The sequence below is a fragment of the Sphingomonas sp. YR710 genome (assembly GCF_900101455.1).
Taxonomy (GTDB): Bacteria; Pseudomonadota; Alphaproteobacteria; order Sphingomonadales; family Sphingomonadaceae; genus Rhizorhabdus.
Map to the genome: position 1 here is coordinate 113454 of NZ_FMZJ01000010.1, position 54375 is coordinate 167828.

Genomic DNA, 54375 nt, shown 5'->3' on the forward strand with positions numbered 1-54375 from the left:
ATATTTGCCGGCATGACATTCTCTATCTCTCGGCTTCGCCAACTGTTTTTCGCCATTGCTTTCCTGCTGTCCGGGACCGTCGCACAGGCGGCCGACAAGCTGGTGGTCGCCTTTGGCGACAGCCTGACGGCCGGCTATCAGCTCGCGCCGGGCGACGGCTTCGTGCCGCAGCTGGAGGCCGCGCTGCGGCGGTCCGGCCTCGCCGCACGGGTCCACAATGCCGGCGTCTCGGGCGATACCAGCGCACAGGGCCGGGCTCGCCTTGGCTGGGTGCTGGCATCACTCGCGGCCAAGCCAGATCTCGTCATTCTCGAGCTAGGCGCCAACGATATGCTGCGTGGCCTGGATCCTGCTCAGACGAAGGCCAATATCGATGCGATGCTGGCGGAGTTAAAAAAGCGGAAAATTCGCGTGCTGCTCGCGGGTATGGTGGCGCCGCCAAATCTTGGCGCGGTTTACAGCGGCCGGTTCAACGCCATTTATCCCGATCTCGCCCGAAAATATTCGGTGCGTCTTTATCCATTCTTCATGGCGGGTGTTGCAGATCACAGCAGATTGCAGATCGCCGATGCTATGCACCCCAATCGCGATGGTGTCGGCGTTATTGTCCGGAGCATTCTCCCGGTCGTTCGGTCTTCACTGTGACGATGAGGCTGTGCGTAACGAGGCGTGGTTGAACTTATGAACATTGCGGTTAAGCTGTCGGCCGACACGGGGGCTTTGGCGCCAGGGGAGGCCGCTCGCATGAACTGGGCGATAACATCGTCGGCATATGGGCCGGTCGGCCGCCCGACCGGCGATATCGACGATGCCGCCTGCCCGGGATTTCTCGCGAACCTGTTGACGGGCCTTGGTCATGCCGAGGATGCGAAGGGCGATTTTGTGCTGGACCTGGCGGAGGTCGATCATATTGCCGCAAACGCACTGCTGACCCTGACGATGGCCCGCAAGGATGCGGTGGCGCGCGGCGTGAAGATCATTTTGGCGCGTCCGACACAGGCTGTTCGTGAAATATTGGAAATCAGCCGCTATCAGTTGATCTTCGATATAGTGGATTCGCTCGAGCCCGGCTCGCACTGATCCGACGACAAGGGGGGCTGCATGCTGGTGCGCTTTTGGGGAACGCGTGGCTCATTGCCGGTAGCGCAGCGGGCCGCCACGACCGAGGCCAAGATCGTCGGCGCGCTGCTCAAGGCCTCGGGGCGCAGCTTTGACGATGAAATGGCCGCGCGCCAGTTCGTCCGCGATGAGCTGAGCTTCGCCGAGGCACATACTTATGGTGGTGCCACGACTTGCGTCGAGATCGATGACGTCGCCGAGAGTTTCTTCATCTGCGACATGGGATCGGGACTGCGCGAGTTCGGCATCGACGCGTTTCGGCGGATCGCCGGCGGGCATAATCGCACCTACAATTTCTTCATGTCGCACCTGCACTGGGATCATATAATGGGCTTCCCGTTTTTCGGGCCCGCCTTCGATCCAGGCGCGAAGATCATCATCCACAGCGGGCACAGCGATACCGAGCAGGCGTTGCGCCGCCAGCAGGAGGAAATCAGTTTTCCGGTTCCGTTCGATTGGCTGCGCGCTTCGTTCGAATTCAAGACGCTGACGCCGGGCAATACCTATCAGATCGATGGCGTCGATGTCGAACTGATGCCGCAGGATCACAGCCACGGTTCCTATGCGTGGAAGTTCCGGAATGACGGCAAAACCACGGTATTCAGCACCGATGCGGAGCATCGGCTGGGCGATGACAAGGACAAGGAAGCGTTCGAAAAATTCTTCACCGGCGCCGATGTCGTGATCTGCGATACGATGTATTCGCTGGCTGAAAGCATAACGATGAAGGCGGATTGGGGCCATTCGAGTAATGTGATGGCCGTCAACCTCTGCCATGGTGCCAATGCAAAAAAGCTGGTGCTGTTCCACCACGAGCCGACGAGCAGCGATCTCGACATCGAACGGATGCACGAAGAGACAATCCGGTACGAGCAACTGAACCGGCGCGGCGCCAACCCGCTGGAAATCGTCTGTTCATACGACAGTCTCGAACTGACCGTCTGACAAGCGGCGGGTGTCGCTTCTATTCCGCCATCCCGGCGCTGGCTGGGATGGCGGGTAAGGCGGCCGCTATTGTGCCTGATTGGCGCGTTCTGCGCCCTTCCCATCAAGGTTTTGCGAGACGAAATCCCAGTTCACGACCTTCGACAAAATGGTTTCGGCGAATTTGGGCCGGGCGTTGCGATAGTCGATATAATAAGCATGCTCCCACACATCGACGGTCAGCAGCGGCGTCAGGCCGCTGGTGATCGGGCTTTCCGCATCGTGGAGCGACGTGATCTTCAGCGTGTCGCCATCGAGCACCAGCCATGCCCAGCCGCTGCCGAAATGCCCGACCGCCTCGGCGGCCAGCTTCTCCAAGAGACCCTGCTGCGATCCGAAAGCGGATTCGATCAGGCCGGCCAGCTTTGCCGATGGGGCGGTGCTGCCTTCTGGCGCGAGGCACTGCCAGAAGAAGCTGTGGTTCCAGATCTGCGCCGCATTGTTGAACAGGCCCTTGTCGCCCTTGTCCTTGGCCAGCTTCGTCACTTCAATCAGCGACCGGCCGGCAAGGCCCTTCTCATCGATCCAGCCATTGACCTTGTCGACATAGGCTTTGTGGTGCTTGCCGTGATGGAAATCGAAGCTCTCGGCCGACAAAGTGGGGGCGAGCGCCGAAGCATCGAACGGCAGCGGGGGGAGTACGAACGCCATTGCAAAAATCTCCGTGGGCATTGCTATCTGGGACGGAGCTCTCAACGACGGCAAAGCCGCAGAGATCCAACAAAATTTTCCGATCGCGCTGATCGCTGCATTCGCGAAACATGGTTCCCATCATTCCATGTGACAAATGAATCGGCCCCGCATAAAATGCGGTGGTGAAGGTGTCCTTCCCTTTCTCGGGCAGGACTGACTCAACAGGGGAAGAGCACTGCCATGGCGAAGCTGTTTGGAAATCTGCATCTCGTATTGTTGCTGGGACTGATCGTAGCGATCGGCCTGATCTTTTGTGTTTCGGTCGACCGCCCAGATGTTTTGAGCCCCAATGCCATCCTGCGCTGGTTCCACGTCTTTTTCGGCATCACCTGGATCGGGTTGCTCTATTATTTCAATTTCGTGCAAATCCCGACGATGCCCACGATCCCGGCTGAACTGAAGCCCGGCGTCTCCAAGTTCATCGCCCCCAAGGCTCTGTTCTTCTTCCGCTGGGCTGCGTTGCTGACAGTGCTGACCGGCCTGTCGGTCGCCTATGTCTCGGGTTATGCGAAAGAGGCGATGATGCTCGATCGGACCTACCGTTTGATCGGCATCGGCATGTATCTGGCGCTGTTCATGGCCGCTAATGTGTGGTTCGTGATCTGGCCGAACCAGAAGCGTGCGCTGGGGATCGTTCCCGCCGACGATGCCTCGAAGGCGGCGTCGACCAAGATGGCAATGATGGCATCGCGCCTCAATACCTTGCTGTCGATTCCGATGCTCTTTGCGATGACAAACTTCAGCTAAGAGCTTCGCGCGTTGGGGGCGGTTCCTGATGGTAAAAATGAAAGAGCGCCGAACGATTTCGGATCGTTCGGCGCTCTTTCATTTCGGCTTCATTCCTTTGACCGGGTGCTTGCGCGCCGCCGCCAGAAGCGCCTGACAGCGCGAATATACCGTCGCAATATTTCCGGCATGGGCAACCGATCGAGCGGTCCCGGTGGCGATATGTCGGTGCGCGACGGGCGCTGATGTCCGAGCTGCGGTTGGGCAAGCCAGGTCAGGAGATCGGGGTGGGCGGCGCGAAACCAGCAGTAGGCGCCGTCAACGTCCATTGGCCCGCCGGCCGCGCTGCCGGACGCCCGCGCGATCATAAGTTCCAGATAGGGTACCAGCAGATCGATCGTTGATCGGTCGAAGCCGACGAAATGGGCCAGCCGCACGGCGCGATCCGGGCTCACGGGGAGGAGGGGACCGCTACCCGGCCAGGCATGGCCATCACCGTCCGGAAATTCATAACCGCCATAGAATAAGCCAAAACCGCGAGCATCGAGTGCGTCGAGCACGGAGGGCAATGCTTTGGCGATGCCCGGTACGAAGTCCACGTCGTCCTCGAACAGCAATATCCGGCGGAAACCTTCGCGTTGTGCTTCCCGGAGCACTTCGAGCTGGCTGAGGAAGCAGCCGCGTGCGCCAATGCTGCGAAACGGTCCCGCTTCGGTAGGCCTGATCGCGTCGAACAGGCGGACCCTGGGGTCGCTGAAGCCGGTTCCCAGCCGCGCCAGTTCGCCGGCCATATCGGCCCTCCGATCGGGCCGGCTCGCAAGACTGATGACGTAGATGCGTTCGAACGTTGCAAACAGGCGCTCGGCCACCATGGCCATCAGCTTGCCCGATCGAGCAGTTCGTGTCGCCGCAGTGCGTGACGAAGCTGATCATAGCTCAATTTGAGCGCGAGCGCGGTTGCGCGCTGATTGAAGCGGCATTTCTTGAGCGCGACTTCCAGCAGCGCCTTTTCGTGCGCCAGGCAGGCGGCACGAAAATCGTCGCAATCATGATGCGATGGCGGCGGGGTCGGCGGGAGTGCGGCCGCGTCGGCGGCCGGCGCGCCGACCTCGGGCTCCCGCGGGCCAGTCGCCGGTGCGGCCGGGCGCCATGGGCTTTCGAACGGATCGAACTGGATTGCATCGACCGGCCGCTCGGGATCGTCCCAGCGATAGACCGCCCGCTCCACGACATTGCGCAACTCGCGGACATTGCCCGGCCAGCCATGGTCGGCCAGCGCCTGCGAGGCGCCTGCCCCGAAGCCTGGCCAATATGGCCAGCCGAGTTCGGAAGCCATGCGACGCCCGAAATGATCGGCCAGCACGGGCACGTCGCCCTCGCGCGCGCGGAGCGGCGGCAACGTCACCACCTCGAACGACAGCCGATCGAGCAGATCGGCCCGGAACCGGCCCTTCTCGACCAGTTCGGGCAGATGTTCGTTGGTGGCGGCCACGATGCGCACGTCGACGCGGATCGGCCGGCTCGATCCGATGCGCGTGACCTCGCCATATTCGGTTGCGCGCAGCAGTCGCTCCTGCGCGCCGGTCGAGAGGGTAGCCAGTTCGTCGAGGAATAATGTTCCGCCATGCGCCTCCTCGAACCGACCGATCCGAACCTTGGTCGCACCGGTAAAGGCTCCGGCTTCGTGCCCGAACAGTTCGGCCTCGATCAGGTTTTCAGGCAAAGCGGCGCAGTTCATCGTCACCAGCGGCCCGTCCCAGCGAGGGCTCAGGCGGTGAAGTCGCTCGGCGACCAGTTCCTTGCCGGTGCCGCGCTCGCCGATCACCAGCACCGGACGGTTCAGCGCGGCAGCGCGGCTCGCCCGTTCGACCGAGTCGAGAAAGGCCAAAGACTGGCCGATAAAGTGGCTCTCTCTTTCCATGCGGATACTTGGCGTAATTTCCCAACTCTTCGCAACTAAAAACTGGCGTTGCGGGAGCGAGATGCTTCGAAAGTCCTGAATTTCCGGCCGGAATCGGAACTGGCACGGTCCCTGCAATAAGATTGGCAACACCGGCACGATGGCCGGGCCATTCTTCAAGGTTCAGGAAAGATATCATGTTCGCCTTCGACAAATCCGATCTTCAGCGTTTCGCCGTTTCCTCGGTCGGTGCGCTGATCCTCTCCACCGCCTGCATCGTCGGTGCGGTCGGCCCGGCCCGCGCGGCCGAGCTTGCCCCGCACGCTGCCGCTTCGGCGCCGGCCGCATCGCAGGCGGCAATCCGATAAACATCCGGGGCCGCCAGCCCCGGATGCTCTCCACGCCCTTTCCGGGCATATGTGAACGCGCGTAATCTAAGGAGTGACGTGAAATGGGAATTTTCTCCCGCACCCGTGATATCATCGCCGCCAATGTCACCGACCTGCTTGATCGGGCCGAGGATCCGGCGAAGATGATCCGCATGATCATCATGGAAATGGAGGAGACTTTGGTCGAAGTCCGCGCTTCCGCTGCCCGCACCATTGCGGACCAGAAGGAAATGCGCCGACAGATCACGAAGCTCGATACCGTCCAGGCGAACTGGCTCGAGAAGGCCGAACTGGCTTTATCGAAGGGCCGCGAGGATCTCGCCAAGGCAGCGTTGGTCGAAAAGCAGAAGGCCGCCGATCTCGGCAACCAGCTGAACGACGAGATCGCTTTGCTCGACGAGACGCTGAAGGCCTCTGAGGCCGACATCGCGAAGCTGCAGAACAAGCTCCGCGAGGCCCGTGCCCGCCAGAATAGTATCGTCACCCGTCTCGAATCGGCACATAACCGCGCAAAGATGCGCGAGATGTTCGCCGGTCCGAAGATCGACGACGCTTTCTCGCGCTTTGACCTGCTCGAGCGCCGCGTTGACTATGCCGAGGGGCGCGCCGAAGCGGCCGGCATGGGCGCCGCGCCCAAGAGCCTTGAAGAGGAAATCGCCGAACTGCGCTCGAACGACAAGGTCGAGGCGGAACTGGCGGCCCTGAAGGCCCGCACTGCCAACAAGGAAGGCTGAGGTCATGCCTGAATCTTTCGCCGCTATCCCGATCGTCGGCATGCTGTTCATCGGCCTGCCCTGGTTGATCTTTCACTATGTTACGCAGTGGAAGAAGAATGGCGGCCTCACCGTCGAGGATGAGAAATTGCTCGACGATCTGCACGAGATGGCGCGCAGGCTCGATGACCGGCTGGGCACGCTGGAGCGAATCATCACGGCTGATGATCCTAACTGGCGGCCTCGGCAGGCACCTGACCGCAGCCATGAAAATGAATGGCGCCGCGACGCCTGAGCGCCGGCACCGACAACAGGGAAGAAGGGAAATTGCCATGTCCGCCCGTCGCACGAAATTCTACCTCGACAAACGCAACCGCAAATGGTCGGGCGTGTGCGCCGGCCTCGCCGATTATACCGGAATCGACGTTACACTGATCCGCGTCGGCTGGGTTGTCCTCACCTTCATGACGTCGGGCTGGACGATCCTCGCATATTTCATCACCGCCTGGGTGGCGACGGATAGGCCGCGCGAGTTCGATTATGCATCCCGCGAGGATGAGAAGTTCTGGCAGACGGTGCGGGCGCGCCCCGGCGCGTCGGTTCGCGATGTCCGTTCCAAGATGCGCGACATCGATCGCCGTATCGCCGACATCGAAACCCATGTGACGAGCACGCACAGCGCACTCGCCAAGGAAATCGATGCGCTGCGCTGATGGCTGGCCGTTTATCGAAGCTGGTTTGCGGTTTGTCGAAAAGCCCGTGCGAGTCCGGGGTTGAGACGAACCCACTGAAGGATTGAAGGGAATCCCCATGGTTGACCTGATGTTGGTGCGTGAAGTGGTGCCGATGGCGTTCGGTATAGGAGCGATGGGCGTCGCCGGCTGGGTGTTCACCACCTGGCTACGCGTCAAGAATGGCTACCCCCTGGAAGACGGGTGGGGCGGTGCGGTCTATCCGAAGACGAACGACGAGACGGTTGAGCGAGTGAAACTGCTGGGTGCCGAAAATGCCCAGCTTCGTGCCGAGATGGGCGCGGTCAAGGATCGTTTGGCCACGATCGAACGCATCGTCACCGACAGCAGTTACCGGCTCGATCGCGAGATCGATACGCTGCGCGGCCCCGCAAACTGATCGCCAGAAGGAAAAGATCATGTCTGCCCATAATATCTTCCCTTTCATGGTGCTGATGATCCCGATCGTCGCGATCATGGCGGGCGTTGCCAAGAAGTGGCTGAAGCTGAAGGAAAAGCAGCTCGATGCCGCGTCTATCGAATCGGCAGAAAAGGCCGCGCAATATGTCGCCAAGACCGAAAGGCTCGAACAGCGCGTCGCCGTGCTCGAACGTATCCTTACAGATCGTTCAACCCATCTCGCCGACGAGATTGATCGCCTGCGCGATCAGCCGCTCAACTAAACAGATCGCTTCGGAGAATTCGCATGAATCCGTTCGAAATGGTTGTGCTGATCGTCGCGATAAGCGCGGTCGCCAGCATCTTTCGCGCCAAATATGGCATCCCCGGCCGCGCGCGGCGGCGCGATCGTGACATGCCGATCCACGACCCGGAAAATGATCGGCTGCGCGAGGAGTTGCGCGCGCTCAAGGATCGGGTCGCCGTACTGGAACGCATCGCTACCGACAATGATCGCGGGTTGCAGCTCGATCGCGAGATCGAAGCGCTGCGGCATCGCGACTGACGAAGGATCGAACCATGACAGATCCCTTTTTCTGGCTGACGATCAGCGGGGCGGGCCTGATCGGGCTTGGCATCACCGTTCATGCTGCACTTGCGGGATGGCGCGGCTGGCTGGAGCTTCAGCGGCTCGCGCTCGATCGCCGGCAGGATCGCCCGTCTTCGGCCCAGGGCGCATCCCCTGCGGCGCGAATCGAGATAGCCGATCTCAGGGAACGTGTCCGCAAGCTTGAGGCTATTGCCGCCGGCGTCGACATCTGAACGGCCTGGCTGCGGAAATATCGCACATTCCCTAGGGATTTTACCTAAACGCCGAAACTGAACTTTGATGTTAACTGATGTCTCGCGCGGCATGCCGCATTCTCCGGGAGGCACCATTTGATCATGATCGACGCCGGCTCCGGCGACAATGGCGACGACGATGATGGCCCCGAGAAGCGGAGCGAACAGCGGTCGCCGACACGCATCGCATCCCGATTGCGATTGAGCCTGGACAGTGCTGGGGCCCGCGACGACGCGATTTCCGATGTTACCGTGATGGATATTTCGCAGCGCGGCGCATCGACGCTGGCAAGCCAGCATCTGGCGGTGGGAGATCTCGTGACGCTTGAAGTGCCACTGGTCGGTTGGCGCGATGCCGAAATCATGTGGATCGACGGTACAAGGGCCGGTTGCCGCTTCGTCAGGGCGCTCACCGAAGAGGAATTGCGTGAGGCGATCGAGGTGAGTCCGCTGCTGCAGGATAGTTTCCCGGGGCTCTTCTCCCATCATGGCTGATCGGCCGGTATTATGGCGGCAGTTCAATTCGTGGGGAAAATGCGCTAGCGGCGCCTGATGACGACCAGCCTCGACGACATTTACGAAGAATATGCACTGCTCGATGCCGACGATCGCTACCGGCAGCTGATCGATCTTGGCCGCGCGCTCGAACCGATGCCCGACGCGCTCAAGACCGATGCGACGCTGGTACGCGGCTGTTCGGCGGCGGTGTGGGTCTATCCCACCGTGCTGGATGACGGCCGGCTCCATTTCCTGGCCGATTCGAATGCCGCGATCACCAAGGGGATCATCGCGCTCGTCCTGCAGACGGTGCAGGATCGCACGCCCGCCGAGATACGCGATCTCGATATTCCTGCATTGCTCGCGCCGTTCGATCTCAAGAGCCAGCTCAGTTCGAACCGGACGCAGGGCATCCCGAACATGATCGCGCTGATCCAGAACACCGCCGGGCGCTACGCATGAAGCGGGCTTTGGCCTTCCTGCTGCTGATGGGAATGCCGGTCGCCGCGCAGGATATTGCGCCGGGTAAGCTGACGATCGCCGGCGAAGCGTTCGCGGCCGCCGATGTGGTCGATGCGCGGGCGATGCCCGATATGGGCGGCACCTCCGGCATCATGCTCACCTTGACGCCCAAGGCCGCGCAACGTCTTGCCGCGCTCACGGCGGGTCTTGCCGGCAAGACAATGGTGGTAGCGCTCGACGGTATGCCCATCCTGCGCGAGATGATCCGTGCGCCGATCCGCGACGGCGTGATCGATATTCCGGCAGCCTACAAACTGCCCGAAGCCGAAGCGTTGGCAAAGCGGATTTCGGGCAAGCCGCCGCTGCCGGACGACCTCGCCGAATAGCCTCGCATCCTTTTGCCAGGGCGCGGCGTTTCCTGACCAACAGGAGCGTGGCCGGTGAAGCATCAACCCATCGCACAGGTCGACACGATCGATTCGCATCCCGGAATTTGCCGGCAGCGCCGGGGGCGCGGCTGGCGCTTCGTCGCGGCGGACGGAACGACGGTCGGCGATGTCGACGAACGGCTGCGGATATTGGCGCTCGGCATCCCGCCGGCGTGGCGCAAGGTGTGGATCAATCCCGACCCGGAGGCGCCGGTCCAGGCGACCGGCATCGATGCCGCGGGCCGCAAGCAATATCGCTATCACGGCGCCTGGCGCGAGCAGCGCGATCAGGAGAAGTTCGAAAATCTCCCGGCCTTTGCCGCCTATCTTCCCCGGCTGCGCGCGCAGGTTCGTACGGCGCTGGCGAGTGGCGACGAATGGGAACGCGCGCTCGCGGCGGCGGTGCGGCTGCTCGATGGTTTCGCGATCCGGGTCGGATCGGACGATTCGGTCGAGCATGGCAGCTATGGCGCGACCACCCTGCTCAATCGCCATGCCCGCATCGAAGGCGACCGGATCAATCTGTGCTTCTACGGCAAGGGTGGTATCCGTGCGAACCTGTCGAGCCGCGATGCGGCGCTGGCGGCGGCTTTGGCCGAGCTGAAATGCGTGCGCGGCAGCCTCTTCACCTTGCGGTCGGGCCTGCGGATTCGCGCCGCCGACGTCAATCAGTGGATCGGCGAGCTTACCGAAGGCCATGGCACCGCGAAAACCTTCCGCACCTGGCGCGCGTGCGCGGTCGCGGCCGGGATATTGAGTCATGGTCGCTGTTCGGTGAAGACGCTGCTCGCTGAAGTGGCGCGCCAGCTCGGCAACACGCCGGCGGTGTGCCGCAAGTCCTACGTCGCGCCGATCTTCATCGATATCGCCAAGGCCGGGGAGACGATCCCTGTGCCGAAGATGCCGGCTGCGCTGCGGGCCAGTGAGCGGGCGAGTCTGGCGGTGCTGAAGGCAATGTGAAAACCTCAATTCCTTCCCGAGCACGCTCGTGGAGGAATGAGAATGAAGTCACCCCGTCTTCGCCCGCCGCTCTTCTGCGCGGCGGAGGATCTCGAACGAGGCCTGAACCGCCTGGAACCGCACCGCCGCCTTGGCATCGCCCGGCTTCATATCGGGGTGATTCGCCTTGGCCAGCCGCCGCCACGCCGTCTTGATCAGCTCGAAATCGGCATCGGTCTCGAGCTCGAGCGTCTCGAGCGCGCGCAGTTCGTCGCCGGTCCAGCGGCCGTCGCCCGGGCCGGCCCAGCCATAATGCGATGCCTCGGCATAGCCGGCCGACGACCGCCGTTCGTCCGCCTCGCGTGCCTTGGCTTCCTCGGCCGAGAGGCCTTCGAAATAGTCCCAGTTCCGATTATATTCGGCGGCGTGGGTTTCGCAGAAATACCAGCGCTCGCGGCTGTTCGGCGATTTGGGAGCGGGGCGATCGCCGGGCTGGTCGCAACCCCAGCGGTCGCACATTTTTACCTGCCGGGTGGCGCGCTCGCTGCCATATTCGCGCCAGCGCGGGAAGCCCCAGTCATCGGATCGGGAAGATTTGGCCATAAGCGGTCCCTGTAGCGCGAAACGGGTTAATCGGCCATGGCCAGCGGTCGCTTCCGACTTTTTTTCGCGGCGCATCAATCCGTACACGCCGTGTTTACGAGCAATAGCATATGGATAGCGCATGGGCAGGCGGCTTCGGCTCCAGCCCGGTGCGTAACCGGTTGTTTTCGGGGTGAGTGATATGGCGTTACACAGAATGGAGTCGAACCAGGCGGATCTGCTGGCCCCGCGTGGCGCAGTGGATATTATCGGCGCCTTGTTGCGCGCTGACGGCGGCGCCCATCACCCTTATATGGCCGGAGAGATTTTCGCAGCGGGCCGCGATTTGCCGCGCAATCTGGCCGATGCGGTCCATTATCTGTGCACGCTTCATGGCGATCACCCCGGCATCATCGATCTCGCTCGTGACAAGGGCGGTTTCGGTCCGGCGGCCGAATGGCTCGACGATGCGGCATCCGGCTTCGCGCAGGAGCGGCTTTATCTGACGAAGGTTGTCGTCGCCGCCGGCCCTTTGCCCAGCACCGCTGGACAGGCCGATTCGGCGGCGGCCGTCGCCGGCCAGCGCCACGCACTCGAAATGCTTGCCCGTTCGGATCGCACCGGCTGCGCGATCGGCGCGGGCCTGGCCCTGGCGCTCGATTGGCGCGCGATCCGTACCGTGATCGATGCCGCCGCGCAGCGCTTCGGCGTCGAACTGACCCCGCCGGCGCTACCCTCGTCGCGCGCCACGATGATGGTCGCCGCGGCGGCCGCCGGTTCGGTATCGATCGAACGTGCTATGATCTTCGGCGCGCAGCAGATGCTGGTCCAGCATCGCGGGCTTTGGGACCTGCTCCATGCCCGGCAGCTGGCGCGTGTGGGGCAGTAGGATCATCCGAAAGATTGTCATTCCCGCGCAAGCGGGAACCGACAGTGAAGGCACGCCGGGATCGGTAGGAGCCGGCCACCATGGATCCCCGCTTGCGCGGGGATGACGAGATAGGAGGCATGCCCTCAAGGGGAGCCCCCCCGCTTGCGCACCGCGTCGCAGCATCTTATCGCTCGAAGCCTATCAGCGATGAGGGACAGCACGTGCGTTTCGACGGAACCAGCAACTATATCGCCACCGCCGATCTGAAGGTCGCGGTCAACGCCGCCGTCACCTTGCGGCGCCCGTTGCTGGTGAAGGGCGAACCCGGCACCGGCAAGACCGTGCTCGCGCATGAAATCGCCGCCGCCGCCGGCGCGCCGCTGATCCAGTGGCACATCAAGTCGACCACCAAGGCGCATCAGGGCCTGTACGAATATGATGCGGTCGCCCGGCTGCGCGACGGCCAGCTTGGCGACGAGCGGGTGCATGACATCGGCAATTACATCCGCAAGGGCAAGCTGTGGGAGGCGTTCACCGCGCCGAAACTACCAGTGCTGCTGATCGACGAGATCGACAAGGCCGATATCGAATTCCCGAACGATCTGTTGCAGGAACTCGATCGCATGGCGTTCGACGTCTATGAGACCGGCGAGACGATCACCGCGCAGGAGCGGCCGATCGTCATCATCACCAGCAACAATGAAAAGGAACTGCCCGACGCCTTTCTGCGGCGCTGCTTCTTCCACTATATCAAGTTTCCCGATCGCGAGACGATGCAGGCGATCGTTGATGTCCATTTCCCCGGCATCCAGAAAATCCTGGTCAGCAAGGCGATGGATATCTTCTACGAAGTCCGCGACGTGCCCGGCCTCAAGAAGAAGCCGTCGACCAGCGAACTGCTCGACTGGCTGAAGCTGTTGCTCAACGAGGATATGCCGCTCGACGTGCTCCAGTCGCGCGATCCGAAGAAGGCGATTCCGCCGCTCCACGGTGCGTTGCTCAAGAACGAACAGGATATCATGCTGTTCGAGCGGCTGGCCTTCCTGAACCGGCGGCAGGGGAACTGAGCCGGACCGGACGATTTCGGCCCGGTTTTCTCAGCAGATCGGCCGCTTTGGGGGTTTTGGGCAGCTTCTAATCTTGTTACAAAAGAGTGGTATATAAGATATTGATAATATTATCTTATATCGAATTTTGTCGCAAAAATTTATTTTCACGCCCAAACCGGGCTTCAAAGAGCGCCGCCACGCCCCGGGGGCGTTGACGGCGCCGATTGTACTGTATTTGTTCCGATTCTGCAACGCCGCCCGGCATCACAGGGGCTGACGATCAGTAGCCGTAGGGATCGTCATAATAGGGCCGGTAATAGCCATAAGGCGGCGGTGGCGGTGGCGGTGGCGGCGCATAATAGTAGCCGCGGTCACGATCGGACGCCGCTGCCGCGCCGATCGCGAGCCCCAATATGCCCACGCCGATCGCTAGCCCGGCATCGTCATGATCGTAGCGGCGATAGCCGCGATCGCCCCAGCCGCCATGCCAGCCGCGATCACCATGCCAGCCGCCGCGATCGCCATGATGCCAGTCGCCGCGATCGGCTTGCGCCGGCACGGCCGCGATCAACGCGCCGCCCAAAGCGAGCGCGCTCAAAATCCTGCCAGTCAAATGTGCCATATGTTCATCCTCGCAACTCGGGAGAGTCGGCACCGCGGATCGCGGGCCACTCGCTCGACACCCGGGAAGGTCTAGGCGATTCGGGCTGAACGGCATGAAAATGCGTTGTTCATCCTGTGGCTACCCATCTCGTCATTCCGGCGAAAACCCATAGGCGCTAAGATTAGGTCTATCCTATTGAGATAAAATATTTTGTGGAGAGTTGGCGGCCCCCCTTTATCGTCATCCCCGCGAAAGCGGGGGCCCATGGACGGCGGCACCTACAGGTTCCAGCGTGCCTTCACCGTGGGTTCCCGCATTCGCGGGAATGACGGTTGGGGGGAGGCATCGTATGCTATTCAACAAGCTGCATAATGTCTCATTTTAGTGCCTATCGGCTTTCGCCGGGGTGACGACTTTTTTGCGCGCGTCGCCACAAACGCCACGTCGGAGAAACTCAGCCTTGTTCACCCGATTGGCCCCCTTCGTCGCCCGTCGCATGTCGACAGCGTGGCCACGCCGCGATAGCGTGCGCCGCGGAAAACGGGGATATTCGCGCATGATCGCACGACGACAACTGGTGGGCGGGCTGGCGCTGCTGGGGCCGATTCTGGCCTTCGGGATCGGCGGCCGCGCTGTCGCCCGCACGTTGCAGAATCCGGACGATCCGCTGCAGCAGGCGCTGGCGAAGATGTGGGTGCTTGTCCAGTCGCTGCCGGCAATCAAGGTTGCGGCCAACGGCCCCGACCGTTCGGGCGACGTGTGCTACATGTTCACCAACCGCAACTGCGTGGTGTGCCAGGGCGTCGATCGCCTCTATCCGCCGGGCTTTCGGCACCTCGACATGCGCTACATCGTCTATCCCTGGCCGGGCGAGGACCGGCGCGTGCTCAACTATCTCTACCGGCCAGAAACGAGCGCCGCCGACTATGAGCAATATATGGCCGGCAAGCTCACCGCCCGCGCCGATTCGAACGATCCGGCCCAGGCCGATCGCATCCTCGCCGCGACCGCGCAGATCGCGGATACGCTGATTGAGGGCGGTGGCTTCGGCACCCCCTTCTTCCTCTACGGCGCCCCCGGCACCGCGCCCGACAGCATCGTGTTGAGCGCGGGCGACATTCATAGTGTGCAGGCGCTGCTCGATCGGGGGGTATGACGGGCGGGGTCGTTGGTCACATTGGCGCTTAGACAAGAAATTTCGTTTTAGTTCAATATGATGCGGGGCCACACCCCCAGCCGTCATTCCAGCCAACGCTGGAATCCCCCCAGACAAAATCCCAGCCTTCGCTGGGATGACGAACAAAAAGAGAATCTGTGAATGCGGGCCCGGAGGGAGGGGGCGTTCGCGCACAGCCTGCGTCGCTGCCCCCGCTCCCAACTTCGCCTCAGCTCCTGCGCCGCTAAGGCTTCGTGTCCCTCGCTCCGGAGGGGCGAGGGTTTTCACCGTGTCACTCGGCCGCCAGCTCGTCGCGCCGCGGCTTCATGCCGAGCAGCGGAGCGAGGTAATGCGCCGTATAGCTGCGCTCGCAGGTCGCGACCTGTTCGGGGGTGCCGACCGCGACGATTTCGCCGCCTTTGTCGCCGCCTTCGGGGCCGAGGTCGATCACCCAGTCGGCGGTCTTGATGACCTCGAGATTATGTTCGATCACCACCACCGTATTGCCCTGCTCAACAAGCGCGTGCAGCACTTCGAGCAGTTTGCGGACATCTTCGAAATGCAGGCCGGTGGTCGGTTCGTCGAGGATGTAGAGCGTGTTGCCGGTGGCGCGGCGCGAGAGTTCCTTGGCGAGCTTTACGCGCTGGGCCTCGCCGCCGCTCAGGGTGGTCGCCTGCTGGCCGACCTTGACGTAACCGAGCCCGACCTCGGCAAGCATGGCCATCTTGTCGCGGATCGGGGGGACCGCCTTGAAAAATTCGACCGCATCCTCGACGGTCATGTCGAGCACGTCGGCGATGGACTTGTCCTTGAACTTCACCTCAAGCGTTTCGCGATTGTAGCGCGCGCCCTTGCACACCTCGCACGTCACATAGACGTCGGGCAGGAAGTGCATCTCGATCTTGATCAGCCCGTCGCCGCTGCACGCCTCGCAGCGGCCGCCTTTGACGTTGAAGCTGAACCGGCCGGGCTTGTAGCCGCGCGCCTGGCTTTCGGGCAGGCCGGCGAACCAGTCGCGGATGTTGGTGAAGGCGCCGGTATAGGTCGCCGGGTTCGATCGCGGGGTGCGGCCGATCGGGGACTGATCGATGTCGATCACCTTGTCGCAAAATTCGAGGCCGGTGACCTTTTCATGCGCGCCGGCGATCACGCGCGCGCCGTTCAAGGTGCGCGCAGCCGAGGCATAAAGCGTATCGAGCGTCAGGCTCGATTTGCCGCTGCCCGAGACGCCGGTGACGCACGTAAAGGTGCCGAGCGGGATGCTCGCGGTGACGTCCTTGAGGTTGTTGGCGGTGGCGCCGTGGACGGTGACCTTGCGGCCATTGCCCTTGCGGCGCTTCTTGGGCACGTCGACCATCCGCCGGCCCGACAGATAGGCGCCAGTCAGGCTTTCCTCGCTGGCAAGGATGTCCTCTAACGTGCCCGCGACGATGATCTCGCCGCCATGGACGCCGGCACCCGGTCCCATATCGATGACATGATCGGCGGTGCGGATCGCATCCTCGTCATGTTCGACCACGATCACGGTATTGCCGAGATCGCGCAGCCGGCGGAGCGTGACCAGCAACCTATCATTATCGCGCTGGTGCAGCCCGATCGAGGGCTCGTCGAGCACATAGAGCACGCCCGACAGGCCCGATCCGATCTGGCTGGCGAGCCGGATGCGCTGGCTCTCGCCGCCCGAGAGCGTGCCGCTGGTACGATCGAGGTTGAGATAATCGAGCCCGACATTGTTGAGGAAGCCGAGCCGTTCGATGATCTCTTTCAGGATGCGTTCGGCGATCTGGCGCTGCTGATCGGTGAGTTTCGCCGCCATCGTCGAGAAGAAGGCGAGCGCGGGGCCGACCGCGCGGCGGGTGGACATGCTGATATCCTCGCCGGCGATCTTTACCGCCAGCGCCTCGGGCTTGAGCCGCGCGCCGCCGCACACTTCGCAATGCGCGGCGCTCTGGTATTTGGCGAGTTCCTCGCGCATCCACGCGCTTTCGGTCGCGAGCATGCGGCGGTTGAGGTTGCCGATCACGCCCTCGAACGGCTTCTGGACGTCATAGCTCTTGCGGCCGTCGATAAAGGTCAGGGTGATCGCCTTGCCCCTGGTGCCGTGCAGGATGACGTCGTGGATCTCCTCGCCCAACTTGTTCCACGGCGTGTCGAGCTTGAAGTCGTAAGCGCGCGCGACGCTCGCCAGTACCTGCATATAATAAGGGCTTGGCGGGTTCGATTTCGCCCAGGGCACGACCGCGCCCTGCTTGATCGAGAGAGTCTCGTTCGGCACCACCAGCTGCGGATCGAAATAGAGCTTTTCGCCGAGGCCGTCGCACGCCGGGCAGGCGCCCTGCGGCGCGTTGAACGAGAACAGGCGAGGCTCGATCTCGGCGATGGTGAAGCCAGAGACCGGGCAGGCGAATTTTTCGGAGAAGGTGATGCGGTTGTCGGGCACGCCGGTGCCCTTCATTTTTTTCGGGTCGACTAAGGGGGCGTCGAGCGTAGTGAACTGCGCGCGCGCTTCGTGGAGGAGAGGCCCCACCCCCGGCCCCTCCCCTGAAGGGGAGGGGGGAAGAAGGGCTTCCGCGACGGTCGTATCCACCAGATCGACATAGACCAGCCCGTCGGCGAGCCGCAGTGCGGTTTCGAAGGATTGGGCGAGGCGGGTTTCGATGCCTTCGCGGATGACGAGGCGATCGACCACCACCTCGATGTCATGCTTGTACTTCTTGTCGAGCGCGGGGGCGCTTTCGATCTCGTACATCTCGCCGTCGATCCGCACGCGGGCGAAGCCCGAGCGCTGCCATTCGGCAAGTTCCTTGCGATATTCGCCCTTGCGCCCGCGCACCGTCGGCGCGAGCAGCAGGAAGCGGGTGCCCTCGGGCAATTGCATCACCCGGTCGACCATCTGGCTGACGGTCTGCGCGCTGATCGGCAGGCCGGTGACCGGCGAATAAGGCACGCCCACCCGCGCCCACAAAAGCCGCATATAATCGTAGATCTCGGTGACGGTGGCGACGGTCGAGCGCGGGTTGCGGCTCGTCGTCTTCTGTTCGATCGAGATGGCGGGGGAGAGGCCCTCGATATGATCGACGTCGGGCTTCTGCATCAGTTCGAGAAATTGCCGCGCATAAGCCGACAGCGATTCGACATAGCGGCGCTGGCCCTCGGCATAGATGGTGTCGAAGGCGAGGCTCGATTTGCCAGAGCCGCTGAGCCCGGTGATCACGACGAGCTTGTCGCGTGGGATATCCACGTCGACATTCTTGAGATTATGCTCGCGCGCGCCGCGCACCGAAATATGAGTCAGCATGACGCGATTTGTTCCACATTTGTTCGCGGGGCGCAAGCCGGCGATGCGGTTGCGAGTCGGGCCAAGATGGCAATCGTGCGGCGGTGCGGCAAGGGGCGGGGTGATTTCTTATAAGCCCCTCCCGCTTGCGGGAGGGGGAAGGGGTGGGTCGCGAGTGAAGCGAGCGTCTGCGCTGGAGCCGAATGCTCCTTCAGCAGCATCGAGCCGCTTCAGTCGCTACCCACCCCCAAACCCCTCCCTTAAAGGGAGGGGCTTTAGTTGCCCCAACCGCCGCCCAGCGCCTTGTACAGTGCCACCGCCTGCAACGCCTGCTGCGCACCGGCGTCGCTGGCGGCGCGGTCGGCTTGTTCCCAGGCGGAGCGGGCTTGCAGCAGCGCGAGCAGATCGTCCTCGCCGCTCCGATAGCGTTGCTCGGCGAGATCGAGCGCGGTGCGTTGGGCATCGCGGGCGGCGGCGCTGCGTCGCGCGGTTTCGGCGGCCTGCACGAAGCGGTTCGCTGCGGTTTCGCTCTCGTTGAGCGCGGTCAGGACGGCCTGTTCGTAGCGCGCCGCGGCGGCATCGGCGCGGGCATCGGCGGCGCGTACCTTCGCGCGAATGCTGCCGGCGGCGAAGATCGGCCAGTGCAGGCTCGGGTCGAACTGGAAGTGCAGGCTGCCGCTGTCGGTGAGGTCGCCGGGGCTCTGCGCCTGCTGGCCGATCGATCCGAGCAGCGACAGCCGCGGGAAGAGTTCGGCCGTCGCCACGCCGACATCGGCGGTCGCCGCGGCGAGCTGGCGCTCGGTGGCGGTCACATCGGGCCGCCGGGTGAGCAATTCGGACCGCAGACCCATCGCGATCGTCGCGGGTGCCTGCGGCAAAGGGGCGGGGGTCAGCAGATCCACCACGCTCTCCGGCGGTTTGCCGAGCAACAAGGCGATCCGGTACGCCGACGCGCTGATGTCGGCGTCGAGCCCCGGCAGCTGCGCGGCGATCGCGCCCGCCTGCGCCTCGGCGCGCGCATCGTCGAAGCGCGATGCTTCGCCGGCGCCGAAGCGCTGATGGGTCAGCTTCGCCAGATCGGCCTGGGCGCCGGCATCGGCCGCGAGGCTCGTCCGCCGCGCTTGCGCCGCGCGCAGCTCGACATAGGTTCGCGCGAGTTCGGCATGCAGGCTGACGATCGCGCCGTGCCGATCGGCCTCGGCCGCCGCCGCGCGCGCCGATGCCGCCTGCACCTGCCGCGCCGCATGGCCCCACAGATCGATCTCCCAGCTCGCATCGAAGCCGATATCGTAGAGGTCGAGATCGCGCGAGAAGCCGGGGATGCGGCCGATCGGGATCTGGCCGTTCTGGCTGACCCGGTTCTTCGTCGCCGATCCCGATGCATTGACCTGCGGCAACCGCCCGCCCGCCGCCGCGTCGCGATTGGCGCGTGCCTCGCGCAGCCGCGCCTCGGCGATCCGCACATCGAGATTGCCGGCATCGGCGGCGGCGATCAGCGCGGTCAGCCGCGTATCGCCGAACCGCCTCCACCAGGCCGCCTCGACCGGCCCGTCGGCGGCCGGCGCGATCCAGTTCGGCGCGGCGGGCACGACGGGGGGCGTCGTGTAATGCGGCCCCACGGCACAGCCGGAGAGCAGAAGCGCAAGCGCGGCGACAAGGGGACGGGCAGCCATGGTCACTCCATGCGGGCGCGGAACAGCCAGGCCGACAGCAAGGTCGTCACCATGGCGATGATGATCAATGGATAGATGTGGGTCAGCACGACGCCGACCGGCATCGCCTTCAGATAGAGCCCCTCGACCACCACCAGGAAATGCCGCGCCGGATCGGCGTAGCTCACGAGTTGCAGCCAATAAGGCATATTGTCGATCGGGCTCGAATAGCCCGAGAGCAGGATCACCGGCACCGTCGTCAGGAAGACGCCGAGAAACGCCTGCTGCTGGGTCTGCGACGCCGCCGAGATCAGCATGCCGACCCCGACCAGCGAGATCAGATAGACGAACAGCCCGACGAAGTAGAGGATCAGCGATCCGGTGAACGGCACCCCGAAGAAATAGCGTGCGGCGAGCAGGAAGATCGTGCCGTTGATCATCCCGATCACCACCGGCGGCACCATCTTGCCGATCAATATCTCGTGGACCCGAAGCGGCGAGACCATCAACTGGTCGAACGTGCCGAGCTCGCGTTCGCGCGCGATCGATTGCGCGGCCACGGCCAGCGCGGTGGTCGCGCCGATCACGACGACCAATGCGGGCAAGGTGAACCAGATATAATCGAGGTTCGGGTTGAACCAGTTGCGCACGACGCTGCCCGCCGGCATCGCCCGCGCTTTTCCGAGGGTCACGCCACTGCGCGCGATCATCTGTTCGAGATAGGAGGAGACGATCTGCGCGGCGTTCGATCGCCGCCCGTCGAGGATCAGCCCGACCTGCGCACGGCCGCGCCCGAGCTGGACGTCGAAATCGGGCTGCAGCACCACCGCCGCGATCACCCGCCGCCGGTCGATCGCATCGTGGAGGTCGGCCGACGAGGCGAGCCGCACGATATGGCCGACATTGGGGCTGCCGGCGATCTCGGCCACCAGCTCGATCGCGCCGCGCCCGCCGCTGCGATCGAGCACGCCGACGTCGAAATTGCGCACCTCGAGCGTCGATGCGTAGGAGAAGACGAAGAGCTGGAGCAAAGGCGGCACGAACAAGACGATCCGCGACTTGGGATCGCGCAGCACCGCCCAGAATTCCTTGATGATGATCGCGATCAGCCGGCCCATCAATCGAGCCTCTTGCGGGTCAGCCGCCAGGTGAGCGCGAAGAAGATTGCACCGAAGCCGAGCAAAGCCGCCATGTTCGGCAGGATCAGGCTCCAGATGTCGCCGGCCATGAAGATCGTCTGCAGCGACGGGATCAGATAGCGCGCCGGCACCAGCCGGGCGATGATCCGGATCGGCCAGGGCATCGAGCTGATCTCGAAGATGAAGCCGGAGAGCAGGAACGCCGGCAGGAAGCCCGACAGCAAGGCCACCTGGCTCGCGACGAACTGGTTGCGGAACGCCGAGGAGATGAACAGTCCCTGGCCGAGCGCGGGCACCAGGAAGGCGCTGGCGAGCGCGAGCAAAGCGAAAATCGATCCGCGGAACGGCACCCCGAACACGAACACTGCGATCAGCGTCGAGAGACCCATCGAGATCTGCGCGAGGATGAAATAGGGGATCAGCTTGCTCATGACGAATTCGAGCATCGTCACCGGCGTCGCCATCAGCGCCTCCATCGTCCCGCGTTCCCATTCGCGCGACACGACCAGAGCGGTCAGCAAGGTGCCGATGATCGTGATCACGATCGCGATCGCGCCGGGCACGAGGAAATAGCGGCTCTTGAGCTCGGGGTTGAACCAGAAGCGCGTCTGAGTCGTGATGGGCGATGTTGTCTGCTCGCGGCCCACCCCTGCCTCGCCGCGTGCCCAGGCCGCGCGCACGCCCTCGGCATAGGCCGCGGTGAAGCCGGCCTGGTTCGGCAGCGAACCATCGGTGACGATATGGATCGGGCGCGGATCGGCGCCGGCGCGGCGGCGGCCATAATCGGGCGGGATCACCACGATCGCGCGGATCCGTTCGGCGATCAGATCGGCCTTGAGCGGGGTGATGCTGCGCGCGACCGTCACGTCGAACCAGCGCGATTGCTGATAGGCCTGCGCGAGCCCGATCGCATCGGCGCTGCCATCGGGCAGGACGAGCCCGATCTTCGTGCGGCTGGTATCGAGCGATACCGCATAGCCGAACAGGAACAACAGGATCAAAGGCAGCACGAAGGCGATCAGCAGCGTCGACGGATCGCGCCGGATCTGGATCGCTTCCTTGCGGAGCATCGCCATCAGCCGGCGCCGATCGAAGCCGACGCTCATGCCGCCTGCGCCTTTTCGCGTTCGCGATCGGATGCCTCGATCAATGCGATGAACGCATCCTCCATCGTCGGATCGTCGCCTGCGCCGGCCCGCCGCGCCTGCGCCTTGAGGTCATCGGGCGTGCCGATCGCGATTTCGCGCGCGCGGTAGATCAAAGCGATCCGATCGCAATATTCGGCCTCGTCCATGAAATGGGTGGTCACCAGCACGGTCACGCCGCGCCCGACCAGCCCGTTGATATGCGTCCAGAACTCGCGCCGCGTGATCGGATCGACCCCCGATGTCGGCTCGTCGAGAAACAGCACCGGCGGCTCGTGCATCACCGCGCAGGCCAAAGCGAGCCGTTGCTTGTAGCCGAGCGGCAGGGTGCCGGCATCGGCGCCGAGACGGCTTTCGAGATCGAAGATCGCGACCATCCGCTCGATCGCGGCCTTCGCGGCCGCGCGATCGAGATCATAGGCGCCCGCGAAGAATTCGAGATTCTGCTTCACGCTCAGATCGCCATAAAGCGAGAATTTCTGCGCCATATAGCCGAGCGAGGCGCGCGCCGCGGCCGCCGCCCGGCGCAGATCATGCCCCGCCACCGATCCGGTGCCGGCACTCGGCTTCAATAGCCCGCACAGCATCTTGAAGGTGGTCGATTTGCCCGCGCCGTTCGGGCCGAGCAGCCCGAAAATCTCGCCGCGCGGGATGGTGAAGTCGATCTGCTCGGCGGCGGTGAAGTCGCCGAAGACCTTGGTCAGCCCTTTTGCCTCGATCGCCGGCCGCTCATCGTGCGGCACCTCGCGATAGACCTCGGCGAGCTTGCTCGTCCCGCCCGGCCCGCCGCCCAATATGTCGACATAGGCGTCCTCGAAGCGCGGCGGGGCCGGATCGAGCGTGCCGCCGAGATCGGCCGGCGCCGCCGATCCCGCGCGCAGCAGCAGCCTGAGGCCGCTGCCCTGGATCGTCCCGTCGGCGATCTCGGGCCGGTCGAGCACTTTCTCGAGCAGCTTGCGCCGGTTGCCGGCAAATCCGCTCAGTCGGAACACGCGATCGGCGATCTTGCCGGTCATGTCCCCGGGCGGCCCGCCGAACAGCAATTTGCCGCTGTCGAGCAGATAGACATGGTCGCACGCCTCGGCCTCGTCGAGATAGGCGGTCGACCACAGGACGGCGATGCCCTCGCCGGTCAAGGTCTTGACCATGCTCCACAATTCGCGCCGCGAGATCGGATCGACGCCGACGCCGGGTTCGTCGAGCAGCAGCAGCTTCGGTGTGCGGATCAGGGCGCAGGCGAGGCCGAGCTTCTGCTTCATGCCGCCCGACAATTTGCCGGCCGGCCGCGCCTGGAAGCGGGCGAGATCGGTGAAGTCCATCAGCCGCGCGAAGGTCGGATCATGCTCCTCACGCGGCAATCCGCGGAGTTCTGCATAAAGCGTCAGATTCTGCAGAACGCTGAGATCCTCGTAGAGGCCGAAGCGCTGCGGCATATAGCCGATGTCGATCGCATGGGTTCCCGGCACGTCGCCCAGCACCTCGATCGTGCCCGAATCGGGGCGCAGCAGCCCCGCGAGCAGCCGGATCAGGGTGGTCTTGCCCGCGCTGTCGGGGCCGATCAGCCCGGTGATCCGCCCCGGCACTACGTCCATCGTCACCCCGTCGAGCGCGGGCGCGCCAGGGCCGAAGCGCTTGACGAGATCGCGGGTCGAGGCGAACGCTGCCGTCACGGCGGGTCAGCGGCCCTGCGCGGGGCGGGCGCCGGGCACCGATATGGTCACCGGCTGACCCTGCCGCAGCCCGGCATTGGCGTCGGTCACGATGATCCGCAGCCGATAGACGAGATCGGTGCGCAGATTTGCGGTCTCGACCGTCTTCGGCGTGAATTCGGCGGCCGGCGAGATATAGCCGATCGTGCCCTGCCAGGCGTGCCCGTCGTCGGTCTTCACCTGCACCTTCATCCCCGGCGCGATCCGCCCGAGATCGGGTTCGGCGACATAGGCGCGCACCCGCACCGGCCGGTCGATCGTCAGGGTGAACACGGTCTCGCCCGGCTGGACGATCGCGCCGGGCTCGCGTGCGCGGGTCAGGATCGTGCCGTCGGACGGCGCCCTAAGCACCGCATCGCGCAGATCGGTCTTCGTCGAATCGGCCTGCGCGCGGGCGTTGCGGAGCTGCGCTTCGGATGCGGCGACATCTTCCTTGCGCGCGCCGGCCTGTTGCAGCGACAGCGCCTGCGCCGCGGCGTCGGTCTGTGCCTGTGCGGCCTTGAGCGCGGCGGCGGTCTGGTCGAACACCGCCTGCGAGATCGCGCCGGTCGCGATCAGGCTCTTGCGCCGGTCATAATCCTCGCGCGCCTTGGCGAGGTTCGCCTGCTGCTGCGCCAGTTGCGCGCGCGCCTGTGCGATATCCTGCGGCCGGTTGCCGTTGCGGCGCCTGGCGAGATCGGCCTCGGCCAGCCCGATCTGCGCCTCGGCCGCCGCGACCTTGTCGCCGATCGGCCTGGGATCGAGCGCCGCCAGCACCTGCCCGGCCTTGACCGAAGCGCCTTCCTCGACCGGCATCGCCGCGATTCGCCCGCTCACGCGGAAGCCGAGATCGACCGAACGGATGTCGACATTGCCGTAGAGCGTAAGGCCGTCGTCATGCGTCCGCCACAGGCCGAAGCCCCTGGTGGCGACGAGCAGAAGGGCGAGAAGCGCGACGACGGCGAGGGCGATGATGCGGGGGCGGGTCATGGCTCGTTCCTGGCGGCGATCAGGATCGCGTGGATATTGCTTCTAATACGGAGGCGGATCGCGGCCTCGGTCGCGGCATCGAGCCGCTCGATGGCCTTCATCACGGTGGCGCGCGCGGCGCGGAAGACGAGCGCCTGGCCGAACATCGTCAGCGCCAGCAGGCGGATCTCCAGCGGATCGGTCTGGCCGGTTGCCGCCGCGATCAGCCGCGCCATGCCGCCCATCACCGGCGCCATTGCCCCGGCATAGATCCGTTCGAAGGCCTCGGTCGGCTGCATCTGCTCGCGCACGATGAACCGCGCCCAATGTTCGGACTCCGGCCCGAGCATGATCTGCGCGATCGCATCGAGCACCCGCAATATCGCCTCGATCGCGTCATCGGGCGCGATCGCTCCGGCGACCGCCGCCGCGACGATGGGATGCAACCGTTCGCGCATCTGCGCCGCGATATGGTCGGCGGTGGCCAGATACAGGCCCTCCTTGCCGCCATAATGATAGGTGATCGACGACATCGCCGTCCCCGCCGCCTTGGCGATCGCGCGCGTGCTCGCACCTTCGAGCCCGAATTGGCCGAACTGGGCGATCGCCACGTCGAGGAGTTTATCTTCAATCATAGTTCGTTCGAACGAACATGCGGCGAGGTTCGGGAAGTGGCAAGTGATTCGGTGCGGGCATTCTTCTTGCTTAACGGCGCCCATCGTCATCGCGGCGAAGGCCCATAGGCGCTGAGATAAGAGAAACTCGTTTAAGATCAACACTCTATCGTCATCCCGGACGTGTTCCGGGATCCACTGAGCCGGTTTCCGAGCCCCTCGTGGGGCAGTGCACGTGGCCCGGTGGATCCCGGAACACGTCCGGGATGATGATCTTGGGAAGGTATGCGCGTAAGAACTATTTCACTCCAATGGGATAAGTCCAAGTTAGCGCCTATGGGCAAAGGCCGGGATCCAGCAGCCACTTATTCTCAAGATATCAGGCCTACTGAATTCCGGCCTTTGCCGGAATGGCCGGTATTATGCAGCAAGTGAACAAACCTTCCGGTCCTCAATCTGATAGCGTACCTTCTGCCCATTCAGAGGAACGAGCGTGCCATTTACACCCTTCCACCTGGGCCCGGGTGCATTCTTTAAAGCGATCGGCGGCGAGCGGCTTAGCTTCATGATCTTTGGCGGCTCGCAGAATTTGATGGATGTCGAGCCCCTTGCGCGGATGATACGCGGAGATGCGGTTCTTCACGGCATGAGCCATACCATTGCCGGTGCGTTCGTGGTGGCACTGGTATCTACCGCCGTCGGCCGCCCGGTGAGGAACGCAGCACTCCATAATTCGGGTATAGGCGATCATCCAATTGGCTGGCGTGTCGCGTTGGCCAGCGCGTTTGTCGGCACCTATTCGCACATTGGATTGGATGCGGTGATGCATGCAGACAAGAACCCGCTTTGGCCGATTGCCTACGGGAATGGCCTATTGGGCGTCATATCCGCTAAAGCGCTGCACATATTGTGCGTTGTATCGGGGTTGCTGGGCGGTGGCTTCGTCGCGCTTCGCGCGGTACGCAATGCTTAGCACACAAGAATGCACGCTTGCCGTGTCGACGGCCGATCATTTGCGGTCATCCGGTGCGACCGATATTATGGCGTGATGACTGTTGGGCGGCATCAACAGCTTCGGGGGGATTTGTGTGATCTTGCTGTTTTTGGGTATGGCCGTCGCTATCGCCGAACCGACCACGACACCGCCAATTATGCTCAGTCAAACCCAACTTGATTCCATATCAAAACATTGTGCTTCGCCCCGAAAGTGGCTTCAAAATCGCGCTGGCGTGATACACCTTCAGCCCAATCGCAATGCGAAGTACGAACGGGTTGACTGTGTTCTGGATGAGTTGAAGCAATGGAATGCTGGCCCGATGGGGTTCGTTGGTAACGAAGCACCCCGTTGAATTAGTACCGTAGCGTCTGCAAACGGGTAGTTTTGAGCGGCGTCTTCTTTCCACCCATTGCAGCCCTTCCCGCTTCGCGCATTTGCTACACTATGCCGGGAATGCCGTGGGAGGCGGGCAGCATGCTGCCTACAGCACTGCCCCCTCTCCCCGACCCTCTCCCCCTAAAGGGGGCGAGGGAGCAGAAGGTTACCGCGTCGCGCCGGGCTTCCAGAGCACGTCGCCCGCGCCCTGCAGGTTCAGGTATCGCGACATCACGAACAGGTGGTCCGACAGCCGGTTCACATAAGCGAGTCCGCTCGGATTGAGCCCGATTTCGGCCGCTGCGGCGACCGCCGAGCGTTCGGCGCGGCGGGCGATAGCGCGGCAGAGGTGGATCGCCGCCGCCGCCGGATCGCCGCCCGGCAGGATGAAGCTGCGGAGCGGCGCGAGCGTTTCGTTCATCGCGTCGATTTCCTGCTCCAGCCGCTCGACCTGCCCGGCGGTGATCCTGAGTGCCATGTCGGACGGGGTGAAATCATCGCCCGGTGTCGCGAAATCGGCGCCGAGATCGAACAGTTCGTTCTGGATGCGCGCGAGCATCGCGCGCTGTTCGTCGGCCATCTGGTGGGTCAGCGCGACGCCGATCGCCGAATTGAGTTCGTCGACATCGCCGATCGCCGCCATGCGCGGCGCATATTTGGGCAGCCGCGATCCATCGACCAGCCCGGTTTCGCCGGCGTCGCCGGTGCGCGTGTAGATTCGATTGAGCCGCACCATCGGATTATTTGCGGGTGGCGATCAGCAGGATGATGACGATGATGATGGCCAGCGCCTGGAACGCGACGCGCGCGCGCATCATCTTGTTCTGCTTGAGCGCCGACTGGCTGATGCCGCCGCCCTTCAGATCCTCCTCGGTCGTGCGCAGAAACGCGATGACGCCGCGCACCAGCGCGACGACGGTGGCGATCATCGCCGCAAGCAGCAGCAGGCCGAAAAACGTGTTCATGGCGGGGTGATAGCGCGATCGGGCGGCGCTGTCATCCGGCGGAAGCCATGTTCTATCATGCGGGCAACCGGCCTTCCTCGAACAGCCACGCGATCGCCTCGTCCCGATCCATGAACACACGCAGATTGGGCGTCGGCAGCACGCGTTGCGCCTGCATCTTGTTGATGCGCGTGCCCGCAACGATCGCGAAGGGCCCCTTGTTGCCGCTGCTCAGATCGTTGGCGAGTTGCTCGAAGGCCATGCTGATTTCGGGGGATTGCACCGCGAATTCTGAAGATTCGGCCAGAAACCGGTAATTTCCGTGCCGGACGCGGATCTTCGCATGCAGGGCGCGGAGTTCGGACTGATAGGCCGTGAACGTCCGCATATCCCAAAAACCCTTCAGTTCCGCGGTCAGCAGCCTGCGGGCATCGTCATAGCATGTTCGAAACATGGCCGTCCTCTCCGGAGGATTTCGCGTCCGCCGATTATGAGGTCGTGAAATTTCGCGCACCATTCCGCAAATATTCTGACAATGCCCGGGGATCGAGACCATCCTCGTCGCGCATCGTCTTCAACGTCTTGGCCCCGCCGCGCTTGGCGAGGCGGCGCCCCTCTCCGTCGAGCAGCACCGCATGATGATGGTAATTGGGAACAGGCAGTCCGAGCAGCGCCTGCAGCAGCCGATGGATATGGGTGGCGTCGAACAGGTCGCGCCCCCGCACGACGTCGGTGATGCCCTGCGCGGCATCGTCGACGGTGACGGCGAGATGATAGCTGCTCGGCGCATCCTTGCGCGCCAGCACGACATCGCCCTGGGCTTCCGGCCGCGCGACGACCTCGCCTTCGGTCGCGTCATGCCAGTGCAGGGGGCCGGCCACTGCCACGGCCCGGGCCATGTCGATCCGCCATGCATGTGGCGTCGCGGCCATCCGCGCGACCCGGCTGGCTTCGGACAGCGCCCGGCACGTGCCCGGATAGACCGGCCCGCTTCCATGCGGCGCGAGCGCGCTCGCGGCGATCTCGGCGCGGGTGCAGAAACAGGGATAGATCAGCCCCGCCGCCCGCAGCCGATCGAGCGCCGCCGCATAGAGATCAAGCCGTTTCGATTGCAGGATCGGCGGTTCGTCCCATGTCAGCCCCAGCCAGCGCAGATCCTCCTCGATGCCGGCGACATGCTCGTCGCGGGTCCGCCCCGGATCGATATCCTCGATCCGCAGCAGAAATTTTCCGCCGCGTTGCCGCGCGAAATCATGGGCTAGCAGGGCGGAATATGCGTTGCCGAGATGCATGCGGCCCGTCGGGCTGGGCGCAAAGCGGGTGATAACTCGGGTTCCCGTACGATTTTTGCCCTGCAATAAAATTTCACCCGGCATCACGCGGACTCTTGACGGCGACTCACTGGAAATGCTGTCATACGCGCGTCACGCTTTGCAGCGAAAGGCGTGATCACAAGGGCGCGGCCGGAAGGTTTTGCGTTCCGGTGTGCGAACGGAACCTGAGGCAAGCCGGATGGGCTCACCATCACGTGCGGAAGGCCTTGGTCGTTTCATGTACCATCCTGATCTCATCCGACATCCTGATAGCTGCCCGGCGTTGGTGCTCAACGCCGATTATACGCCCTTGAGCTATTATCCGCTCAGCGTCTGGCCGTGGCAGACCGCGATCAAGGCGGTGTTCCTCGAGCGGGTCGATATCGTCTCCAATTACGAGCGCGAGGTGCACAGCCCGACGCACACGATGAAGCTGCCGTCGGTGATCGCGCTGCGCCAATATGTACGGCAGTCCGAACATCCGGCGTTCACCCGGTTCAACCTGTTCCTGCGCGACCGCTTCAGCTGCCAATATTGCGGTTCGGGTTCCGATCTGACGTTCGATCATGTGATCCCGCGCGCGCAGGGCGGCCGCACGACCTGGGAAAATGTCTCTACCGCCTGCGCACCGTGCAACCTCAAGAAGGGCGGGCGGACGCCAAAGCAGGCGCATATGCACCTGTTCGAACAGCCAATCCGCCCGACGAGCTGGCAGTTGCAGGAACATGGCCGTAGCTTTCCGCCCCATTATCTGCACCAGAGCTGGCGCGACTGGCTCTATTGGGACATCGAGCTGGAAGCATAAATCGGGGGCCTCGAGACCGAAATGAGCTGCCCCCGGAGAAGTGAACACAAGTGTACAGACAGCCGGGAACGAAACGGGCACAACGGCGCCGACGATCGGGGGAAGTTGTGCTCGCCAAGACGATGGAACGAATGGCCTATTCGGCCACGCCGAGAAATCTTGAAGCGTTGCGATGGCGCATGTCGGCGGCAACGCTCCAGACCCTCAGGGAGATTAGCGAGCGGGTTATCGATGAATTGGATGCGCCCCGCCTGCAAGATCTCGATCCGCCGATGTTCATGGGAATCCCGATCGAGATCGGGGAGCTACGTGATGGCCAGGTGGAATTGGTGACACTCTGACGTTATGCTCGGTCGCATTCCGATAGACGGACTTCCGAAGCCAGTCTGAGACGGCCGTTCTTTCACGTCAGGATGCTGATGCAGTTCGTTACATAACCGTAACAAATGCGCTTATCGTTTTCTTCGCGCGATTTATCCCGTTGACGAGGCCCGCGCTGCGTCGCAGCATCGCGATATGTCCAGCGCCCCGCCGATCACCCAGAATCCCGACATCCGCTTTCTCGGTCGTCTGCTTGGCGATGTGATCAAGGCCTATGGCGGGGAGGCCTTGTTCCGACGGATCGAATATATCCGTTCCAATTCGGTCGATCGCGCGCGCGGCATCGTCGATGCCCATTCGGTCGATCCGGGGCTCGACGCGCTGACCCTCGATGACGCGCTCGCTTTCGTGCGCGGTTTCATGCTGTTTTCGATGCTGGCCAATCTGGCCGAGGATCGGCAGGGCGCGACGGCGGAACCCGGCGCCGATTTCGCGTCCGCGCTCGATCGGCTCGAAAAGGAAGGGATTTCGCGCTCCGACGCGCTCGGCTTGCTCGAAAATGCGCTCGTCGCCCCGGTCCTGACGGCGCACCCGACCGAGGTGCGCCGCAAGAGCATGATCGATCATCGCAATCATATCGCCGAGCTGATGGCGCTCAAGGACATCGGGCGCACCGAGACCGCTGATGGCGACCTGATCGATCAGGCGATCTACCGGCAGATCGCCTTGCTGTGGCAGACGCGGCCGCTGCGGCGCGAACGCCTTTACGTTGCGGACGAGGTGGAAACCGCCCTCGCTTATCTGCGCGACGTGTTCCTGCCGACCTTGCCGGCGCTCTACGCGCGTTGGCAGCGGGCACTCGGCCATCGCCCGGCCAGTTTCCTGCGGCCCGGGACATGGATCGGGGGAGATCGCGATGGCAACCCGTTCGTCACCGCCGATTCGCTGCGGCTGGCGCTGTCCCGATCGGCAGAGGCGGTGCTGGGCTATTATCTCGGACAATTGCACGCGCTTGGTGCCGAACTGTCGATCTCGACCGAACTGGCCGAAGTCACGTGGGAGGTCGAGAAGCTTGCCGAAAAGAGCGGCGACAAGAGTTCGACCCGCAGCGATGAGCCCTATCGCCGGGCGATCACGGGCATCTATTCGCGCGTCGCCAAGACCTATCAGGCCCTGGCCGGCCGGCAACCGTCACGCCTTCCCTTCACCGAGGCCGAAGGCGGCGCCTATCCCGATCCGGCCAGCCTGCGCGCCGACCTGGTCGATCTGTCGCACGCGCTCAACCGTACCGGCGCGGGTTCGCTTTCGGGCGGCGGTGCGCTCGGGCGGCTGATCCGCGCGGTGGAGACGTTCGGTTTCCATCTCGCGACGCTCGACATGCGCCAGAATGCGGATGTCCACGAACGGGTCGTGGCCGATCTGCTCAAGGTCGCCGGGGTCGAGGCCGATTATGCCGCGCTCGACGAGGATGCGCGGATCGATCTGTTGCGCAGCGAACTGGCCAGCAAGCGGCTGCTGCGCACGCCGTTCGGTTCCTATGCCGAGGAGACGCTGTCCGAACTGGCGATCGTATCGGCCGCGGCCGAGGCGCATGGCCTTTACGGCCCCGCCTGCATAACCACCTATATCGTCTCGAAGGCCGACAGCGTTTCGGATCTGCTCGAGGTCAATATCCTGCTCAAGGAAGCGGGGCTGTTCGTCCCCGGCGACGTGCCGCACGCCGCGATCATGGCGGTGCCGCTGTTCGAAACGATCGGCGATCTCGAACGGGCGCCCGCGGTGATGACGCGCTGGTTCGACCTGCCCGAGGTCGCGGCGATGACGGCGGCGCGCGGCCATCAGGAGGTGATGGTCGGCTATTCGGATTCGAACAAGGATGGCGGCTATCTGACCTCGGTATGGAGCCTGTTCGAGGCCTCGACCGCATTGGAGCCGGTGTTTGCTAAGGCGGGCGCGGCGATGCAATTGTTCCATGGCCGCGGCGGCGCTGTCGGTCGTGGTGGCGGATCGAGCTTTGCCGCGATCCGCGCGCAGCCGCACGGCACGGTTCAGGGCCGCATCCGCATCACCGAGCAAGGCGAGGTGATCGCCGCCAAATATGGCACGCGCGAGAGCGCGGCCGCCAATCTGGAGGCGATGGCCGGCGCGACTTTGCTCGCAAGCCTCGAAAATCCGGTGCTCAAGCCCGAGGATATGACCCGTTTTTCGGCGGCGATGAGCAGGATTTCGGCCGATGCATTTTCCACCTATCGCGGGCTCGTATATGAAACCGAGGGTTTTCGCACCTTCTTCCGCCAGTTGACGCCGATCGCGGAGATCGCCGATCTCAAGATCGGGTCGCGCCCCGCCAGCCGGACCAAGAGCGACCGGATCGAGGATCTGCGCGCGATCCCCTGGGTGTTCAGCTGGGCGCAGGCCCGCGTGATGCTGCCCGGCTGGTACGGTGTCGGGCATGCGTTGAAAAGTTTCGGCGATGTCGGGTTGATGCGCGAGATGCTAGAAGCCTGGCCCTTCTTCCAGTCGACGCTGGCCAATCTCGAAATGGTGCTCGCCAAGTCCGACATGGATCTGGCCGAACGCTATGTCGCGTTGGTCGAGGATCAGGATATGGGCAAGGCGATCTTCGGCCGCATCCGCGACGGCTGGCAGCGGACGCATGACAGCCTGCTCGGCATCACCCGCCAGACCCGGCTGCTCCAGAAAAATCCCGCGCTGGATATCTCGATCCGGCTGCGCCTGCCGTATATCGAACCGCTCAACCTGCTCCAGATCGAACTGCTCAAGCGCCACCGCGGCGGCGAGGACGATCCCCGCGTCCGTGAAGGAATCCAGCTTTCGATCAACGCGATTGCGACGGCACTGCGCAACAGCGGCTGATCAGCGCGTTTCAGGCATCGACATATCGGCTTCGTTCGGAAATCATTTTCTGCAGCAAGACGATCCGTTCGCGCTTTTCTGTGAGATCGCGGGAAGGATGCGCTGCGACGAGGTCGAGGAGCACGCGGAGCTCCTTCTTCCATTCCTGAACGATAGAGTCGGTCATACGGCCTCCATGGTCTGCGGCATTTGTAGATCCTAAATGTGAGCGGAGCGTGGAAATTCAACCGGTATGCGGCTCAAAGCGGCCGCTTCAGCCGATCTCGTCCTGCTGCCCGGCCCCTCCTGGGCCTGCCGCGGGGCGCACCGTCTCGGCGAGCTTCGCCATCAGCCGCACCCCGCTCTGCCCCTTTGACACGCGCTGCACCGCGCGTTCGAGGTCGCGGTACAGGGTCAGCACTTCATGGCCGAGCGAGGTCAGGCAGGCGCCTCCGCCATGGCTGCCGCCCTTGGCCGTGGTGATCAGCGGCTCGACCCATGACCGGTTCATCACGTCGGCGAGCAGCCATGCCCGGCGGTAACTCAGCCCCAGCTCGCGGCCGGCCGCCGAGATCGATCCGGTGCGGTCGATCGCTTCCAGCAGCGCGGCCTTGCCCGGGCCAATCGCGATTTCGGGGCCGTTATAGGCCTGCAGCTTCACCTTGATATGCTGCTCTGCCGGCATCTTGTCCCCGCTTCCCATCCGCCCCGTGAAGGCGCCTATTGAAACACCGTATTCGCGCCGAGTTCAATCGGGTGCGCGCAGCAGGCAGAAGCCGATCCGGTAGGTCGCGGTGCGCGGACCATCATCATAGGCGCTCGCCACCGCCCGCAGCGCCGATGGCGAGAGGGCGCGGTGCCCCTCCCGCGGGACCCCGGCGCCAATAGCTTTCAGCCGCCGCATGAAATCCCATGCATCGTCGTGCGGCTGCACGAAGCTTTCGATCGAAATGTCGGCTGCGAAGCCTGCGGGCGCCATCGCCGCCAAATCCATCTGGTCGGGATAGGCCGGTGTTGCGGGAATCAGCCCGGCGGCCCGATGCGCGGCATGCCATTCGGGGAAGCTGCCGGCCGCCATCGTCGCGAAGGCGATCCATCCTCCAGGCCGCAACAACCCCGCCAGTCGCATCACCGCAGACGGCTGATCGGAAAACCATTGGAACGTCAGGCTCGAGGCGATCAGGTCGAACATGGCACCATCGAATATCGGCTGCTCGCCATCCATCACGCGATAATCCCCCGCGATGCCGGTGATCGTCGCGGCGCGCGCGATCATTTCGGGCGCGATGTCGGTGACCGTCCAGCGCGAGCCCGGCAGCCAGCGCGCGAGTTCACCGGTCAGAAAGCCGGTTCCGCAGCCGATTTCGAGCACATGAGGCGTAGCGGGCAACGGCAAGGCCGCGGTCTTGCGGGCGAGCGCCTGCGCCACCTGTCGCTGGACGATCGCTTTGCGGGCATAATCATCGGCTTGCCCAAAGGCTCGGGCAATTCGGCTTTTGCGCGCGTCGGTCATGCGGCGGGCCGTACAGGCTGGCCCGATCGATGCAAGCGGGTTTATGCCCCGCAGCTCCGGTCAGCCGGTACGTTTGCGACCGAAGCCCGTCGGTGCGGCGGCGCGGCGCAGCGGCGTCACCTGCGCGCTCGCCATCTCGCGTTCGAACAGATTGAGCGTTTCGATCAGCATCGGCCGAAGCCGCGGTACATCGCTGGCCAGTTCGTCGGGCGGCCGCCGGTCCTCGACGCATTGCCGCGCGACATGCTCGATATGTTCGGCAAGCCGCCCGATCCCTTCCGCGCCGAATTGCAGCGAATCGCCCTTCAGCTTGTGCGCCGGCCGCACCACGCCAATAGCATCGCGCGCGCGAAACGCCTGTTCCACGTCGAGCACGCTCTTGACCGCATCTTCGCGATAGAATCCCAGGATGCGCAGAAATTCCGGTCCGATCACATCGCGGGTTTCCGCAAAGGCCGTCCAGTTCACCACGCCTTCGTCCGTCCCGCCCATAGTCCCATCCCTGAACCTGCTGCGGTATCGGCAGCGTCGCGTGGCCCAAGAATAGGGAAATGGCGTAAAGAGTGTGTTTACGCGGGCTTACGTAATATTCCGGCGTCCGGCGCGATTCGCCACCCGTCACGGGCGCCCTCGATAGCGGCTACCGACCAGCCCCGCGCCGCGGCGATGGCGGCGATTTCAGCGGGGGCGATCGGATCGTCCGCGTAGATTTCCACGCGCGTGGCGCCCTCGCGGATCGCGCGCGCGAGCCGGATCACCGGCCACGGGCATTTCATCCCGCGCGCGTCGATGCGCGCGTCCGTCACCTGTCGAACGGATTGCGTGGCGCGCGCAGGGTCAGCCGCACAGGGACCGCGCCAAAGCCCAGATCGCGCTTGATACCGTTGACCAGATAGCGGCGATAGCTTTCGGGCAACTGATCGACGCGCGTGCCGAACAGGATGAAGCCCGGCGGCCGCGTCTTGGCCTGGGTCATATAGCGCAGCTTGATCCGCTTGCCGCCCGGTGCGGGTGGCGGATTGGCCTCGATCGCCTTTTCGAACCAGCGGTTGAGAATGCCGGTCGATACCCGCTTCGACCAGGCATCGCGCGTTTCGAACGCCACCTGCAGGAGCTGATCGAGCCCGCGGCCGGTCACGCCCGAAACGGTGAGCAACGGCAGTCCTTTGGCCTGGGCAAGCCCCTCGTCGAGCGCGGTGCGGATGCCCTGAAACAAGGTTGGCGGATTTTCGGCGACGTCCCATTTGTTGAGCGCGATGATCAGGGCGCGGCCTTCCTGCAGCACCTTGTCAGCGATCTTGAGATCCTGCGCCTCGAGGCCCAGGGTCGCATCGAGCAGCAACACGACGACTTCGGCGAAGTCGACCGCATGGAGCGCATCGGCGACCGACAGTTTCTCGAGCTTGTCCTGTACGCGCGCCTTCTTGCGCATGCCCGCGGTGTCGATCAGCCGCACGGGGCGCTGCTGGCCGTCGGGTGCGCTCCACATCCAGTCGATCGCGATCGAATCGCGGGTGATGCCGGCCTCAGGGCCGGTGATCATGCGCTGTTCGCCGAGGATGCGGTTGATCAGGGTTGACTTGCCGGCGTTGGGCCGACCGACGATCGCGAGCTTGAGCGGCCCGTTCTCCTCATCCTCCGGCTCTTCCTCAGCCTCGCCTTCGGGGCGATCGACATAAGGCAGCAGCGCATCGAACAGATCGGCCATGCCCTCGCCATGTTCGGCGCTGAACGGCACGGGCTCGGCAAAGCCCAGGCTGAACGCCTCCATCACGCCATGCTCGCCCGCTTTGCCCTCGGCCTTGTTGGCGAGCAAGATGACGGGGGTTGATTCGCTGCGCAGCCAACGGGCAATCTCTTCGTCGAGCGGCATCAGCCCGGCGCGTGCATCGATCATGAACAAGGCCACATCAGCGCCAGCGACCGCCTGCTGGGTCTGCACGCGCATCCGCCCTGGCAGGCTGTGGGGATCCTCGTCCTCGAAGCCGGCGGTGTCGATGATCTTGAATTCGAGGCCGAGCATGGTCGCATCGCCCTCGCGCCGATCGCGCGTGACCCCGGGTCGATCGTCGACGAGCGCGAGCTTCTTGCCCACCAGACGGTTGAACAGGGTCGATTTGCCGACGTTCGGACGGCCGATAATCACTACAGTGGGAAGTTTCGCCATGCGCTGCCCATAGAGGGGAAGCGGGCCGGCGTCACCCCTCGTAGCTGTAACGCCCCTCCCTTGCAGGGAGGGAACTTATTTACACGTCACCGATAGGCGATCAGGTGGCCGCCGTCGGTCAGCACCAGCAACGTATTGTCGGCGACGATCGGAGCCGCATAGACGCGGTCGCCGACATGGGTGTTGTTGCCAATCTGTCCGGTCGAGACATTGACGTTGACGAGGTCGCCGCGCGTGCTGGTCAGCAACAGCCGGCTGCCGGCCAGGACCGGACCGGACCAGCTGATCGGCCCCTTGCGCTTGGCTTCGTTTTTCCAGCGCGGCAGCGCGGTCAGCCAGCGCACCTTGCCGCTGTTGCGCGCGATGCACAGCAATTTGGCGTCGTCGGTCACCACGAACAGCCATTCGCCGGCAATCCATGGCGTTTCGAGCCCGGCGATGTTGAGTTCCCACAGCCGCTGGCCCGTGATCAGGTCCATCGCGACCATGCGACCGCCCTGCCCGACCGCATAGACCTTGCCCTGATCGATCACCGGCGCCGCATCGATATCGACGAGCGAGGCGACCGAGGTGGTGATGCTCGTGCGGCTGAGCGAATCCTGCCACACCGAACGGCCATTCTCGTAACGATAGGCGTTGAGTTCGCCCGACGAGAAGCCGGCGACCACGGTCCCTTGCGCGATAGCGGGCGCCGCCACGCCGAACACGCCGGCATTTTCCAGGCTACCGCTCTCGGTCCACAGGGTCTCGCCGGTCTCTGCCTTCAGCGCGAACAGCTGATTGTCCTGGCTGACCACATAGAGCGTGTTGAACGCGATCGAGGGTGCGCCGCGCAACGGGCCGCCCGGATGTTTCAGCCATAGCTGCTGGCCGGTAGCGGCATCGAACGCCGCGGCATCGCCGACGCCGTTGGTCGCATAGACCTTGCCGCCCTCATAGCTTACGCCCCCGCCGAACAGCGACGCTTTCTTGTCGCCCTTCTTGGTGGTGGCTGCGGTCCACCCCGGTGCGCCGGTCTTGAGGTCGAAGCTGTGGATCACGGCATTGACGTCGATCACGAACACCTTGCCGTCGCCGACCACGGGGCCGGCCGCCAACCGTTCCTTGGGGCTCGATCCGGGGATCTTCTTGTCCCATGCTACGGCCAGGGCCTGACCGAGTGCGGGGTTGCCCATCGATTTGGCCGCGTTGCCGCCGGGCTGGCCCCATTCGGGATTCACCTGCTCGGCCGGGACCACGACCGGCACCGCGTCCAGCGCGGGATCGATTTCGGCGCCGGTTTCGGCGGTGAGCACGGCAATGCGCTGCCCCATTACCGGCGTCTTGGGCTTCTTGTCGCTATTGCCCTTGAAGATGCTGCAGCCGCCGAGCGTGGACAGCATCGCGATCGCGCAGACCGAAGTGAAAACCCTGCGATTCATTCATCAATCCTTTTGCGCGATGGCAATATTGTCGACATTCGCGCCGAGCGCGGCGGCCAGGCGCTTGGCCCGTCCGCGGATCGAGGTGGGTGCCTGCCCGTCGCGGGCGACGGCGGCGAGCATCTGTGCGGCCTGAGCCGGCTGATGCTGATCGAGCCAGGCGACCGCGCTCAGTTCGCCGGCGGCGCCGAACCAGGGCTGACCGGGAACGGCCAGCGGCTTCAGCCGCTCGATCACGACGGAGGGCTTCAGCGTATCATATTCGGTCACGGTCTGACGGATCAGTGCAAGATCGCGATAGGGTTGCGGCAGCTTCGCGTCGGCGGCGATCGATCCATAAATCGCGGCGGCACCCTTCCTGTCGCCGCGATCGGCCGAAAGCGCGGCCTTGGCGAACAGTGCCGACGCGCGAAGGCCGTCCGCATTGTCGGTGGCGATCCTGGTCAGCTTCGTTTCCGCATCGGCTTTGCGGCCGGCCTGGATGTCGGCGATCGCGGCACTCATCGCCTCGCCCTGCGCATCGGCCTTTTTGGCCTGCTGGTTCTGCCAGAACAGGACGCCGGCGAAGGTCGCGAGCAGCAGGCCGATCAGCCCGATGCCGATCCGCCCATAGCGTTTCCACAGTCCGGTCATCTGTTCGCGGCGAAGCTCGTCGTCCACCTCGCGCAGAAAGGCTTCGTCATTCTGTGGTGTCAGGGCCAAACATCGTCTCCGGCAAAATCCGCGCGCACTCTTAGATGGGTTTTGGTCCCCGCGAAACCGCTCTTTGCGCGTGTTGGGGGGCGTCAGGTGAATGCCCGTTGAACCTGCGGTCGTTCGGGGCCGAATCTCGTCGACTCACTCGGCTTTACCCAGGCCATTGCTGGGATGCTTTGGCTGATAGGTCTGGTCGAGCGTCGGGAACGCGCGGTCGCGCACATCCTCGGCATATTGCCGGACGGCGGCGTCGATCTGGCTCGACAGGTCGGCGAACTTCTTCACGAAGCGCGGCACCCGATCGAACATGCCCAGCATATCGTCGATCACCAGCACTTGCCCGTCGCATGCCGCCGATGCGCCGATGCCGATCGTCGGGCAGGCAATCTTGTGGGTCATTTCGACCGCGATCGGCTCGAGCACGCCTTCGACGACGATCGCGAAGGCGCCGGCCTGATCGATCGCGATCGCATCGCGCAGCAGCTTGGCCTGTTCGGCATCGCTGCGTCCGCGCGCACCATAGCCGCCCAGCGCATTCACGGCCTGCGGCGTCAGCCCGACATGCCCCATCACCGGAATGCCCCGCGCCGACAGAAAGGCGACCGTTTCCGCCATCGCCTCCCCACCCTCGAGCTTCACCGCGGCCGCGCCGGTTTCCTTGAGAACCCGCGCGGCGCTGCGAAAGGCCTGTTCGGGGCTTTCTTCATAAGATCCGAACGGCATGTCGATCACGACAAGTGCGTGATAGCTGCCCCGAACCACGGCCGCGCCATGCGCGCACATCATATCGAGGCTGACCGGGATGGTCGACGGCAGGCCGTAAATCACCTGGCCCAGACTGTCGCCGACCAGCAGCATGTCGCAATGCGGGTCGAGGATCTGGGCCATGCGTATCGAATAAGCGGTGAGCATGACGAGTGGCGCCTTGCCCTTCGCCTGCCGGATCGCCGGCACTGTCAGCCGTTTCATCGGCGCCGGCGTCGGCGTGGCACGACTGGTGGAGGTGTCGATCGTGAAAGTGGACATGCGCGATGGGCTAAACCGGGATCGCGCTTGGGTCAAATACCACTAAGCCCTCGCCCGCTTGTGGGGGAGGGGGGAGCCGCGCAGCGGCGGAGGGAGAGGGGGCTGTGCAAGCGATTGTCGCGAACCTCTTCCCCACGGCCCCCTCTCCCCCTGAAGGGGGGCGAGGGAGCAGATCAGATCATTCCCAGCGCAGCCATGTAGGTTTCGAGCAGCATCTCTTCTTCCTGATGCTCGCCCTTCTTTTTCTTGCGGATGGAGAGGATCTTGCGGACGATCTTGGTGTCGTAGCCGCGGCCCTTCATCTCGTTCATGACATCCTTGATGTCATCCGCGATGCCCTTCTTTTCCTCTTCGAGTCGTTCGACCCGCTCGACGAACAGCCGCAGCTCCTGCGCCGCGATGCTGCCCTTGTCTTCGATTGCTTCGCCATCGGCCATGATTCGTCCCCGCGCTCATCGTGAAGGCGCCGCATCTAGGCGCGCCTCGGCTCCCGCTCAACGTCAAATCGACGGGCCGACGGACAAGTCGCGATCTGCCGCCGATGGCCCGCCGCCGCCATCCCGATTCTTGCCGGGGCGGCGGGAAGATTCGGCCTTTGTTCATATCGGCATTGTCATCAAGGCTTGTCATATCGGGCAGCTATTCTATGCCCGGCGACCTTCGAAGAATTTCGCCCAACGATCAGGGAATGCATCGTGACCAGCCAGATCATGCCCCGCCTGCGCAAGGTGCGCGTCCTCGCCACGCTGGGGCCGGCCAGTTCCTCGCCGGAGATGATTCGCAAGCTCTTCTTCGCCGGCGCCGACGCGTTCCGCATCAACATGAGCCATGGCGCGCACGAGGATAAGGTGCCGATCGTCCACGCGATCCGCGCGATGGAGAAGGAGCTGGGCCGCGCGACGACGATCCTGTTCGATCTGCAGGGCCCGAAATTGCGCGTCGGCAAGTTCGCCGATGGCAAGATCCAGCTCATCACGGGACAGAAGTTCATTCTCGATCGTGATCCCACACCCGGTACGATCCACCGGGTCGAGCTGCCCCACCGCGAGATTTTCGAGGCGCTGGAGCCGGGCGCCCGGCTGTTGCTCGATGACGGCAAGCTGGTGTTGCGGGTGATCAGGCTCAGCCATGACGAGATCGAAACGCGGGTCGAGGTTGGCGGCGCGCTGTCGAACAGCAAAGGGCTGAACGTCCCCGACGTGATCGTGCCGATGGCTGCGCTCACCGAGAAGGATCGCCGCGATCTCACCTTCGCGATCGATCAGGGCGCCGACTGGATTGCGTTAAGCTTCGTCCAGCGGCCCGAGGACGTAGCCGAGGCGCGCAGCCTGATCCACGGCAAGGCCGCTTTGCTCGCGAAGATCGAAAAGCCCTCGGCGGTCGAACGGCTCGACGAGATATTGGAACTGGCCGACGCGGTGATGGTCGCGCGGGGCGATCTCGGCGTCGAACTGCCGCCCGAGCGCGTACCCCCGATGCAGAAGCGCATCGTCGAAATGGCGCGGCGGATGGGCAAGCCGGTAGTGGTCGCGACGCAGATGCTCGAATCGATGATCCAGTCACCCAGCCCGACCCGTGCGGAGGTGTCCGACGTCGCCACCGCCATCTACGACGGCGCCGATGCCGTGATGCTGTCGGCCGAATCGGCATCGGGCGACTGGCCCGTGGAATCGGTCGCGATGATGAACAGCATCGCCATGTCGGTGGAAAGCGATCCCGGCTACGCCGCGCGCCTGCATTTCACCGATACCACCCCCGATTCGACAACGGCCGATGCGCTGGCGGAGGCCGCCGCCCAGATTGCCCGCACCGTTTCGGCAGGGTTGATCATCTGCTTCACCATGTCGGGGATCACCGCCCGCCGCATCGCCCGCGAACGCCCTTCGGTGCCGTTGCTGGTGCTCACGCCCAAGCTGGCCACGGCCCGCCGTCTGGGGCTGTTGTGGGGGGCACATGCGGTCCGCACTCGTGATGTCGCGAGCTTCGAGGAAATGGTGGCGAAGGCCCGCCGCATGGCGCTGCGCCAGGGCCTGGCCAAGGCCGGCGACCGGATCATCGTGATCGCCGGCGTGCCGTTCGGGACGCCGGGGTCGACCAACATGATCCATGTTGTTCGACTCACCGGGGATGAGCTGAAGGGTTATGCGGCCTAGGGCGCGGTGAGCGCGATTGGGTGCGTGGAGCCGGTTACGCCGCCCCGTCCCGTCCCTTCTGGTCGAGCTTCTGTTTCAACCAATAGGCGTAATTGACCTCAATATTTTCTTGCAGGCCCATCCAGTCGGTCATCTGGCTACCCAGTAGTTGCCCCATCTGCGCGAAGATGTTGGTTTCGCGCTCGACGAGCTTGGACATCGTGTTGGAGCTGCCGAGCTGCGCCGCATAATGCCACCAGCTCTCCCAGTCCCTGCTCCAGGTATCGCGCAGCGCACGCATCCGCTCGATCGTCGCGATCTGCATCTGCGAAAGTTCGCCGATCATCGCCGGATCGATCCCCGATGCCGCGAGTTGCGCCGCGGCGGCGACGGTGTGAAGCGCGCGGGTAGCGCGATCGGTCTGCAGCGTGCCGGCCTTCATGAAATGCTCGATCGGCGTGGCGATCGCCGGTGCGGGAACGGGGTCGTTCATGACATCACCTTTGCGGCCGGGGTGGGCATCCGGATCGCGCGCTCTTCGCCGCCGCTGCACACTTGCATCAGCATGTGGTGAATGGCGCGGATCTGGATCGCGTTCTGTGTGTAATAATCGGGCTGCGCCGATCCGGCATCGGTATAGCCCCACCAATCCCAGCAGCCTTCGGGATTCTGCGCGCCCAGATCGGAACCGATCGCCTGCGGATAGAGGACGATGATGTCATTGCTGTCCGCGATGCTGTTATAGCCGGTGGTGGTGATGAAGCGGTTGCCATAAGGCGGCTGGCTTTGCGTATCGGGGCGGCCATAGGTGGCGGTGACATAGCCGCAGCCCTGCTTGCAGCCATGGAGCGCGATATGCACCGCGCGGGCCTTCCTGCCCTGCAATACGCCGCCCGGCACATAGACATAGCCATAAGGATTCATGCTCGATTGCGCGAAATCGCCATCGACGAACGGCCGCTGATCGAACCGCAGCAACTGGCCGCTCAGTTGTTCCGCCGGTGGCTGCAGATCGGGATAGATGTGGTTGAGCACGTCATGCGATTGCATGCGATTGCCGAAATCCGCGCCACCATAATTGAGATAGGGGGGCCGGTTCGCGCCCAGCGGCAGATCCTCGGGATTGCTGGTGATGATCGAATGGCCGGCGGGGACATCGTCGACGAAAAGGATATTCGCCTCCGGCACGCCCAGCGCTTCGTAGAAATCGCGCGTACCCCTGACCGCGATCGGGGAGAGCACCTTGTCCTGCGTGCCCGTGAAGACATAGATCCGGTCGTCCGCCAGATGAGCGATCGGATCGATCCTGCCGGCCTTCGCCACATCGCGTGCGGCGGCGGCGAGCTGGCGCGGCTTGGGCGCCACCGCCGGCGTCAGCGGCGCCATCGCGATATAGAGCGCGGTCAACGCACAGGCATCGCCGGCGAAGATCGCCGCCTCCCGAAATGTCTCGGCGCAACGATAGGGCCCGCCAGCGATAATGCCGGCCCCGACGAAGCTCGCGGAATGAGCGAGGTGAAGCTGCACCGCCATGAACGCGCCCGATGAAAGGCCGGACACCGAATGCCGGTTTGCTTCGACGCTATAGCCGATTAACGATGGCACCTGGATTCTGACGTCGTCCGGCATCGAAATCTCCACATCTGGGTAGATTTGCAGCAGGTAGAAGTGGCGACCGGTCCGCAGTAACGGCGCGTGCTTTATAGTGAATCAGCCGAATAGATCGATCATGCGATGATCATTATTGTTCTTACGCTATGATTCGATTCGGAACAACTTATTAAATCGCCAAATGAAGGTAAGATCGGCTGTTTATTGCAGATCCGCGAACGATTAGATCCGATATGGTTGGATGCATAGCTTGTCACATTGACTATAGCTGCGGCAAAGGATGGCCCTATGGGCATCCGTGCTTTGCGAAACCGCCGAGCGATCCGAATTGAATCGCGAGAAGGTCTGTCTCGACGCCAGTTGCGGTGCCAATTATCGTGTATGACCCAGGAGGGATATCGATGTACAGGCTGATTGCCATTTGTTTCGCCGCAGCGCTATCGGTTTGCGCGTCGGCGACGCCCATCAGTGACAGCGTTTCGCAGCCCCGTTCGGAGCGCCCCCTGATCGGTCCGCCCGCGGCTTGGGTGATACCGGCGTCGGTACCTGAGGCTCCGCCGGCGGCACAAGGGGCCGCGACGATCACGTTGCTAGCGGATACGCAGATGCGGCTGGGCGATGCTGGCGACACGACCTATTCCAATTCGGTGTACAAGATTGCCACGCCGCAGGGCCTGGATGATGGCTATTTGCAGGTCGCCTGGGATCCGGCTCTCGAGACCGTTACGCTCCATCGCTACCGGTTGATCCGAGACGGCAAGCCGATCGATCTGCTCGGCGACGGTTCCCGTCTTACGGTAGTCCGCCGTGAAACCAACCTGGAACGCGCAACACTCGATGGGGAATTGACGGCGACGCTCCAGCCGGAGGATCTGCGTGTCGGCGATGTCATCGATCTCGCTTATAGCGTGACGCGCAAGGATCCGGCGGCGGCCGATCATTCGGGCGTGATCGCCGGCCCCCCCGATGGCGTTCCGTTCGGCCGGAATCGAATTCGGGTGCTCTGGCCTGCGACCCGGCATATGCGCTGGCGCGCGCAGCCTGGCGTTGTGCAGCCTCGATTGGGCCACGTCGGTGCCGACAGCGAATTGCTGTCCGATCTCACCAATATCACGCCGCCGCGGCCACCGGAGCGCGCGCCGCTGCGGTATCGCGCGGTCAACGCCGTCGAAGTCTCAGACTTTGCAGATTGGGCAGCTGTTTCACACATTTTCGCGCCGCTCTACGACAAGGCAGCGCAGCTTGGGCAGGACAGCCCGCTCAAAGGTGAGATCGCACGGATCAGGGCAGCGGCCCCCGATTCCAAGACGCGAGCTGCACTTGCCTTAAAACTCGTTCAGGAACAGGTGCGCTATCTCTTTCTGGGGATGGACGACGGCGGCTTTGTCCCCGCGAGTGCCGACCTTACCTGGTCGCGTCGTTATGGCGATTGTAAGGGTAAGACCGTGCTGCTTGTCGCCCTGCTGAACGGTCTGGGGATCGATGCGCGCGCAGCTCTCGTAAACACTGAGCAGGGCGACTATGTTGCCACTCGCCTGCCGACGATGAATGCCTTCAATCATGCGATTGTCGAAGCGCGTATCGATGGGCGCAGCTATTGGCTGGATGGCACGCGGATTGGCGATCAAAGCCTCGATCGAGTGCGTGTGCCGGCCTATCATGTCGCATTACCCGTGACCGCAGTCGGCGCCGATCTGGTGGCGCTGAATCCCGAGCCGCTTCTGCGACCGAGCGAGACCGTGAGCCTGGCACTGGATGCCAGCGCCGGGATCGACGTTCCTGCGCCGGCCCGGGGAGAGATGCGGTTCCGCGGAGAGTCCGCCAGTGAGATGCGGCAGAAATTCGCCGATTTGGCGCCTGCCGATCGCGATACGGCGCTACGGAAGCAATGGCGCGACACGTATAATTTCATAACATTGCTCGGCGTCGGCACGAGCGAAGATCCCGCGACCGGTGATTTTCTCCTGACCATGACAGGGACGGCGAAAATGGCGTGGATCGCTGAGGCCGGCACGCGATGGTATGAAGTCGATCGTGCTCGCCTCGGCTGGAACCTCGACATCACACGCGAGGCAGGGATCAACAAGGATGCGCCCTTTGCTTTCAATTATCCCGACTGGTGGGCCAGCAGCGAGACGATGAAGCTCCCGAACAATGGTGAGGGGTTTCGCCTGCAGGGCGGTGATGTCGAGAAGACGGTCGCAGGGCTGTACGCTTTCCATCGGGCAGTCAGGATCGAAGCTGGCATTATGACGATGGAGGTCAGCACACGCTCGCTGGCCGATCAATTGCCGATCGAGCGCGCCGAAGAGGCGCATTCGCAAATGGCGGACCTCGCGCAAACCGCAATATTCGTCCGCGTTCCCGATGACTACCGACCCACTGACGGCGACATTGCGGCGTTGAAGGAGAACAAGCCGGCGCTGATTCAGGCTTATATACGGCGAGGCGCGCTTTCGATTGACCGTGGCCAGTTGGACGCAGGACTGGCCGATGAAGATGCGGCACTGGCGCTCGATCCGGACAATGCCTTTGCCCATTCGTTGCGTGCACTCGCTCTTGCGACCAAAGGCGATGCGCGTGCCGATGCTGCTGCTGATCGGGCACTCGTCCTTGACCCTAAGCGGGAACTGGCATGGTTGGCGAAGGGCGTGCTTGCGACGTTGAAGGCGCGTTTTGCCGATGCGGACAACGATTTTTCGAAAGCCATTGAGTTGAACGATCGCAACGAGCGCTATTATGCCGGGCGCGGAGGTGCTCGTGCAGGGCTCGGTCGGTTCGCCGAAGCACTAGTCGATGTGGATAAGGCGCTCGCGATCAATCCGAATTTGCCGATAAGAAGCGTTCGTGCGGCCGCGCTATGGGGGCTCGGCCGAATGATCGAGGCAACCGCCGAAGCCGATATCGCGGTCGGGAATCAGCCCAAGGCGGTTGAACCGCGATATATTCGCGCGCAAATCCGCGCTGCCAACGGTCAACGGAACGAGGCGCGCGCCGATCTCGACATCCTGATCGCCGCGAAACCGAAAGCCGAATATTATGTGAAACGTGCGATACTGTGGGATGCGGCGGACAAGGCCAGGCGCCTTGCCGATCTTGACGAAGCGGTGCGGCTGGATCCCCGTTCCACCCGGGCACTCGCAATTAGGGCATCTTACGCTCTTGATGCGGGCAATCTGGATCGCGCGGAGGCTGATATCTCTGCTGCCGAAAAGCTCAAGCCGGGAGCCCGCGAACTCGCACTGCTGCGATCAAGCCTGCTTGTCCGGCGCGGGCATCCTCAGGAAGGGTTGGCCGTTATTGATGCCATTGTTGCGAAAAATCCGACAGATTCAATGGCATTCAACGAGCGTTGCTGGATGAAGGCGACGATGCGCGTTTCGTTGGATACTGCGCTTTCCGATTGTCAGCAGGCGCTCAAGCTGGCGCCCAACAGCCCTGCCATTCTCGATAGCCGTGCCTTCACCCAATTGCGGCTGGGCCATTTTGAAGCGGCAATCGAGGATTATGATGCGGCGTTGAAGTTTGTGCCAAACCAGGCAGCGTCATTATTCGGGCGCGGACTGGCGCTTATCGGCAAAGGCGAGCGTGATCGCGGAATGGCCGATATTGCGGCCGCCCGCAGGCTGAGTCCGGAGATCGATGCGCGGTTTGCGTCGTTCGGAATGGCGGCTCCCCCGGCGACCTGATCCAATGATCGCCTAAAGCAACCCGGCGGTTCGCAGATCGTCGGCGAGCAGCTCCGCCCCGCGAAAGACATGGCCCCGGATTCCCACGGCCTCGGCGCTGCGCACATTGTCCTCTCGGTCGTCGATGAAGATCGCCTGTGCGGGCGTCAGCCCGAATCGATCGAGGGCCAGCCGGTAGATGGCCGGGTCGGGTTTGATCAGGCGTTCCTCGCCGGAAACGACGATGTCGCGGAAGCGATCGAAGATCGCCGCTTCGCGGGCACGGAATGGCGGCCAGAATTCGTGGCTGAAGTTGGTGATCGCGAATAAGGGCACGCCGGCGGTGTCGAGTGCCTCGACGATCTCGGCCATGCCCGGCAGCATGGCAGGCACCGTTTCCGAAAAGCGTGGGCCATAAGCGGCGATCGCGTCGGCGAAACGCGGGTGCAGCGCGATCAGCTCGGCGCTCGTTTCGGCAAAAGGGCGGCCGGCATCATGTTGCGCATGCCATTCCAACGTGACGACATGGCGCAACAAAAAATTCAGCTCGTCGGGGTCACCCACGAGCTGTTCGAATAAAAGCCGGATATTCCAGTCGTAAAGCACATTGCCGACATCAAAGATGACGGCGTCGGGGCCGTTCATGCCGGCCCCTCCGGGGATCAGCCCTGGCGTGCCTTGAAGCGCCGGTTGGTCTTGTTGATCACATAGGTGCGGCCACGGCGGCGGATGACGCGGTTGTCGCGATGACGGCCCTTCAGCGACTTCAGGGAATTGCGGATCTTCATGGCCGTAACGCCTGCCTTATCTATGTTCGAATTGCGAAATTTGAGGCGCTCCCCTATGCGGGCGCTCCACCCGAGTCAACCCGGTTGATCGCCGAAACGCCGCTTGCGATGCGCGAAAACGCTTCGTTCAGGGGCGATACAGGTGGCTATGCAGCAAAACCGTTGCTGATGCGTTTCGAGTGAAACCACGCCCGCCGAAGGATCAGCGTCATGAAGATCACAACCCTGTCTGCTCAAGCCCTGATCGTTGGGACCATGCTCGCGCTTGTGGGTTGCGCGACCGATTCGCTGCCGACGCGCGTAACCCGCTTCCACCTTGGCCAGCCGATCGCGCCAGGGCAGCTCGCTGTCGAGCCGCGCGATCCGACGCTGGGCAAAGATCTGGAATTTCAGAGCTACGCCCGCATCGTGCAGGGCGAAATGGCGCGCAAGGGCTTCGCCGCCGCGCCCGATCTCGCCAAGTCCGAACAGGTGGCCGTCGTCGAGGTCATTCGTCACTGGCAGCCGATTGGGGCGCCGCGGGCGCCGCTGACGATCGGCCTGGGCGGCGGGAGTTTCGGTAGCGGCGTCGGGGTCGGCGGGAGCGTCAGCTTTCCGGTCGGCAAACCGAAGCAGCGGATGGACGTGATCACCGAACTGAGCGTCCAGCTCAAGCGCCGTTCGGAAGGCACCGTGATCTGGGAAGGCCGCGCGCAGACCGCCGCGCATGACGGTTCGCCCGCCGCCGCGCCCGAGGCGGCGGTGTCGCGCCTCGCCGAGGCGATGTTCCGGGACTTCCCCGGCCAGTCGGGCCAGACTATCACGGTGAAATGACAGCCCATATCTCGGCCGACTTCGATAGCGGCAACATCATCGTCCTCGATCAGAAGGACGGGACTTTCGATCTGGAAATCCGCAAGGATCATCTTTCGGATTTCTATCAATGGTTCCATTTCCGCCTGACCGGCGCGAAGGGCCAGGCGGTGACGCTGCGGATCATCAATGCCGGCGTCTCCGCTTATCCCGCCGGCTGGACCAATTACCGGGCGTGCGTGTCATCCGATCGGCAGACATGGGGCAGGATCGCGACCGAGATGGTCAAGGGCGCGCTGACCATCGCCTTCACGCCCGATTCCGATACGGTATGGTTGGCTTATTTCGCGCCATATTCGATCGAGCGGCATCATGATCTCGTCGCCCGCATCGCGGCAGCGCCCGGTGTCGCCTACGAAAATCTGGGGTCGACGATCGACGGGCAATCGATCGACATGCTGACGATCGGCGAGGGGGCAAAGCGGGTCTGGCTCTATGCGCGCCAGCATCCGGGCGAATCGATGGCCGAGTGGTGGATGGAGGGCGCGCTCGAGCGGCTGATCGATCGCCATGATCCGGTGGCGCGCAGCCTGCGCGCGCGGGCGACTTTCCATATCGTACCTAACATGAATCCGGATGGATCGCGCCGCGGCCATTTGCGCACCAACGCACTGGGCGTGAACCTCAACCGCGAATGGCACGATCCCAGCCTGGAGCGGAGCCCCGAAGTGTTCCATGTCCGCAACCGGATGGATGCAACCGGGGTCGATTTCGCGATGGACGTCCATGGTGACGAGGCGATTCCGCACGTCTTCATCGCCGGTTTTGAAGGCATCCCGAACTGGACCGATGCGCAGGGCGAACTATTCCACCTGTTCCGCGACACGCTGAAGCGGCGAACCCCCGATTTCCAGACGAAGCACGGTTATCATGTGTCGGCGCGCGGGAAGGCCAATCTGTCGATGTCGACCAATCAGCTCGCCAATCGCTTCGGCTGCATTTCGGCGACGCTGGAAATGCCGTTCAAGGACAATGACGACCTGCCCGATCCCGCGTTCGGCTGGTCGCCCGAGCGATCGAAGCAGATGGGCGCCGAATGTCTCGGTGCGCTGCACGAGATATTGGACAAGCTGCCGAACCGCTAACGGCAACACCCCGCGTGCCGAGGCCGGGTTGACGCGGCCGCAGCGGGCCAAAAAAAGGGCCGGTCCATAAAGGGCCGGCCCGTAAAGTTTTAGGAGAGGATGCCTGAAAGGCCCATTATTTGTGCACCTGCGAACATGGTTTTGCAAGTGCAAAATAAATTCCGGCGAAAAATTTCGCAGGTCATTGATAATAAATAATTAAAATATCGATCTGGATGAGGCCATCGGCCCGAACATGGGTGGCTCATGCACCGCATGTGCAACATTTCGCCGCGGCAAGCCGGCCCATCGCGCTCAGCCGAGTTTGCCGAATTTGGCCTCAAAAGCGTCGATGTCGTTTTTCTCCAGCAAGCTTGCCTGTTCGATCCACTGATCGCGGGTGATCCGGCCCTGAAATGCGCCCATCCTTCGATCGACTTCGGCCGTTTGCGTGCCATCGAGTTCGGCAAGCTGGGCGTAGCGATGGATGCCGATGCCGTTCAGCAGGCCAGCCGCCTTCGGGCCGAGGCCCTTGATCCGGGTGAGATCGTCGGAAGGGAGGTCGGCATGGGCCGTTGCGCCCAATATCGGGGTCGCGATGTCGACGAACGCGGCGGCGGCCTCGTCGACCAGCCCATGGCCCTCGGTTGTTGCTTCCGGTGCGCGCGGGGCAAGCGGCTTTGCCGGCCGTCGCATCAGAAGCGTGACGGCGACGATCGCGAGCAAGGCAACCACGATGGCGACGATGATGGTGGTATTCGGCATGTTTCACCTTCTTCTGAAATTATTGGCGGCGCGATCACCAGCCGCGCCTGTTCTTCCAATGCGAAAGCCGGTCAGTCGTTCCGCAGACGTGCCATTTCGCGCCAGCCGATATCCCGCCGGCAGAAGCCCGATGCGAAATCGAGGCGGTCGACCGCGTCATAAGCGATCTGGCGCGCCTCGCCGATCGTCGGGGCCATTGCCGAGACATTGAGGACACGGCCGCCATTGGCGACCAGCCCGGATGCGGTTTGCGCGGTGCCGGCGTGGAAGATCTTGGCGCCTTCGTGTTCGGCCGCGGCGATGCCGTTGATCGCGCCGCCCTTCTCCGGCGTTCCGGGATAGCCGCGCGCCGCCATCACCACAGTCAGCGCGGTCTGCGGCGCGAGCCGCGGCCGGGCGATCTCCGCCAGCCGGCCCTCGGCGACGGCCAGCAATACGTCGATCAGATCATCTTCGAGCCGCATCATCAGCACCTGGCATTCGGGATCGCCGAAGCGCGCATTATATTCGATCAGCTGCGGGCCGGTCGGCGTCAGCATCAGCCCGGCATAGAGCACACCCGAATAGGGCATGCCGGCGGCGGCCATCGCGCGGACGGTCGGCTCGACGATCTCGGCCATCACCTGGGCCTCAAGCGCCGGGGTCAGGATCGTCGCAGGGCTATAGGCGCCCATACCGCCGGTGTTCGGGCCGGTATCATCGTCACCCACGCGCTTATGATCCTGCGCCGATCCGAACGGCACGACGGTGGTGCCATCGGTCAGCGCGAAGAAGCTGGCTTCCTCGCCGGTCAAAAACTGTTCGATCACGACCTCGGCGCCCGCCGATCCGAAACCGCCGCCGAACATGTCGACCAAAGCGGCGTCGGCTTCGGCGCGGTTTTGCGCGATCACCACCCCCTTGCCGGCAGCCAGACCGTCGGCCTTGATCACCACCGGCAGGCCGAAGCGGTCGAGCGCGCCTTGCGCCGCGGCCAGATCGGTGAAGCGGCCATAGCCGGCCGTCGGGATATTCTCGCGCGCGCACAGATCCTTGGTGAAGCCCTTCGATCCTTCGAGCTGCGCTGCCGCCCGATCGGGGCCGAACGTCAATACGCCGTCTTCGCGCAGCCGATCGGCCAGGCCGGCGACCAGGGGCGCTTCCGGGCCGATCACGACCAACCCGACATTCTCATCGCGCGCGAACGCAACCACCGATTCGATATGGGTGGGATCGAGATCGATACATTCGGCATGTTCGGCTATGCCGGGGTTGCCAGGCGCGGCGAACAGCTTTGTAAGGCGTGGCGATTGCGCCATCTTCCACGCCAGCGCATGTTCGCGCCCACCCGATCCGAGCAACAGGATGATCATGAACGAAGCTTCCCCCGGTTTTGGGCCCGCCGGTGAACCCGGTTTCGACAGGCCCCGCCTGTTAGCGGAGGAGATGCCGGGCGACAACGCGCCTGCGCTGTCGGTCTCCGAACTTTCCGGCGCGCTCAAGCGCAGCGTCGAAGAAGCGTTCGGCCATGTGCGCGTGCGCGGCGAGATTTCGGGGTTCAAGCGGGTCGCGTCGGGCCATTGCTATCTGGCGCTGAAGGATGATCGCGCGGTCATCGATGGCGTGATCTGGAAGGGATCGGCGGCGTCGTTGCGATTCCGACCCGAGGACGGGATCGAGGTGATCGCGACCGGCAAGCTCACCACTTATCCCGGCCGGTCCAAATATCAGATCGTGATCGAGCGGATGGAGCTGGCCGGGCAGGGCGCGCTGATGGCGCTGCTCGATCAGCGCCGGCGGATGCTGGCGGCCGAAGGGCTGTTCGATGCCGACCGCAAGCGCCCGCTGCCGTTCATGCCGCGCGTGATCGGCGTCGTGACCTCGCCCACCGGTGCGGTGATCCGCGATATCCTGCACCGGCTCGAGGATCGCTGCCCGACGCATGTGATCCTGTGGCCGGTGATCGTGCAGGGCGACAGCGCGGCGGCGCAGATCGCCGCGGCGATCCGCGGTTTCGGGGCGATCGCGGCGGGCGGGCCGATCCGCCGGCCGGACCTGTTGATCGTCGGCCGCGGCGGCGGATCGATCGAGGATCTGTGGGCGTTCAATGAGGAAGTGGTCGTCCGTGCGGTCGCCGAATCGCCGATCCCGATCATCTCGGCGGTCGGCCATGAGACCGACACGACCTTGTGCGATTTCGCAGCGGACCTGCGCGCGCCGACGCCGACCGCCGCGGCCGAGCTCGCCGTGCCGGTGCGGGCCGATCTGCTCGGTGCGGTGCGCGACATGGGGCTGCGCGCCGAGCGGCTGGCGCGGCGCTATCATGAGCGCGCGATCGAACGGTTCGACGGTATCGCACGGCAATTGCCAGGCCCGGATACGTTGCTCGATGCGTCGCGGCAACGGCTCGACGAGGTCGGCGATCGATTGCCGCGGGCGCTTGCGCGGCGGCTGGCGGTTGCCGGCGGCGAACTGGCGCAAATATCGGGCGCACTGCGGCCGCGGCTGATCGAGGATCGGCTGCATCGCGGCGAGGCGGCGCTGAAAGCCGAGATGCGCGCGGCCGGGCGCGCGGTGCAACATGCGAAGGATCGTGCCGGGCAGCGGCTGTCGGCGACGGCGGCGCGCCTGCGCCACGAGCCCATCGGCCAGCGGATCGCCGGCGGCCATGACCGGCTCGACCGGCTGTGGCGGCTGGCCGACAGCCTGCACCCCGATCGGCCGCTGCGGCTGGGCTATGTGCGGGTCGAGCGGCGGACTGGCGGCGTGGTGGCATCGGCCGATGCGGCGAGGGCGGCGGCCGCGCTGACCTTGCACTTTGTCGATGGCGCCGTCGACGTGCGGGTTGAGAAGCCGGTGCAACCGCCATATGGCAAAGACGACAAGGCCGCGCAGCCCGAGCTCTTTTGAACACTGCGCGCCGATCCCATATTCCGGGTGTGAAGGAGGTTTCCGATGTTGATGTCCCAGAGCGGCCGCGTCGCGAAGCTGCATTATATGGCCAATGGCTTCCGGGTGCTCGCGCCCGGCGATCATGTGATCTGCGCGTTGACGGGCGCGGCGATCACGCTGGACGATCTGCGCTACTGGAACGTGGCCCGGCAGGAACCCTATGCCAGTGCCGAGGCCGCGACGAAGGCGGAGCAGAAGGCTTGATCTTCAGGCGGCGCCTGATCGGGGCCGCGATGACCCTGATCGTATCGGGATGCGCGCCGACGATCGTTCCGCAGGGCGTGGCGCCGCAACTCGCGCCTCCGACGGGTTCCGTTACTTCGGTGCAACCGGCCGCCGTCGGCTATGACTTCACTTTGCGGGGCAACCTCGAACAGGGCGGGCTGGCCATCGGGACCGCACCGGCGGGATGGGCGCTGCGGCTCGATGGCAGGCCGATCGGCGTGGCCACCGACGGGCGTTTCGTGATCGCCTTCGACCGCGATGCCGGTGCATCGGCGATGCTGGAGGCCGAAGCGGACGGGCGCCTTTATCAGCAGAAGCTGACGATCAGCCCCCGT

General features: G+C 63.8%; 63 protein-coding genes (1 of these 63 cut by a window edge). 31 read left to right on the forward strand and 32 right to left on the reverse strand.

From position 1 onward, the window contains the following. The first annotated feature begins 12 nt into the window (after window positions 1–12). From BLS13_RS13145 to BLS13_RS13155, 3 genes are read left to right on the forward strand one after another with little or no spacing between them, the layout of a single operon-like run. The gene (locus tag BLS13_RS13145; RefSeq protein ID WP_093452842.1) at window positions 13–645 is read left to right on the forward strand and encodes an arylesterase; all 633 of its coding nucleotides are present in this window, start codon (window positions 13–15) and stop codon (window positions 643–645) included. A gap of 36 nt (window positions 646–681) precedes the next feature. Next, window positions 682–1080, forward strand: a complete 399-nt coding sequence (locus BLS13_RS13150; RefSeq protein ID WP_256325864.1) for an STAS domain-containing protein — start codon at window positions 682–684, stop codon at window positions 1078–1080. A gap of 21 nt (window positions 1081–1101) precedes the next feature. Continuing rightward, window positions 1102–2064, forward strand: a complete 963-nt coding sequence (locus tag BLS13_RS13155) for an MBL fold metallo-hydrolase (protein ID WP_093452717.1) — start codon at window positions 1102–1104, stop codon at window positions 2062–2064. Window positions 2065–2130: 66 nt separating this feature from the next. Here BLS13_RS13155 and BLS13_RS13160 read toward each other — a convergent pair whose 3' ends face one another. Beyond that, window positions 2131–2754: a superoxide dismutase gene (locus BLS13_RS13160; protein WP_093452719.1), complete on the reverse strand. Its 624-nt coding sequence runs from the start codon at window positions 2752–2754 to the stop codon at window positions 2131–2133. 222 nt (window positions 2755–2976) lie between these two features. On the opposite strand from BLS13_RS13160, the gene BLS13_RS13165 reads away from it, so the two are divergent. Beyond that, window positions 2977–3543: a urate hydroxylase PuuD gene (locus tag BLS13_RS13165; protein WP_093452720.1), complete on the forward strand. Its 567-nt coding sequence runs from the start codon at window positions 2977–2979 to the stop codon at window positions 3541–3543. An 89-nt stretch (window positions 3544–3632) separates the two neighbouring features. Here BLS13_RS13165 and BLS13_RS13170 read toward each other — a convergent pair whose 3' ends face one another. Next, a complete protein-coding gene (locus BLS13_RS13170) occupies window positions 3633–4400 on the reverse strand; it encodes a glycosyltransferase family 25 protein (RefSeq protein WP_093452722.1) in 768 nt (255 codons plus the stop codon). Next, complete coding sequence (pspF, locus tag BLS13_RS13175) at window positions 4400–5443, reverse strand: phage shock protein operon transcriptional activator (protein ID WP_093452723.1); 1044 nt, start codon at window positions 5441–5443, stop codon at window positions 4400–4402. Before pspF ends, BLS13_RS13170 begins: the two co-directional genes overlap by 1 nt. A gap of 176 nt (window positions 5444–5619) precedes the next feature. Here pspF and BLS13_RS20710 point away from each other — a divergent pair, with 176 nt between their 5' ends. The 12 genes from BLS13_RS20710 to BLS13_RS13230 all read left to right on the forward strand — a co-directional run bounded on the left by BLS13_RS20710 (window position 5620) and on the right by BLS13_RS13230 (window position 10845). After that, window positions 5620–5790 (forward strand): hypothetical protein, encoded by a 171-nt coding sequence (locus tag BLS13_RS20710; protein WP_176943579.1) that lies wholly within the window; start codon window positions 5620–5622, stop codon window positions 5788–5790. Between the two features lie 83 nt (window positions 5791–5873). After that, a complete protein-coding gene (gene pspA, locus BLS13_RS13180; protein WP_093452725.1) occupies window positions 5874–6545 on the forward strand; it encodes a phage shock protein PspA in 672 nt (223 codons plus the stop codon). A 4-nt stretch (window positions 6546–6549) separates the two neighbouring features. After that, complete coding sequence (gene pspB, locus BLS13_RS13185; protein WP_093452726.1) at window positions 6550–6819, forward strand: envelope stress response membrane protein PspB; 270 nt, start codon at window positions 6550–6552, stop codon at window positions 6817–6819. 37 nt (window positions 6820–6856) lie between these two features. Beyond that, entirely contained in the window at window positions 6857–7237 is a 381-nt protein-coding gene (gene pspC / locus BLS13_RS13190) for an envelope stress response membrane protein PspC (protein WP_093452728.1), read from the forward strand. Window positions 7238–7346: 109 nt separating this feature from the next. Further along, complete coding sequence (locus BLS13_RS13195; RefSeq protein ID WP_093452845.1) at window positions 7347–7655, forward strand: hypothetical protein; 309 nt, start codon at window positions 7347–7349, stop codon at window positions 7653–7655. Window positions 7656–7674: 19 nt separating this feature from the next. Then, on the forward strand, window positions 7675–7938 hold the full coding sequence (locus tag BLS13_RS13200) for a hypothetical protein (RefSeq protein WP_093452729.1): 264 nt from the start codon (window positions 7675–7677) through the stop codon (window positions 7936–7938). A gap of 23 nt (window positions 7939–7961) precedes the next feature. Then, window positions 7962–8219 (forward strand): hypothetical protein, encoded by a 258-nt coding sequence (locus BLS13_RS13205; protein WP_037522711.1) that lies wholly within the window; start codon window positions 7962–7964, stop codon window positions 8217–8219. Between the two features lie 14 nt (window positions 8220–8233). Continuing rightward, window positions 8234–8476: a hypothetical protein gene (locus BLS13_RS13210; RefSeq protein WP_093452731.1), complete on the forward strand. Its 243-nt coding sequence runs from the start codon at window positions 8234–8236 to the stop codon at window positions 8474–8476. A gap of 123 nt (window positions 8477–8599) precedes the next feature. Beyond that, a complete protein-coding gene (locus BLS13_RS13215; RefSeq protein ID WP_093452732.1) occupies window positions 8600–8992 on the forward strand; it encodes a PilZ domain-containing protein in 393 nt (130 codons plus the stop codon). 57 nt (window positions 8993–9049) lie between these two features. Beyond that, on the forward strand, window positions 9050–9457 hold the full coding sequence (locus BLS13_RS13220) for a SufE family protein (RefSeq protein ID WP_093452734.1): 408 nt from the start codon (window positions 9050–9052) through the stop codon (window positions 9455–9457). Further along, window positions 9454–9843: a SecDF P1 head subdomain-containing protein gene (locus BLS13_RS13225; protein WP_093452735.1), complete on the forward strand. Its 390-nt coding sequence runs from the start codon at window positions 9454–9456 to the stop codon at window positions 9841–9843. The genes BLS13_RS13220 and BLS13_RS13225 overlap by 4 nt, the downstream gene beginning before the upstream one ends. A gap of 54 nt (window positions 9844–9897) precedes the next feature. Then, complete coding sequence (locus BLS13_RS13230; protein ID WP_093452737.1) at window positions 9898–10845, forward strand: DNA topoisomerase IB; 948 nt, start codon at window positions 9898–9900, stop codon at window positions 10843–10845. Window positions 10846–10893: 48 nt separating this feature from the next. Here BLS13_RS13230 and BLS13_RS13235 read toward each other — a convergent pair whose 3' ends face one another. Continuing rightward, window positions 10894–11427, reverse strand: coding sequence for a J domain-containing protein (locus BLS13_RS13235; protein WP_037522997.1), 534 nt, complete (start codon window positions 11425–11427; stop codon window positions 10894–10896). Between the two features lie 196 nt (window positions 11428–11623). On the opposite strand from BLS13_RS13235, the gene BLS13_RS13240 reads away from it, so the two are divergent. Together BLS13_RS13240 and BLS13_RS13245 are read left to right on the forward strand one after the other, a co-directional pair. Then, window positions 11624–12295 carry a DUF6975 family protein gene (locus BLS13_RS13240; RefSeq protein WP_093452738.1) on the forward strand — a complete coding sequence of 224 codons (672 nt, stop codon included), beginning with the start codon at window positions 11624–11626 and terminating at the stop codon, window positions 12293–12295. Window positions 12296–12498: 203 nt separating this feature from the next. Next, window positions 12499–13344: an AAA family ATPase gene (locus tag BLS13_RS13245; protein WP_093452740.1), complete on the forward strand. Its 846-nt coding sequence runs from the start codon at window positions 12499–12501 to the stop codon at window positions 13342–13344. A 262-nt stretch (window positions 13345–13606) separates the two neighbouring features. Here BLS13_RS13245 and BLS13_RS13250 read toward each other — a convergent pair whose 3' ends face one another. Continuing rightward, the gene (locus BLS13_RS13250; protein WP_093452741.1) at window positions 13607–13948 is read right to left on the reverse strand and encodes a hypothetical protein; all 342 of its coding nucleotides are present in this window, start codon (window positions 13946–13948) and stop codon (window positions 13607–13609) included. A gap of 538 nt (window positions 13949–14486) precedes the next feature. On the opposite strand from BLS13_RS13250, the gene BLS13_RS13255 reads away from it, so the two are divergent. Continuing rightward, the gene (locus tag BLS13_RS13255; RefSeq protein ID WP_093452743.1) at window positions 14487–15086 is read left to right on the forward strand and encodes a hypothetical protein; all 600 of its coding nucleotides are present in this window, start codon (window positions 14487–14489) and stop codon (window positions 15084–15086) included. A 292-nt stretch (window positions 15087–15378) separates the two neighbouring features. On the opposite strand, the gene uvrA is transcribed toward BLS13_RS13255, so the two are convergent. The 7 genes from uvrA to BLS13_RS13290 form a co-directional block, all read right to left on the reverse strand. Next, window positions 15379–18384, reverse strand: a complete 3006-nt coding sequence (gene uvrA / locus BLS13_RS13260) for an excinuclease ABC subunit UvrA (protein WP_093452744.1) — start codon at window positions 18382–18384, stop codon at window positions 15379–15381. A gap of 254 nt (window positions 18385–18638) precedes the next feature. Then, entirely contained in the window at window positions 18639–20036 is a 1398-nt protein-coding gene (locus BLS13_RS13265; RefSeq protein WP_093452746.1) for an efflux transporter outer membrane subunit, read from the reverse strand. A 2-nt stretch (window positions 20037–20038) separates the two neighbouring features. Beyond that, entirely contained in the window at window positions 20039–21133 is a 1095-nt protein-coding gene (locus BLS13_RS13270) for an ABC transporter permease (RefSeq protein ID WP_093452747.1), read from the reverse strand. Next, complete coding sequence (locus BLS13_RS13275) at window positions 21133–22260, reverse strand: ABC transporter permease (RefSeq protein WP_093452749.1); 1128 nt, start codon at window positions 22258–22260, stop codon at window positions 21133–21135. Before BLS13_RS13275 ends, BLS13_RS13270 begins: the two co-directional genes overlap by 1 nt. After that, window positions 22257–23969, reverse strand: a complete 1713-nt coding sequence (locus BLS13_RS13280; RefSeq protein ID WP_256325865.1) for an ATP-binding cassette domain-containing protein — start codon at window positions 23967–23969, stop codon at window positions 22257–22259. Before BLS13_RS13280 ends, BLS13_RS13275 begins: the two co-directional genes overlap by 4 nt. A 6-nt stretch (window positions 23970–23975) precedes the next feature. Next, window positions 23976–24977 (reverse strand): secretion protein HlyD, encoded by a 1002-nt coding sequence (hlyD, locus tag BLS13_RS13285; protein WP_093452750.1) that lies wholly within the window; start codon window positions 24975–24977, stop codon window positions 23976–23978. After that, on the reverse strand, window positions 24974–25591 hold the full coding sequence (locus BLS13_RS13290) for a CerR family C-terminal domain-containing protein (protein ID WP_093452752.1): 618 nt from the start codon (window positions 25589–25591) through the stop codon (window positions 24974–24976). Before BLS13_RS13290 ends, hlyD begins: the two co-directional genes overlap by 4 nt. 472 nt (window positions 25592–26063) lie before the next feature. Here BLS13_RS13290 and BLS13_RS13295 point away from each other — a divergent pair, with 472 nt between their 5' ends. Both BLS13_RS13295 and BLS13_RS20370 read left to right on the forward strand, forming a co-directional pair. Next, window positions 26064–26543, forward strand: coding sequence for a hypothetical protein (locus BLS13_RS13295; protein WP_143011950.1), 480 nt, complete (start codon window positions 26064–26066; stop codon window positions 26541–26543). Window positions 26544–26625: 82 nt separating this feature from the next. Further along, entirely contained in the window at window positions 26626–26919 is a 294-nt protein-coding gene (locus tag BLS13_RS20370; RefSeq protein ID WP_143011951.1) for a hypothetical protein, read from the forward strand. A 189-nt stretch (window positions 26920–27108) separates the two neighbouring features. Here the strand turns inward: BLS13_RS20370 and BLS13_RS13300 are convergent, their stop codons facing one another. Genes BLS13_RS13300 through gluQRS form a run of 4 tightly spaced genes read right to left on the reverse strand, consistent with a single transcriptional unit; the run spans window position 27109 to window position 29262 of the window. Continuing rightward, the gene (locus BLS13_RS13300) at window positions 27109–27678 is read right to left on the reverse strand and encodes a cob(I)yrinic acid a,c-diamide adenosyltransferase (RefSeq protein WP_093452755.1); all 570 of its coding nucleotides are present in this window, start codon (window positions 27676–27678) and stop codon (window positions 27109–27111) included. A 4-nt stretch (window positions 27679–27682) separates the two neighbouring features. Continuing rightward, complete coding sequence (locus BLS13_RS13305; RefSeq protein ID WP_093452756.1) at window positions 27683–27907, reverse strand: twin transmembrane helix small protein; 225 nt, start codon at window positions 27905–27907, stop codon at window positions 27683–27685. A gap of 55 nt (window positions 27908–27962) precedes the next feature. After that, a complete protein-coding gene (locus BLS13_RS13310) occupies window positions 27963–28340 on the reverse strand; it encodes a hypothetical protein (RefSeq protein ID WP_093452758.1) in 378 nt (125 codons plus the stop codon). Window positions 28341–28374: 34 nt separating this feature from the next. Next, on the reverse strand, window positions 28375–29262 hold the full coding sequence (gene gluQRS, locus BLS13_RS13315; protein WP_093452759.1) for a tRNA glutamyl-Q(34) synthetase GluQRS: 888 nt from the start codon (window positions 29260–29262) through the stop codon (window positions 28375–28377). 175 nt (window positions 29263–29437) lie between these two features. On the opposite strand from gluQRS, the gene BLS13_RS13320 reads away from it, so the two are divergent. The 3 genes from BLS13_RS13320 to ppc all read left to right on the forward strand — a co-directional run bounded on the left by BLS13_RS13320 (window position 29438) and on the right by ppc (window position 33202). Beyond that, on the forward strand, window positions 29438–30004 hold the full coding sequence (locus BLS13_RS13320; RefSeq protein ID WP_037527869.1) for an HNH endonuclease: 567 nt from the start codon (window positions 29438–29440) through the stop codon (window positions 30002–30004). Window positions 30005–30135: 131 nt separating this feature from the next. Continuing rightward, on the forward strand, window positions 30136–30345 hold the full coding sequence (locus tag BLS13_RS13325) for a hypothetical protein (protein WP_176943581.1): 210 nt from the start codon (window positions 30136–30138) through the stop codon (window positions 30343–30345). A gap of 175 nt (window positions 30346–30520) precedes the next feature. Then, a complete protein-coding gene (ppc, locus tag BLS13_RS13330) occupies window positions 30521–33202 on the forward strand; it encodes a phosphoenolpyruvate carboxylase (protein ID WP_093452762.1) in 2682 nt (893 codons plus the stop codon). 10 nt (window positions 33203–33212) lie between these two features. Here ppc and BLS13_RS20715 read toward each other — a convergent pair whose 3' ends face one another. The 10 genes from BLS13_RS20715 to BLS13_RS13375 form a co-directional block, all read right to left on the reverse strand. Continuing rightward, window positions 33213–33368, reverse strand: a complete 156-nt coding sequence (locus BLS13_RS20715; RefSeq protein WP_176943582.1) for a hypothetical protein — start codon at window positions 33366–33368, stop codon at window positions 33213–33215. Between the two features lie 87 nt (window positions 33369–33455). Beyond that, entirely contained in the window at window positions 33456–33866 is a 411-nt protein-coding gene (locus BLS13_RS13335; RefSeq protein ID WP_093452848.1) for a winged helix-turn-helix domain-containing protein, read from the reverse strand. 63 nt (window positions 33867–33929) lie between these two features. Then, window positions 33930–34694, reverse strand: coding sequence for a methyltransferase domain-containing protein (locus tag BLS13_RS13340; RefSeq protein WP_093452764.1), 765 nt, complete (start codon window positions 34692–34694; stop codon window positions 33930–33932). A gap of 60 nt (window positions 34695–34754) precedes the next feature. Then, window positions 34755–35186, reverse strand: a complete 432-nt coding sequence (locus tag BLS13_RS13345) for an Hpt domain-containing protein (RefSeq protein ID WP_093452765.1) — start codon at window positions 35184–35186, stop codon at window positions 34755–34757. 77 nt (window positions 35187–35263) lie between these two features. After that, the gene (locus tag BLS13_RS13350) at window positions 35264–35500 is read right to left on the reverse strand and encodes a sulfurtransferase TusA family protein (RefSeq protein ID WP_093452767.1); all 237 of its coding nucleotides are present in this window, start codon (window positions 35498–35500) and stop codon (window positions 35264–35266) included. Then, window positions 35497–36861 carry a ribosome biogenesis GTPase Der gene (gene der / locus BLS13_RS13355; RefSeq protein WP_093452768.1) on the reverse strand — a complete coding sequence of 455 codons (1365 nt, stop codon included), beginning with the start codon at window positions 36859–36861 and terminating at the stop codon, window positions 35497–35499. Before der ends, BLS13_RS13350 begins: the two co-directional genes overlap by 4 nt. Before the next feature lie 86 nt (window positions 36862–36947). Further along, window positions 36948–38282, reverse strand: a complete 1335-nt coding sequence (locus BLS13_RS13360; protein WP_093452770.1) for a PQQ-like beta-propeller repeat protein — start codon at window positions 38280–38282, stop codon at window positions 36948–36950. A 3-nt stretch (window positions 38283–38285) separates the two neighbouring features. Next, window positions 38286–38984 carry a tetratricopeptide repeat protein gene (locus BLS13_RS13365; protein ID WP_093452771.1) on the reverse strand — a complete coding sequence of 233 codons (699 nt, stop codon included), beginning with the start codon at window positions 38982–38984 and terminating at the stop codon, window positions 38286–38288. 135 nt (window positions 38985–39119) lie between these two features. Next, the gene (gene panB / locus BLS13_RS13370; protein WP_093452773.1) at window positions 39120–40004 is read right to left on the reverse strand and encodes a 3-methyl-2-oxobutanoate hydroxymethyltransferase; all 885 of its coding nucleotides are present in this window, start codon (window positions 40002–40004) and stop codon (window positions 39120–39122) included. A gap of 173 nt (window positions 40005–40177) precedes the next feature. Next, window positions 40178–40441 carry a DUF2312 domain-containing protein gene (locus BLS13_RS13375; RefSeq protein ID WP_037527893.1) on the reverse strand — a complete coding sequence of 88 codons (264 nt, stop codon included), beginning with the start codon at window positions 40439–40441 and terminating at the stop codon, window positions 40178–40180. Between the two features lie 258 nt (window positions 40442–40699). Between BLS13_RS13375 and pyk the strand changes: the two genes are divergently transcribed. Further along, a complete protein-coding gene (gene pyk, locus BLS13_RS13380) occupies window positions 40700–42157 on the forward strand; it encodes a pyruvate kinase (protein ID WP_093452774.1) in 1458 nt (485 codons plus the stop codon). 34 nt (window positions 42158–42191) lie between these two features. On the opposite strand, the gene BLS13_RS13385 is transcribed toward pyk, so the two are convergent. Together BLS13_RS13385 and BLS13_RS13390 are read right to left on the reverse strand one after the other, a co-directional pair. Then, a complete protein-coding gene (locus tag BLS13_RS13385; RefSeq protein WP_093452776.1) occupies window positions 42192–42629 on the reverse strand; it encodes a hypothetical protein in 438 nt (145 codons plus the stop codon). Continuing rightward, window positions 42626–43765, reverse strand: a complete 1140-nt coding sequence (locus tag BLS13_RS13390; protein ID WP_093452777.1) for an extracellular catalytic domain type 2 short-chain-length polyhydroxyalkanoate depolymerase — start codon at window positions 43763–43765, stop codon at window positions 42626–42628. Before BLS13_RS13390 ends, BLS13_RS13385 begins: the two co-directional genes overlap by 4 nt. A gap of 383 nt (window positions 43766–44148) precedes the next feature. On the opposite strand from BLS13_RS13390, the gene BLS13_RS13395 reads away from it, so the two are divergent. Then, entirely contained in the window at window positions 44149–47436 is a 3288-nt protein-coding gene (locus tag BLS13_RS13395) for a DUF3857 domain-containing protein (RefSeq protein ID WP_093452779.1), read from the forward strand. A 12-nt stretch (window positions 47437–47448) separates the two neighbouring features. On the opposite strand, the gene BLS13_RS13400 is transcribed toward BLS13_RS13395, so the two are convergent. Further along, on the reverse strand, window positions 47449–48060 hold the full coding sequence (locus tag BLS13_RS13400) for an HAD family hydrolase (protein WP_176943583.1): 612 nt from the start codon (window positions 48058–48060) through the stop codon (window positions 47449–47451). A 17-nt stretch (window positions 48061–48077) separates the two neighbouring features. Beyond that, window positions 48078–48203: a type B 50S ribosomal protein L36 gene (ykgO, locus tag BLS13_RS13405; RefSeq protein ID WP_004210176.1), complete on the reverse strand. Its 126-nt coding sequence runs from the start codon at window positions 48201–48203 to the stop codon at window positions 48078–48080. 210 nt (window positions 48204–48413) lie between these two features. On the opposite strand from ykgO, the gene BLS13_RS13410 reads away from it, so the two are divergent. Both BLS13_RS13410 and BLS13_RS13415 read left to right on the forward strand, forming a co-directional pair. Further along, window positions 48414–49016, forward strand: coding sequence for a DUF4136 domain-containing protein (locus BLS13_RS13410; RefSeq protein WP_093452780.1), 603 nt, complete (start codon window positions 48414–48416; stop codon window positions 49014–49016). Beyond that, entirely contained in the window at window positions 49013–50140 is a 1128-nt protein-coding gene (locus BLS13_RS13415) for a M14 family metallopeptidase (protein ID WP_093452782.1), read from the forward strand. The genes BLS13_RS13410 and BLS13_RS13415 overlap by 4 nt, the downstream gene beginning before the upstream one ends. A gap of 294 nt (window positions 50141–50434) precedes the next feature. Here BLS13_RS13415 and BLS13_RS13420 read toward each other — a convergent pair whose 3' ends face one another. Further along, window positions 50435–50884 carry a hypothetical protein gene (locus BLS13_RS13420; protein WP_093452783.1) on the reverse strand — a complete coding sequence of 150 codons (450 nt, stop codon included), beginning with the start codon at window positions 50882–50884 and terminating at the stop codon, window positions 50435–50437. Between the two features lie 71 nt (window positions 50885–50955). Further along, the gene (gene purD, locus BLS13_RS13425; RefSeq protein WP_093452785.1) at window positions 50956–52236 is read right to left on the reverse strand and encodes a phosphoribosylamine--glycine ligase; all 1281 of its coding nucleotides are present in this window, start codon (window positions 52234–52236) and stop codon (window positions 50956–50958) included. Between purD and xseA the strand changes: the two genes are divergently transcribed. The 3 genes in view from xseA to BLS13_RS13440 are tightly spaced (at most 45 nt apart) and all read left to right on the forward strand, a layout consistent with a single transcriptional unit that may run on beyond the window. Beyond that, window positions 52235–53773 carry an exodeoxyribonuclease VII large subunit gene (gene xseA / locus BLS13_RS13430; RefSeq protein ID WP_093452786.1) on the forward strand — a complete coding sequence of 513 codons (1539 nt, stop codon included), beginning with the start codon at window positions 52235–52237 and terminating at the stop codon, window positions 53771–53773. The two genes, purD and xseA, sit on opposite strands and share 2 nt — an antisense overlap. A gap of 45 nt (window positions 53774–53818) precedes the next feature. Then, the gene (locus BLS13_RS13435) at window positions 53819–54019 is read left to right on the forward strand and encodes a DUF2093 domain-containing protein (protein ID WP_093452788.1); all 201 of its coding nucleotides are present in this window, start codon (window positions 53819–53821) and stop codon (window positions 54017–54019) included. Further along, window positions 54016–54375 carry the beginning of a M23 family metallopeptidase gene (locus BLS13_RS13440; protein WP_256325866.1) on the forward strand. 540 nt of this gene lie beyond the right edge of the window, so only the first 360 of its 900 coding nucleotides appear in the window; the start codon lies at window positions 54016–54018; its stop codon lies off the right edge, out of view. Before BLS13_RS13435 ends, BLS13_RS13440 begins: the two co-directional genes overlap by 4 nt.

Bases quoted from the DNA above. Each gene is read 5' to 3' on its own strand.
- BLS13_RS13415 (WP_093452782.1), top strand. From the start codon at position 49,013: ATGACAGCCCATATCTCGGCCGACTTCGATAGCGGCAACATCATCGTC.
- BLS13_RS13360 (WP_093452770.1), bottom strand. From the start codon at position 38,282: ATGAATCGCAGGGTTTTCACTTCGGTCTGCGCGATCGCGATGCTGTCC.
- BLS13_RS13300 (WP_093452755.1), bottom strand. From the start codon at position 27,678: ATGGTGCGGCTCAATCGAATCTACACGCGCACCGGCGACGCCGGCGAA.
- BLS13_RS13195 (WP_093452845.1), top strand. From the start codon at position 7,347: ATGTTGGTGCGTGAAGTGGTGCCGATGGCGTTCGGTATAGGAGCGATG.
- pspA (WP_093452725.1), top strand. From the start codon at position 5,874: ATGGGAATTTTCTCCCGCACCCGTGATATCATCGCCGCCAATGTCACC.
- BLS13_RS13305 (WP_093452756.1), bottom strand. From the start codon at position 27,907: ATGAACACGTTTTTCGGCCTGCTGCTGCTTGCGGCGATGATCGCCACC.
- BLS13_RS13290 (WP_093452752.1), bottom strand. From the start codon at position 25,591: ATGATTGAAGATAAACTCCTCGACGTGGCGATCGCCCAGTTCGGCCAA.
- BLS13_RS13345 (WP_093452765.1), bottom strand. From the start codon at position 35,186: ATGGGCGGGACGGACGAAGGCGTGGTGAACTGGACGGCCTTTGCGGAA.
- BLS13_RS13215 (WP_093452732.1), top strand. From the start codon at position 8,600: ATGATCGACGCCGGCTCCGGCGACAATGGCGACGACGATGATGGCCCC.
- BLS13_RS13385 (WP_093452776.1), bottom strand. From the start codon at position 42,629: ATGAACGACCCCGTTCCCGCACCGGCGATCGCCACGCCGATCGAGCAT.
- BLS13_RS13325 (WP_176943581.1), top strand. From the start codon at position 30,136: ATGGCCTATTCGGCCACGCCGAGAAATCTTGAAGCGTTGCGATGGCGC.
- uvrA (WP_093452744.1), bottom strand. From the start codon at position 18,384: ATGCTGACTCATATTTCGGTGCGCGGCGCGCGCGAGCATAATCTCAAG.
- BLS13_RS13200 (WP_093452729.1), top strand. From the start codon at position 7,675: ATGTCTGCCCATAATATCTTCCCTTTCATGGTGCTGATGATCCCGATC.
- gluQRS (WP_093452759.1), bottom strand. From the start codon at position 29,262: ATGCCGGGTGAAATTTTATTGCAGGGCAAAAATCGTACGGGAACCCGA.
- BLS13_RS13340 (WP_093452764.1), bottom strand. From the start codon at position 34,694: ATGACCGACGCGCGCAAAAGCCGAATTGCCCGAGCCTTTGGGCAAGCC.
- pspC (WP_093452728.1), top strand. From the start codon at position 6,857: ATGTCCGCCCGTCGCACGAAATTCTACCTCGACAAACGCAACCGCAAA.
- BLS13_RS13400 (WP_176943583.1), bottom strand. From the start codon at position 48,060: ATGAACGGCCCCGACGCCGTCATCTTTGATGTCGGCAATGTGCTTTAC.
- BLS13_RS13170 (WP_093452722.1), bottom strand. From the start codon at position 4,400: ATGGCCATGGTGGCCGAGCGCCTGTTTGCAACGTTCGAACGCATCTAC.
- xseA (WP_093452786.1), top strand. From the start codon at position 52,235: ATGAACGAAGCTTCCCCCGGTTTTGGGCCCGCCGGTGAACCCGGTTTC.
- BLS13_RS13270 (WP_093452747.1), bottom strand. From the start codon at position 21,133: ATGGGCCGGCTGATCGCGATCATCATCAAGGAATTCTGGGCGGTGCTG.
- BLS13_RS13435 (WP_093452788.1), top strand. From the start codon at position 53,819: ATGTTGATGTCCCAGAGCGGCCGCGTCGCGAAGCTGCATTATATGGCC.
- BLS13_RS13320 (WP_037527869.1), top strand. From the start codon at position 29,438: ATGTACCATCCTGATCTCATCCGACATCCTGATAGCTGCCCGGCGTTG.
- BLS13_RS13150 (WP_256325864.1), top strand. From the start codon at position 682: ATGAACATTGCGGTTAAGCTGTCGGCCGACACGGGGGCTTTGGCGCCA.
- BLS13_RS20715 (WP_176943582.1), bottom strand. From the start codon at position 33,368: ATGACCGACTCTATCGTTCAGGAATGGAAGAAGGAGCTCCGCGTGCTC.
- BLS13_RS13410 (WP_093452780.1), top strand. From the start codon at position 48,414: ATGAAGATCACAACCCTGTCTGCTCAAGCCCTGATCGTTGGGACCATG.
- BLS13_RS13265 (WP_093452746.1), bottom strand. From the start codon at position 20,036: ATGGCTGCCCGTCCCCTTGTCGCCGCGCTTGCGCTTCTGCTCTCCGGC.
- BLS13_RS13395 (WP_093452779.1), top strand. From the start codon at position 44,149: ATGTACAGGCTGATTGCCATTTGTTTCGCCGCAGCGCTATCGGTTTGC.
- BLS13_RS13165 (WP_093452720.1), top strand. From the start codon at position 2,977: ATGGCGAAGCTGTTTGGAAATCTGCATCTCGTATTGTTGCTGGGACTG.
- BLS13_RS13310 (WP_093452758.1), bottom strand. From the start codon at position 28,340: ATGTTTCGAACATGCTATGACGATGCCCGCAGGCTGCTGACCGCGGAA.
- ykgO (WP_004210176.1), bottom strand. From the start codon at position 48,203: ATGAAGATCCGCAATTCCCTGAAGTCGCTGAAGGGCCGTCATCGCGAC.
- BLS13_RS13390 (WP_093452777.1), bottom strand. From the start codon at position 43,765: ATGCCGGACGACGTCAGAATCCAGGTGCCATCGTTAATCGGCTATAGC.
- pspB (WP_093452726.1), top strand. From the start codon at position 6,550: ATGCCTGAATCTTTCGCCGCTATCCCGATCGTCGGCATGCTGTTCATC.
- BLS13_RS20710 (WP_176943579.1), top strand. From the start codon at position 5,620: ATGTTCGCCTTCGACAAATCCGATCTTCAGCGTTTCGCCGTTTCCTCG.
- purD (WP_093452785.1), bottom strand. From the start codon at position 52,236: ATGATCATCCTGTTGCTCGGATCGGGTGGGCGCGAACATGCGCTGGCG.
- BLS13_RS13240 (WP_093452738.1), top strand. From the start codon at position 11,624: ATGGAGTCGAACCAGGCGGATCTGCTGGCCCCGCGTGGCGCAGTGGAT.
- BLS13_RS13145 (WP_093452842.1), top strand. From the start codon at position 13: ATGACATTCTCTATCTCTCGGCTTCGCCAACTGTTTTTCGCCATTGCT.
- pspF (WP_093452723.1), bottom strand. From the start codon at position 5,443: ATGGAAAGAGAGAGCCACTTTATCGGCCAGTCTTTGGCCTTTCTCGAC.
- BLS13_RS13155 (WP_093452717.1), top strand. From the start codon at position 1,102: ATGCTGGTGCGCTTTTGGGGAACGCGTGGCTCATTGCCGGTAGCGCAG.
- panB (WP_093452773.1), bottom strand. From the start codon at position 40,004: ATGTCCACTTTCACGATCGACACCTCCACCAGTCGTGCCACGCCGACG.
- BLS13_RS13255 (WP_093452743.1), top strand. From the start codon at position 14,487: ATGATCGCACGACGACAACTGGTGGGCGGGCTGGCGCTGCTGGGGCCG.
- BLS13_RS13375 (WP_037527893.1), bottom strand. From the start codon at position 40,441: ATGGCCGATGGCGAAGCAATCGAAGACAAGGGCAGCATCGCGGCGCAG.
- BLS13_RS13225 (WP_093452735.1), top strand. From the start codon at position 9,454: ATGAAGCGGGCTTTGGCCTTCCTGCTGCTGATGGGAATGCCGGTCGCC.
- BLS13_RS13235 (WP_037522997.1), bottom strand. From the start codon at position 11,427: ATGGCCAAATCTTCCCGATCCGATGACTGGGGCTTCCCGCGCTGGCGC.
- ppc (WP_093452762.1), top strand. From the start codon at position 30,521: ATGTCCAGCGCCCCGCCGATCACCCAGAATCCCGACATCCGCTTTCTC.
- hlyD (WP_093452750.1), bottom strand. From the start codon at position 24,977: ATGACCCGCCCCCGCATCATCGCCCTCGCCGTCGTCGCGCTTCTCGCC.
- BLS13_RS13335 (WP_093452848.1), bottom strand. From the start codon at position 33,866: ATGCCGGCAGAGCAGCATATCAAGGTGAAGCTGCAGGCCTATAACGGC.
- der (WP_093452768.1), bottom strand. From the start codon at position 36,861: ATGGCGAAACTTCCCACTGTAGTGATTATCGGCCGTCCGAACGTCGGC.
- BLS13_RS13205 (WP_037522711.1), top strand. From the start codon at position 7,962: ATGAATCCGTTCGAAATGGTTGTGCTGATCGTCGCGATAAGCGCGGTC.
- BLS13_RS13210 (WP_093452731.1), top strand. From the start codon at position 8,234: ATGACAGATCCCTTTTTCTGGCTGACGATCAGCGGGGCGGGCCTGATC.
- BLS13_RS13250 (WP_093452741.1), bottom strand. From the start codon at position 13,948: ATGGCACATTTGACTGGCAGGATTTTGAGCGCGCTCGCTTTGGGCGGC.
- BLS13_RS13275 (WP_093452749.1), bottom strand. From the start codon at position 22,260: ATGAGCGTCGGCTTCGATCGGCGCCGGCTGATGGCGATGCTCCGCAAG.
- BLS13_RS13160 (WP_093452719.1), bottom strand. From the start codon at position 2,754: ATGGCGTTCGTACTCCCCCCGCTGCCGTTCGATGCTTCGGCGCTCGCC.
- BLS13_RS13220 (WP_093452734.1), top strand. From the start codon at position 9,050: ATGACGACCAGCCTCGACGACATTTACGAAGAATATGCACTGCTCGAT.
- BLS13_RS13420 (WP_093452783.1), bottom strand. From the start codon at position 50,884: ATGCCGAATACCACCATCATCGTCGCCATCGTGGTTGCCTTGCTCGCG.